General features: G+C 52.6%; 51 protein-coding genes. 9 read left to right on the forward strand and 42 right to left on the reverse strand.

The window, feature by feature from the left end; translation table 11 throughout:
- From ONB24_05020 to ONB24_05035, 4 genes are all read left to right on the forward strand, one after another.
- Positions 1-960: TolC family protein (locus tag ONB24_05020; protein MDZ7315467.1), on the forward strand; the 960-nt coding region annotated here is incomplete at its 5' end.
- Positions 961-969: 9 nt separating this feature from the next.
- A complete protein-coding gene (locus ONB24_05025; GenBank protein MDZ7315468.1) occupies positions 970-2,010 on the forward strand; it encodes a glycoside hydrolase in 1,041 nt (346 codons plus the stop codon).
- Between the two features lie 109 nt (positions 2,011-2,119).
- A complete protein-coding gene (locus tag ONB24_05030) occupies positions 2,120-3,373 on the forward strand; it encodes a tetratricopeptide repeat protein (protein MDZ7315469.1) in 1,254 nt (417 codons plus the stop codon).
- Positions 3,370-4,632 carry a M48 family metallopeptidase gene (locus ONB24_05035; protein ID MDZ7315470.1) on the forward strand — a complete coding sequence of 421 codons (1,263 nt, stop codon included), beginning with the start codon at positions 3,370-3,372 and terminating at the stop codon, positions 4,630-4,632. The genes ONB24_05030 and ONB24_05035 overlap by 4 nt, the downstream gene beginning before the upstream one ends.
- A gap of 54 nt (positions 4,633-4,686) precedes the next feature.
- On the opposite strand, the gene ONB24_05040 is transcribed toward ONB24_05035, so the two are convergent.
- The 12 genes from ONB24_05040 to ONB24_05095 form a co-directional block, all read right to left on the reverse strand.
- Entirely contained in the window at positions 4,687-5,574 is an 888-nt protein-coding gene (locus ONB24_05040) for a 4Fe-4S binding protein (protein ID MDZ7315471.1), read from the reverse strand.
- Positions 5,575-5,580: 6 nt separating this feature from the next.
- Positions 5,581-6,702, reverse strand: coding sequence for a cytochrome c family protein (locus tag ONB24_05045; GenBank protein MDZ7315472.1), 1,122 nt, complete (start codon positions 6,700-6,702; stop codon positions 5,581-5,583).
- A gap of 11 nt (positions 6,703-6,713) precedes the next feature.
- Entirely contained in the window at positions 6,714-6,917 is a 204-nt protein-coding gene (locus tag ONB24_05050; protein ID MDZ7315473.1) for a hypothetical protein, read from the reverse strand.
- Positions 6,918-7,024: 107 nt separating this feature from the next.
- Positions 7,025-7,237: a zinc ribbon domain-containing protein gene (locus ONB24_05055; GenBank protein MDZ7315474.1), complete on the reverse strand. Its 213-nt coding sequence runs from the start codon at positions 7,235-7,237 to the stop codon at positions 7,025-7,027.
- Between the two features lie 220 nt (positions 7,238-7,457).
- Positions 7,458-8,324, reverse strand: coding sequence for a DUF72 domain-containing protein (locus ONB24_05060; protein MDZ7315475.1), 867 nt, complete (start codon positions 8,322-8,324; stop codon positions 7,458-7,460).
- A gap of 45 nt (positions 8,325-8,369) precedes the next feature.
- Complete coding sequence (locus ONB24_05065) at positions 8,370-9,122, reverse strand: slipin family protein (protein MDZ7315476.1); 753 nt, start codon at positions 9,120-9,122, stop codon at positions 8,370-8,372.
- 25 nt (positions 9,123-9,147) lie between these two features.
- The gene (locus ONB24_05070) at positions 9,148-10,428 is read right to left on the reverse strand and encodes a nodulation protein NfeD (protein ID MDZ7315477.1); all 1,281 of its coding nucleotides are present in this window, start codon (positions 10,426-10,428) and stop codon (positions 9,148-9,150) included.
- A gap of 408 nt (positions 10,429-10,836) precedes the next feature.
- A complete protein-coding gene (locus ONB24_05075) occupies positions 10,837-12,369 on the reverse strand; it encodes a YifB family Mg chelatase-like AAA ATPase (protein MDZ7315478.1) in 1,533 nt (510 codons plus the stop codon).
- Between the two features lie 20 nt (positions 12,370-12,389).
- Positions 12,390-13,004: a CDP-alcohol phosphatidyltransferase family protein gene (locus tag ONB24_05080; GenBank protein MDZ7315479.1), complete on the reverse strand. Its 615-nt coding sequence runs from the start codon at positions 13,002-13,004 to the stop codon at positions 12,390-12,392.
- A gap of 213 nt (positions 13,005-13,217) precedes the next feature.
- A complete protein-coding gene (locus tag ONB24_05085) occupies positions 13,218-14,075 on the reverse strand; it encodes a metal ABC transporter permease (GenBank protein ID MDZ7315480.1) in 858 nt (285 codons plus the stop codon).
- Positions 14,068-14,868 carry a metal ABC transporter ATP-binding protein gene (locus tag ONB24_05090; GenBank protein MDZ7315481.1) on the reverse strand — a complete coding sequence of 267 codons (801 nt, stop codon included), beginning with the start codon at positions 14,866-14,868 and terminating at the stop codon, positions 14,068-14,070. Before ONB24_05090 ends, ONB24_05085 begins: the two co-directional genes overlap by 8 nt.
- Positions 14,865-15,770: a metal ABC transporter substrate-binding protein gene (locus ONB24_05095; protein MDZ7315482.1), complete on the reverse strand. Its 906-nt coding sequence runs from the start codon at positions 15,768-15,770 to the stop codon at positions 14,865-14,867. The genes ONB24_05090 and ONB24_05095 overlap by 4 nt, the downstream gene beginning before the upstream one ends.
- Positions 15,771-16,126: 356 nt before the next feature.
- Here ONB24_05095 and ONB24_05100 point away from each other — a divergent pair, with 356 nt between their 5' ends.
- A complete protein-coding gene (locus tag ONB24_05100; protein ID MDZ7315483.1) occupies positions 16,127-16,282 on the forward strand; it encodes a hypothetical protein in 156 nt (51 codons plus the stop codon).
- 186 nt (positions 16,283-16,468) lie between these two features.
- Here ONB24_05100 and ONB24_05105 read toward each other — a convergent pair whose 3' ends face one another.
- The 5 genes from ONB24_05105 to ONB24_05125 form a co-directional block, all read right to left on the reverse strand.
- On the reverse strand, positions 16,469-17,311 hold the full coding sequence (locus tag ONB24_05105) for a sugar phosphate isomerase/epimerase (GenBank protein MDZ7315484.1): 843 nt from the start codon (positions 17,309-17,311) through the stop codon (positions 16,469-16,471).
- 242 nt (positions 17,312-17,553) lie between these two features.
- Entirely contained in the window at positions 17,554-18,510 is a 957-nt protein-coding gene (locus ONB24_05110) for a DNA adenine methylase (protein ID MDZ7315485.1), read from the reverse strand.
- Positions 18,511-18,512: 2 nt separating this feature from the next.
- Positions 18,513-19,400, reverse strand: a complete 888-nt coding sequence (locus tag ONB24_05115; GenBank protein ID MDZ7315486.1) for a NotI family restriction endonuclease — start codon at positions 19,398-19,400, stop codon at positions 18,513-18,515.
- A 187-nt stretch (positions 19,401-19,587) separates the two neighbouring features.
- Complete coding sequence (locus tag ONB24_05120; GenBank protein MDZ7315487.1) at positions 19,588-21,483, reverse strand: ATP-dependent endonuclease; 1,896 nt, start codon at positions 21,481-21,483, stop codon at positions 19,588-19,590.
- A gap of 61 nt (positions 21,484-21,544) precedes the next feature.
- Entirely contained in the window at positions 21,545-21,808 is a 264-nt protein-coding gene (locus ONB24_05125; GenBank protein MDZ7315488.1) for a hypothetical protein, read from the reverse strand.
- A gap of 579 nt (positions 21,809-22,387) precedes the next feature.
- Here ONB24_05125 and ONB24_05130 point away from each other — a divergent pair.
- The 3 genes from ONB24_05130 to ONB24_05140 are packed head-to-tail and all read left to right on the forward strand — an operon-like array spanning position 22,388 to position 25,592.
- Positions 22,388-23,758, forward strand: a complete 1,371-nt coding sequence (locus tag ONB24_05130) for a hypothetical protein (protein ID MDZ7315489.1) — start codon at positions 22,388-22,390, stop codon at positions 23,756-23,758.
- A gap of 20 nt (positions 23,759-23,778) precedes the next feature.
- Positions 23,779-25,386 carry a sodium:solute symporter family protein gene (locus ONB24_05135; protein ID MDZ7315490.1) on the forward strand — a complete coding sequence of 536 codons (1,608 nt, stop codon included), beginning with the start codon at positions 23,779-23,781 and terminating at the stop codon, positions 25,384-25,386.
- Positions 25,387-25,397: 11 nt separating this feature from the next.
- On the forward strand, positions 25,398-25,592 hold the full coding sequence (locus ONB24_05140; GenBank protein ID MDZ7315491.1) for a hypothetical protein: 195 nt from the start codon (positions 25,398-25,400) through the stop codon (positions 25,590-25,592).
- 37 nt (positions 25,593-25,629) lie between these two features.
- Here the strand turns inward: ONB24_05140 and ONB24_05145 are convergent, their stop codons facing one another.
- Positions 25,630-25,953 carry a hypothetical protein gene (locus tag ONB24_05145; GenBank protein MDZ7315492.1) on the reverse strand — a complete coding sequence of 108 codons (324 nt, stop codon included), beginning with the start codon at positions 25,951-25,953 and terminating at the stop codon, positions 25,630-25,632.
- Between the two features lie 211 nt (positions 25,954-26,164).
- Between ONB24_05145 and ONB24_05150 the strand changes: the two genes are divergently transcribed.
- Positions 26,165-27,283 (forward strand): glycosyltransferase family 4 protein, encoded by a 1,119-nt coding sequence (locus ONB24_05150; GenBank protein MDZ7315493.1) that lies wholly within the window; start codon positions 26,165-26,167, stop codon positions 27,281-27,283.
- Here ONB24_05150 and ONB24_05155 read toward each other — a convergent pair.
- The 24 genes from ONB24_05155 to ONB24_05270 form a co-directional block, all read right to left on the reverse strand.
- A complete protein-coding gene (locus ONB24_05155) occupies positions 27,231-28,586 on the reverse strand; it encodes a Gfo/Idh/MocA family oxidoreductase (protein ID MDZ7315494.1) in 1,356 nt (451 codons plus the stop codon). The genes ONB24_05150 and ONB24_05155 overlap by 53 nt on opposite strands.
- 17 nt (positions 28,587-28,603) lie before the next feature.
- The gene (locus ONB24_05160; protein ID MDZ7315495.1) at positions 28,604-29,674 is read right to left on the reverse strand and encodes a GHMP kinase; all 1,071 of its coding nucleotides are present in this window, start codon (positions 29,672-29,674) and stop codon (positions 28,604-28,606) included.
- Positions 29,675-29,832: 158 nt separating this feature from the next.
- A complete protein-coding gene (locus tag ONB24_05165; protein ID MDZ7315496.1) occupies positions 29,833-31,623 on the reverse strand; it encodes a Na+:solute symporter in 1,791 nt (596 codons plus the stop codon).
- Positions 31,624-31,643: 20 nt separating this feature from the next.
- Positions 31,644-32,741 carry a DUF5009 domain-containing protein gene (locus tag ONB24_05170; protein ID MDZ7315497.1) on the reverse strand — a complete coding sequence of 366 codons (1,098 nt, stop codon included), beginning with the start codon at positions 32,739-32,741 and terminating at the stop codon, positions 31,644-31,646.
- A gap of 142 nt (positions 32,742-32,883) precedes the next feature.
- Positions 32,884-35,127, reverse strand: coding sequence for a CotH kinase family protein (locus ONB24_05175; GenBank protein MDZ7315498.1), 2,244 nt, complete (start codon positions 35,125-35,127; stop codon positions 32,884-32,886).
- Positions 35,128-35,783: 656 nt separating this feature from the next.
- Entirely contained in the window at positions 35,784-37,211 is a 1,428-nt protein-coding gene (locus ONB24_05180; protein ID MDZ7315499.1) for an arylsulfatase, read from the reverse strand.
- Between the two features lie 36 nt (positions 37,212-37,247).
- Complete coding sequence (locus ONB24_05185) at positions 37,248-38,228, reverse strand: GNAT family N-acetyltransferase (protein ID MDZ7315500.1); 981 nt, start codon at positions 38,226-38,228, stop codon at positions 37,248-37,250.
- A gap of 9 nt (positions 38,229-38,237) precedes the next feature.
- Complete coding sequence (gene argF, locus ONB24_05190) at positions 38,238-39,152, reverse strand: ornithine carbamoyltransferase (protein MDZ7315501.1); 915 nt, start codon at positions 39,150-39,152, stop codon at positions 38,238-38,240.
- A gap of 10 nt (positions 39,153-39,162) precedes the next feature.
- Positions 39,163-40,518, reverse strand: a complete 1,356-nt coding sequence (gene hslU, locus ONB24_05195; GenBank protein ID MDZ7315502.1) for an ATP-dependent protease ATPase subunit HslU — start codon at positions 40,516-40,518, stop codon at positions 39,163-39,165.
- A 39-nt stretch (positions 40,519-40,557) separates the two neighbouring features.
- Positions 40,558-41,100, reverse strand: a complete 543-nt coding sequence (gene hslV / locus ONB24_05200) for an ATP-dependent protease subunit HslV (GenBank protein ID MDZ7315503.1) — start codon at positions 41,098-41,100, stop codon at positions 40,558-40,560.
- A gap of 1 nt (position 41,101) precedes the next feature.
- Positions 41,102-42,550, reverse strand: coding sequence for an RNA polymerase factor sigma-54 (gene rpoN, locus ONB24_05205; GenBank protein ID MDZ7315504.1), 1,449 nt, complete (start codon positions 42,548-42,550; stop codon positions 41,102-41,104).
- Positions 42,551-42,605: 55 nt separating this feature from the next.
- On the reverse strand, positions 42,606-43,331 hold the full coding sequence (lptB, locus tag ONB24_05210) for an LPS export ABC transporter ATP-binding protein (protein MDZ7315505.1): 726 nt from the start codon (positions 43,329-43,331) through the stop codon (positions 42,606-42,608).
- Complete coding sequence (locus ONB24_05215) at positions 43,321-44,526, reverse strand: hypothetical protein (protein ID MDZ7315506.1); 1,206 nt, start codon at positions 44,524-44,526, stop codon at positions 43,321-43,323. The genes lptB and ONB24_05215 overlap by 11 nt, the downstream gene beginning before the upstream one ends.
- A complete protein-coding gene (gene lptC, locus ONB24_05220; protein ID MDZ7315507.1) occupies positions 44,523-45,137 on the reverse strand; it encodes an LPS export ABC transporter periplasmic protein LptC in 615 nt (204 codons plus the stop codon). Before lptC ends, ONB24_05215 begins: the two co-directional genes overlap by 4 nt.
- Complete coding sequence (locus tag ONB24_05225; GenBank protein ID MDZ7315508.1) at positions 45,134-46,153, reverse strand: KpsF/GutQ family sugar-phosphate isomerase; 1,020 nt, start codon at positions 46,151-46,153, stop codon at positions 45,134-45,136. The genes lptC and ONB24_05225 overlap by 4 nt, the downstream gene beginning before the upstream one ends.
- On the reverse strand, positions 46,150-46,992 hold the full coding sequence (gene kdsA, locus ONB24_05230) for a 3-deoxy-8-phosphooctulonate synthase (GenBank protein ID MDZ7315509.1): 843 nt from the start codon (positions 46,990-46,992) through the stop codon (positions 46,150-46,152). Before kdsA ends, ONB24_05225 begins: the two co-directional genes overlap by 4 nt.
- Positions 46,964-48,640: a CTP synthase gene (locus ONB24_05235; protein MDZ7315510.1), complete on the reverse strand. Its 1,677-nt coding sequence runs from the start codon at positions 48,638-48,640 to the stop codon at positions 46,964-46,966. The genes kdsA and ONB24_05235 overlap by 29 nt, the downstream gene beginning before the upstream one ends.
- Complete coding sequence (gene kdsB, locus ONB24_05240) at positions 48,637-49,401, reverse strand: 3-deoxy-manno-octulosonate cytidylyltransferase (protein MDZ7315511.1); 765 nt, start codon at positions 49,399-49,401, stop codon at positions 48,637-48,639. The genes ONB24_05235 and kdsB overlap by 4 nt, the downstream gene beginning before the upstream one ends.
- Positions 49,398-49,685, reverse strand: coding sequence for an Asp-tRNA(Asn)/Glu-tRNA(Gln) amidotransferase subunit GatC (gatC, locus tag ONB24_05245; GenBank protein ID MDZ7315512.1), 288 nt, complete (start codon positions 49,683-49,685; stop codon positions 49,398-49,400). The genes kdsB and gatC overlap by 4 nt, the downstream gene beginning before the upstream one ends.
- 160 nt (positions 49,686-49,845) lie before the next feature.
- On the reverse strand, positions 49,846-50,100 hold the full coding sequence (gene rpmA / locus ONB24_05250; protein MDZ7315513.1) for a 50S ribosomal protein L27: 255 nt from the start codon (positions 50,098-50,100) through the stop codon (positions 49,846-49,848).
- Positions 50,101-50,124: 24 nt separating this feature from the next.
- Positions 50,125-50,436, reverse strand: a complete 312-nt coding sequence (rplU, locus tag ONB24_05255; GenBank protein ID MDZ7315514.1) for a 50S ribosomal protein L21 — start codon at positions 50,434-50,436, stop codon at positions 50,125-50,127.
- A gap of 67 nt (positions 50,437-50,503) precedes the next feature.
- Entirely contained in the window at positions 50,504-52,024 is a 1,521-nt protein-coding gene (locus tag ONB24_05260) for an Rne/Rng family ribonuclease (protein ID MDZ7315515.1), read from the reverse strand.
- A gap of 19 nt (positions 52,025-52,043) precedes the next feature.
- Entirely contained in the window at positions 52,044-54,596 is a 2,553-nt protein-coding gene (locus tag ONB24_05265) for a TIGR03960 family B12-binding radical SAM protein (GenBank protein ID MDZ7315516.1), read from the reverse strand.
- Positions 54,597-54,743: 147 nt separating this feature from the next.
- Entirely contained in the window at positions 54,744-56,174 is a 1,431-nt protein-coding gene (locus tag ONB24_05270) for a 2-oxoacid:acceptor oxidoreductase family protein (protein MDZ7315517.1), read from the reverse strand.
- Positions 56,175-56,237: the final 63 nt, after the last annotated feature.

Below are 56,237 nucleotides of genomic sequence, written 5' to 3' on the forward strand. Positions count from 1 at the left end.
GAGCTCCGCTTTTTGGAAGACCAGGTCGACCTGATGCAGGACATAGCCGATGATTACTATGCCCTGTTCCGCTCGGCTTACGAAGAGCAGATCATCGACCGCTTTATCGTCAATTTGACCAAGCTTGATTCCCTGGCGCGGTGCAGCGACCAGGCAAACGGTGTAAAATCGATTGAATGCATCCAGATTCAGATCGAACTTGCCAATGCCCGTGAGAAAAAGGCGCAAATCCAGAGTCGTTACCGACAGCAGGCGACGCGCTTTAAGCAGCGGCTCCGTTTGGGCGTCGAGGATTCGCTCATTGTAAGGCCGGAGATCGTCATGAACGGCCCGATCTCGATTAATCTCGAGGAAGCGCTCAACTATGGATTTTCCCTGCAGCCGCGGCTGCGTCTTCTCGAAATTACGCAACGCCAGAACGAACTCGATTTAGAGAGCGTCAAGGCATGGAACGCTTTTCGCGTCAATGTCGAAATGACCTACGGCCTGGAAAAACAGAACGAGCGCTTCAACGAGCTGTGGAGCGCCTACGACAACAGTTATTCGGCGACCATCAATGCCTATGTGCCGCTGTGGGATTGGGGGCAACGGCAGGCGCGCATAGAAGCGCAAAAAATCACCATTCAAAAGACCGATCTATCGATCGAAGAGGCCAAGTCGCAAATCGAATCGGAAATCCGCACCGCCGTTCAGAATGTGCAGGAATATCAGCAGCGGGCCTCGAGCATGGCTGAGAATTTAACTATGGCCCAAGAAATGACCGAGTACAACCTCGCGCAATATGCAGAGGGCCGAATTTCGCTGCAGGATTTGCTTCAGGTGTTGAACCGCCAGAGAGAGACCGAGACCAATTATCTGGAAGCTGTTTTAGGCCTCAAAAAATCGCTCCTGACGCTGATGTTCAACACCTATTACGATTTCGAGCATCGTATTCGACTTTTGGACAAATATCGCTCATAGGGAATCGGTATGGCCGGGACCATTTTCTCCTTTTCCGGAGAGTATTTTAGCGGCCGAAAGATGCTGTTGTGGATGATGCTCTTTCTCGTCGGCGGCCTTTTAAGCGGCGATCTTGCCCGACAGATCGATCTGCAGGGGGAATGGCGATTCGAAATTGGCGATAATTTGGACTTTGCTCTCCCCTCCTTCAATGACGCCAAGTGGTCTCGCGTCCAGGTGCCGGACGCATGGGAAAATCAAGGCTTTCCGGGTTACGACGGTTACGGCTGGTACCGAATCTCCTTTGTCATGCCGGGTTACCTGCGCAATAAAATGCTCTTCTTCAAGCTCGGCCAGATCGACGATGTCGATCGGGTCTATTTTAACGGCCACCTGATCGGCGGTCGGGGCGACTTTCCGCCGCGTTACAGCACCGCCTTTAATGTCAACCGCGTTTATCAAATTCCCACCGCTCTGGTGCAGTTTGATCGTAAAAACACACTTGCCGTACGGGTCTTTGATCTGCACGGCAGCGGGGGTATCGTGCACGGCGAGGTGGGTATTTATACAAATGAGGAATTTCTGCCTCTGTTCATCGACCTAAGCGGTCCATGGCGATTCAAGGCGGGCGACGATACGCAATTTGCCCTGAAAGACTTTGACGATACGGTTTGGCGTACCATCATTGTCCCCTCTTTTTGGGATCAACAGGGGTTTTCCCAAGCCGGAGCCTATGCATGGTATCGCAAATCCTTCTATGTGGACAATTTCGGCAGTAACGACAAAATGATACTCGTCCTTGGCAAGATCAAAGAAATGGACCAGGTTTTTTTCAACGGGCGGCAGATCGGTGAAACCGGCATATTTCAAAGCGACTACAGCAACGGTTCGGTCAAATACCGGGATCAGGAACGCGCCTATTTTATTCCGCCGGATCTCATTCAGAAGCACAGCATGAACACCATTGCCGTCCGTGTTTACGATGCCGAAGGCTGCGGCGGAATTTACAGCGGCTTTGTCGGCCTTTGTACGCGCGAGGAATTTCTGCGCTACACAAAACGGAAAAAATAAGCCCGCACCTCGTCCGCGCATTCTTGTTCGGCTGCCCGCTTGGCGAATAAGAGGGCTGTAGCTTCTGTTAATATCTGCGGAAAAGGCCTCAAAAAAATGGGGAAGCACAATGGGTGAGCTGAACAAAAAACCTTACCTCGACGAGCTTCCTTCTCGCCGGCAAACTAAAATTTTGTACGATCGCTGCCGACCGCAGTACGAAGCGGCAGCCGCAAAAATCAGCCGCAAAATTCGCAGGCTGCTGCATCGCCGTCGGCTGAACGTCCTGATACGCCTGCGCGTGAAAACCTTCGACAGCTTTTTCGGCAAAATCATACGCCTTTATAATGAAGGGCGTCGTGAAGGCTTGGCCATCAGCGACCTCATCGGCATCCGCATCATCTGCCCCTTTCTCGGCGACATCGAAACCGTAAAGAATCTGCTGCAGCAGCACTTTATCGTTCTGGAGATAGAGCACAAAGGCGCCGCCCACTCGTTTCGAGAATTCGGCTATGAGTCACTCCATTTACTTCTCAAACTTCCAGACGGTTGGATTACCGAGTCGATCCCTTATGCTCAGGACACCTGCGAGGTTCAGATCCGCACCAAATTGCAGGACGCCTGGGCCGAAGTAGAGCACGAGCTGATTTACAAAGCTGATTATTCGTTGCTGAATGAGCCGATCAAACGCAAATTGGCCATGCTCAACGCCGGTCTGTCCCTGGCCGACACGATCTTTCAGGAGATTCGCGACTATCAACGCATACGACAGACGAAAGAGGAAAAACGTCGGGCCGCCATACTCTCGGCGATGGAGGCCATGCACAAGGCGAACCCGTTCCGCGAAGAGAACAACGCAAACGGCAACCCCGGCGCCACTGTTTTTCTGCCGGTCAATTCGCTCGATCGGCTTTTGTTTCAGGCACTCGACGCTCATGCACGGCAGGATTATCATCGCGCCTTCAGCCTCTATTCGCAGATCATCGAAAAATGTCAGGACCGAAAAATCTGCAGCGTGATCTATAACCATCGCGGCACCATTCATTTGGCGCAGCAACAGTACGGACAAGCGATCAACGATTTCACCCGCGCCATTCAATTCAACCCCCAAAATTTCCGCGCCTATAACAACCGCGGCCTCTGCTACCGCATGCTGAAAAAGTACGATCGCGCCCTTGAAGACTTTGAGTCATCTTTAGAGATTGAGGCGCTGCAGACCGATGCCTTTTTGGGGCGGTCGCAGGTCTTTTTTGATCTGGGCGATTTTTGCAAAGCGGCCGAGGAATGCCGTAAAGCCTTAAATATCGACCCTCAATTCGCGCCGGCGCAGCGTTTTCTGCAGATTATTCAGGCTAAAATGTTCGAAAAGCAGGAGGAAAAGTGAATCTCTACGGCTGGATCATCCTGGCGGCGCTGTTGATAGAGACCGCTGTCCAGGCCATCGCCAAACTCCTCAATCTGAAAAGCATGACCTCGCCGCCGCCGGAAGAACTGTCCGACGTTTACGACGGCGAAGCATATCGAAAATCGCAGGCATACGAACGAGCTTCCGCCCGTCTCGGATTGACGGCTGCAGCGACGGATCTGGTCATTTTACTCGCCTTTTGGTTTCTGCAGGGATTCGATCGGCTGCAGCAGTTGGTCGAGTCTTTCGGCTTGAGCGTGATCCCTTCCGGTCTCATTTATATCGGCATTTTGGCCGCTGCAAAATCTTTGCTCGATCTCCCATTCGACGCCTACGCAGTTTTTGCCATCGAAGAACGCTTCGGCTTTAACCGCATGACGGTGAAAACATTTTTATTGGATCGTCTGAAAGGGGCGTTCCTGGGGCTCATCATCGGCGCGCCTTTGCTGGCAGCCGTACTCTTTTTCTTTGACTCGTTAGGCGGCTCGGCCTGGCTCTATGCCTGGATGCTGGTAACGTTCGTTTCCATTCTTTTGACCTTTTTGGCTCCTTCGCTCATCCTGCCGCTGTTCAACAAGTTTACGCCGTTACCGTCCGGCGAACTCTATGATTCGATTTCGAGGTATGCGCAATCGGTCAACTATCCGCTGCAGGGGGTTTATGTTACGGACGGCTCCAGACGCTCCACCAAAGGCAATGCCTATTTTATCGGCTTCGGCAAAAAAAAGCGCATTGCCCTTTTCGATACGCTGATCGAAAAGCAGTCGCCCGACGAAATCACGGCAGTGTTAGCGCATGAGATCGGTCATTACAAGAAAAAGCACGTCTGGATCAATCTGCTGATCCATTTCGTTCACAGCGGGTTGCTCTTTTTTCTCTTGTCGCTCTTTTTGCGGCACAAACCGCTTTACGAAGCCTTTTTCATGCAGTCGACGCCGATCTATGCCGGGCTTGTCTTTTTTGGAATGCTCTATTCCCCCGTCGAATCCCTTCTCGGCATTTTCCTAAATGCCTTGTCGCGTCGGCAGGAATTGGCGGCCGACCGCTATGTTGCCCAGACATTGCCGCAGGGATCGCTTTTGCTGATTTCCTCACTCAAAAAATTGGCCGCCGACCATTTGGAAAACCTCACCCCCCACCCTTTTTACGTTTGGCTGAACTACTCCCATCCGCCGCTGCTGCAAAGAATTCAGGCGTTAAAGCAGGCTGCATTGACCGGCGAAAGTTCATCTCGTTGAAAAAAGACCGAGATCGGGATTAGGAATAAAGCGGATGCGGCAAGCCGGCAATTCTTAGATTTTGAACTTTAGCGCCTTTTCAGCGCAGGCATTAATGCAGTCTCCGCATGCATGACAATCGGGGCGAAGCTTTTTTTGCGCTAATATGGCGGGAACGGTCGGGCAAGGGCTTTTTTTAAGGCATTGGCCGCAGTCGGTACAAGCCTGCTTATCGAGCCGCACCCGAAAGAAGGAAAACTGTTCGAAAATCCAAGTCGCCAAACCCATAGGGCAGACCGCATAACAAAACGGCCGATAGAAAAACAAGCTGCTCAACACAAGCAGGAGAGGAACGAAGAGGACCCAGTTCCATTGCCAATGCAAAAGGTGGAAGGCATTGATATATTCGTAAAGAGAAAACCCCAACGTAAAAAGAAAAACGATAAACAAAACCAGCAGCGCAATTCTTATTGTCTGGGTGATTACAAAAGGCAGGGTTCTTTTTTGCTTTTTCACGATCGGCAGACGATAGAGCAGCTCCTGCAAAGCGCCCAAGGGACAAGCCCAGCTGCAAAAGCCCTTGTTGGTGATGACCGAAAGCAAAGCAATTAGAGTAAAGAGAGAAATAAAGATAAGAGGTACAGCAGCACTGCGCTTTAGAAACATAAACGGTTTTTCGATGATGCACATCGGGCTGGGGTGAAGGCCGAAACCGGCGGTCCATTCTCCTAAAGGCAGCACATACAGAACGCCCAACACAAAAAACGTCGCAATCTGTAAAAGGATTCTAGTCCGCCGGGACAGGCGAAAGGTCGAAATCAGAATCGTGCCCGCTAAAGCCGCTAAAAGAAAGAAAAAAACCTTTGGCGAATTCCAGAATGAAAAAAACTTGAATGCATCTGCTCCGGCAAAGAGTGGGGATGAAACAGCGAAAAAGCCGATCAGCAAACCTTTTCTTCTCATAGGGGTTTACCTTTTATCATTGAACGATTCCGAGACTGTGACAATCGTAATCGGGGTTGAATAGGGTTTTGGGGGCAATCCGAACCGCTCTGCTAAAAAAGGCGCCATAAGAAAATAGTCAAGAGCGGCCGTAATATGGTGAATGTTTTCTTTTGGCAAAGAATAGGTCAGCGTTCTGGACTCTTTCGGCTTTAATCGCTGATCCGCGCGCAAAGGAACGCCTTCCCAGGGCGCTGTAAGGGCATCGGCGTCGTCCGCCGCATACAGTCGCGCAAAGAGCGCCTTGGGATCTTCAAATGGGGAATTGTAATAGTTCTGCCATACTATTCCGCCGGCGTCATCAAAAGCCTGAAGACGTAATGCAATCAAGCGCAAAGGCGAGCCGCCGGGAAGAGCATGGCCGGCCGTGCGGTTGCTCACCCTGACCGTAACAACGAGCTCATCCGTTGAAGGAGCGAGCGTCATCTGCAGATCGGCGCAATTGCGCAGGATCTCGGCATTATAAGCGCCGTAGAACACATGCGTATGCACCTCACGGATCTTGCCCAATTCAGTCGTTTTGCCTTCCATGACCGGCATGTGGCAGTCCTGACAGGTGACCCCTTTCGCGGCGAATTCGCTTTTCCGATATTCCGTTTCGCTGCTGCAGACCGTATTTTTATTCTTTTCTTTTCCGCCGTGACAGCTCAAACAGGATTGGGAAGAGACAAGAAACTTGGAATAGACGGATTTGTGGCTGACGGGTACGGCATCTTTATGGGGCGAAAGCTTGACGTTGCCGGGAATGACCTCCCATCCGCCGCTTTTTACCGGCTTGGCGGCATGGCAGACATCGCAGTTGATGCCTTCGACCATCAGCTTTCGGGCGTCATAGTCATTCAACCCCATCTGCCCGATGGGCTGGTGACAGACGTCACAGGATTTGACCTCCCTACCCTTGACCCGCTCTCGGACCAGCCGATAAAGAGGGTTCTTTTCGATGCCGGATGATGCATGGCGCGAAACCTTCCATTCAGCCGCGGTTTGCGCATGGCAGTCCTGGCATGTTCGATAGGATTCGATCGTTTGGCCATAAAGTCCTTGAAAGCCGCCGATGCACAGCCATACCAAACATAACCGGAACTGCATGTAACCCTCATTCAATTAGGTTGTTTGGACTTTATTTTTTTATAAACATCCTCGGCTGCATCGGCCAGCAGAAATCCCAGCAAGCCTCCCCATAACGTGCTGAACAGCGGATTGCTCTGCAGCGGGCAGGCTCCTGTTCGGCAACCGATCAGGGCGTAATAGGCATAACCGCCGGCCGCGCCGATGAGAATGAAAAGCACCTTCCAATATTTCATAAGATCCTTTCCTGTTTTGGTGAAAAAACAGGAAAGGCAAGCATCAATACTTGCCTTTCCAAATTAACAATCCGTCGCTTGAAAATCAAGCGCAAAGCTGTGCGGAATCAATTGCCGCAGCAGCAGCCGCCCGCGCAGCTTCCGCCGGTCGGGACATCAAAAGATGCGGAGCCGATGGATGACGCACAGGCCGAAATCATCCGCTGCGGCTTTTCAGCGCCGCAGCGCGGGCAGGTGAGCTTGGAACCGTCGTCGCTCATTCGTTGCAGCACATCAAAACGATGGCCGCAGGAGACGCATCGATACTCATAAATGGGCATGATTACTCCTCACTTGATTGTTTATCCTGATTCGAATTCTTTTCTTTGGCATCTTCACCCGGAAGACCGCAGGCCGGAGACATTCAGGTCGGCACGCCCAGTTTAGGCAGCACAAAGCGGCTCAGCAAAAACCAGCCTGCAAAGATCAGCACAATTTCGATATATTCCATTACCGGCCTCTTTTTTACCTAAGGTTTGATGCTCTGGCATTTGGAAAGTTTCAGAATAGTTGCAGGCTATCGGGGCGGGCAAATGCCAGCTCTTTAGGAAAACTTGCTTTTAAAGTTGCCGGCACTATCGGCGGCATTTTGAAGAGGTCATGCATCAGTTGAAAAGCATTCAGCGTCGCCTGGCCGCGAAAGTGATTGTTAAAGATGACGATGGTCGGCGCCTTTTCGGCCATGTTCCTAATCCGCTCCTCCCACTCTTTCAACTCATCCTCAGAATAGAGATAATTATAGCGGTCGTCTCTGCCGGCGTCCTGTCGAAACCAGTTTGCGCGATTGCGTCCGTGCAGCCGCACGTAGGCAAAGGGCGCCGTAACCTCGTCGGAGGGCACAATGGACTCGCCGATGACCGGCTGATCGATATTGACAAAGGCAACTCTATTTTGCCGCAGCAGATCATACACCTGCGGCGTCTGCCAGCTGCCATGGCGGAATTCGACTGCGCAGGGGTAAGGCCGAAATATCGCAAGCAGCTGTTCCAACCGCGCCAATGATTCCGGCGAATATTTGAACGACCAGGGGAACTGCAAAAGCACCGCCGCCAATCGCTCTCGTTCGGCCATGGGTTCGAGGCAGCGCATAAACTGCACCGTCTCTGCCGAGGTTTCAGCCGACTGGTGAGTGAATCCCTGCCAAGCCTTGACGCAAAATTTAAAATCGCGGTGTTCGACGGTTTGCAGCCACTTTTGAACCATAGAAACAGGCGGAATACGATAAAATGTCATGTTGACTTCGACAACAGGGAAAAAGCGCGAAAGGTATTCGAGTTGAGAGAAATTTCGGGGAGGGTTGGGCGGATAAAAGACGCCTTTCCAATCCGCGTAACTCCAACCTGCAGGACCAATGAGCACGGGATGCATAGCAGTTCAAAGGGGCAAGCGAACCGGCTCGCTTGCCCCGAAAGGTTATTTTTTCTCAGGCGGTTGGAAGAAAGCCCTCAGCATTTCGATGGGCAGCGGGAAAATGATCGTCGAGTTATTTTCTGCGGCTATTTCATTCAAAGTCTGCAAATAGCGAAGCTGCAGCGCCTGGGGATGCGTGGCGATAATTTCGGCGGCGTTGGCCAGGGTCTGCGAGGCCTGGTATTCTCCCTCGGCATGGATGATCTTGGCGCGGCGCTCACGTTCGGCTTCGGCCTGGCGCGCCATCGCCCGCTGCATTTCGGCCGGCAGGTCGACGTGCTTGATCTCCACCATGCTCACTTTAATGCCCCACGGATCGGTTTGGGCATCGATGATCTTTTGCAGCTGGTGGTTGATCTTGTCACGTTCAGCCAACAGATCGTCCAGTTCGGCTTGGCCGAGAACGCTTCTCAGCGTCGTCTGCGCCAACTGCGAAGTGGCAAACAAGTATTCTTCAACCTGTACAATCGCCTTTTCCGGTTCGATGACGCGGAAATAGAGCACGGCATTAACTTTAACGGAAACGTTATCCTTGGTGATGATGTCCTGCGGCGGAACATCCATAACGATGGTGCGCAGGCTGACCTTGATCATTCGATCGACGAAAGGGATGATGAGAATGAGTCCGGGACCTTTTGCCCCTGCCAGTCGCCCCAATCGAAAGATGACGCCCCGCTCGTACTCCCGCAATACTTTTACGGAGCTCATCAGCAAGAGTATGGCTAAAAAGATAATGACGGTGACCGGTGAAATCATGTTATGCCTCCTGTTGTTCATTGGATTATGCTGCTTTTTCCACTTTCATCAGCAGCCCTTTAACGGCAAGCACGCGGATCGGCTCGCCCTTGAATATTTTTTCTCCGCTGTTTGCCTGCCAAATCTCTCCCCAAACCTGCACTTGACCGGTTTTACCCGGCTCAAGGTCCGAGAGCGCAACGCCGGTTGCACCCACCATGCCTTCCTTGACTGTGGTGGGCTGCGTTAATCGAGTTTTCAGAGCCATTCCCAAGGCAAAAATGAAAAATGCCGCGGTAAACAGAGCAAAGGTCAGAGCGATTCTCCAATCAACCCGCAGCGAAAAACCCGGCGTCTCCTCGATCAGCATAATGGAGCCGAGAAACATGGCGGTAATTCCTCCGATGGTCAAAATGCCGTAACTGGTCACTTTGCTTTCGAGAACGAAAAGAACCAATGCGAAAAGAATCAGCAAGATGCCGGCGGTGCTGACCGGCAGCGTCTGCAACGCCATAAACGCAAGGATGATCGATATGCCGCCGGCCACGCCGGGGATGATGGCGCCCGGATTGGACAATTCGAAAAAGAGACCGTAAATGCCGAGCATCAACAAAATGTAGGCAATGGTCGGATTAGATATCCGATAAAGCAGCCGATTCCGCCAATTCATGGAATGAAAAACGATCTCTGCATTTGCGGTCGAGAGCGTCTTTTTCCGGCCTTCCCGCAGTTCTACCTCGCGTCCGTCGATCATTTTTAAGAGACTGTCCTGAGTCGGCGCGATCAGATCGATGACGTTTTTCGCCAGCGCCTCTTTCTCGGTAATCGATACGCTCCTGCGCACGGCCTGTTCGGCCCAGTCGGCGTTTCTGCCACGCTTTTCGGCAATACCTCTGGCCCAGGCGGCCGTGTAATTTTCCACCTTCTCCTTCATGACCTTTGAGCTGTCCTCTTGCCCGCCGATGCCGACCGGGTGGGCCGCTCCGATGTTGGTCCCTTCGGCCATGGCGGCAATATGACAGGCCATGGTTACAAAGACTCCGGCCGAAACCGCCCCGGCGCCGCTGGGAGCAATGTACATAATTACCGGCACATCGGCGTCCATAATGGCTTTGACGATCGATTGCGTGGCCTGAAGCAGTCCGCCGGGGGTATCCATTTGGATGAGCAGCGCTTCGTAACCGCCCGCCTCTGCTTTCTTTAGATTGTCGATAAGATAATGCGCCGAGAGCGGGTTGATGTCGCCGTCTATCTCGATCTTTAGAATGCGCGGCTGTGCGACCAAGGAGACAGAAAGCATTAATATTAAAAGAATCAAGAACCGCATGACCATACCCTTGTCAATTTGTAAAAAAGTAGGAAAAGCAACGCTGAAAAGCAACGCATTTTAAACACATTCGACTTAACACGCAACGCACGGCTTATATTCTAGAAACTTTTACTTGACAATTAAGGGGAATTTTGTCAAATTGATCTTGCCTGTGAGCGACAACACGTAAAAGAACCAACACCTATAAATTGGGAACTCAGCTCTGGGTGTGTATTACAAGCCTCATAATCCCGCAAGGGATCTCGTGGAAGTAAAAAACATTCAGGCGGTGCCCACCGTGTCAGAAGGGTTCTTTTGAACCGTCTTCGCGCTCACAGGCTTTTTTATGGCCTGTCGTTCTTTCCGTCTTGAGTGAATCTCATTGTTTCTTTGATTCCCCCCAAAAAGGTTTTGCTTTTTCACCCGTCAATAAATACTCAGTCGATCCAAGCTTCGGTATTGTACCGCTTCGCTGACGTGATAAGGCAGAATGCGGTCCGAGCCGTCCAGGTCGGCGATAGTCCGTGCGACTTTGAGGATGCGGTCGTAGGCGCGTGCAGAAAGCCTCAACTTGGTGATGGCCGCCTTGAGCAGCTCCTGTCCTTGGTCGTCCAACTGACAATAGCGTCGAATCTCCTTGGAATCCATGCGGGCGTTGCAGTACAGATGAGGATGGTCGGCAAAACGCTTTTGCTGGATTTGTCGCGCTTTTTCCACGCGCGCACGAATGACCTCGGAGGACTCGCCTACCGCAGTGCTGCTCAACTCGCGGTAACGTACGGCAGGCACTTCGATGTGGATGTCGATGCGGTCGAGGAGCGGACCGGAGATACGCGACAGGTAGCGCTGAACTTGAGGCGGCGAGCAGGTGCATTCTTTGGTCGGATCGCTATAATAGCCGCAGGGACAGGGATTCATGGCTGCGGCCAGCATAAACTCGGCCGGATAGGTTAGCGACAGCATGGCGCGCGAGATGGTTACGACGCCATCTTCGAGGGGTTGGCGCAGGACCTCGAGCACGTTTTTTTTGAATTCGGGCAACTCGTCGAGAAACAGAACACCGTGATGAGCGAGGCTGACCTCTCCGGGACGCGGTACGGTGCCGCCGCCGATCAGACCGGCATCGCTGATGGTGTGATGGGGAGAGCGAAACGGCCGGGTGGCAATCAGCGCTTCCATCTCCGGCAGCAGCCCGGCCACGGAATGAATTTTAGTGGTTTCCAGCGCTTCGTTGAGCGTCATGTCCGGCAAAATCGTGGGCAGCCGCTTGGCGAGCATGGTTTTCCCCGAACCCGGCGGTCCGATCATGATAATGTTGTGGCCGCCGGCTGCAGCAACCTCCAACGCACGCTTGGCTTGTTCCTGCCCCTTGACATCCTGAAAATCCAAGTGATAAATCCGTTTGCGCGAAAACACGGCCTGCACGTCGACGGTAAAAGGCTCCCGTGGTTCACCGTTGAGAAAGGCAACGGCATCTAGCAATGAGCGTGCCGGAATGATTTCAACTTCACGCACCATTGCTCCTTCGGCGGCGTTTTCTTCCGGAACGACGATGCCTTTGATACTTTGGCGCGCCAGTTCTGCGGCAATGGGAAGAACACCTTTGACCGGACGAAGGAGGCCGTCAAGGCTCAGTTCGCCCACCAACACATAGTCGCCGAGTCGGCTTTTCTCGATTTGGCCGCTTGCTGCCAAAATGCCGACGGCGATCGGCAGATCGAAAGCGGCTCCTTCCTTGCGGATGTCGGCCGGCGCCAAGTTGATGGTGATCTTTTTGATCGGAAATCGAAAACCGGAATTCTTTACCGCCGCCTGCACGCGGTGATTCGATTCGCGGACCGCCCCCTCCGGTAGGCCGACGGTAAAAAATTTCGGCTGCTGACTTTCAAGGTGCGCTTCGACTTTGACGATATAGGCATCGATGCCGAGGACGGCGGCGCTGAGCACTTGAGCAAACATGTTCCCCCTCTTTTAAATCATTAAGGTTTTTGAGAATAATCCTTTGATTTGATAAAGACCAAAATGATCGATTGAATAACGGTAGCGGACATTAAGACAAGCGCAGCAAGCAGAAAATAAAAGCTGATTCGCGGCGACCAAAGATGAATGACCAGCGCAGCAGCCAAAAGGAGAATATATTCGGCGCGAAAGGCAAAGCGCCAAATAACATGTTCGGTAGGATCCGGCACTGCCCCGCGATGGTTAGCATAGGCAACGATAAAAGGCGGCATGAGCGTTGTAAACAAAAGCGCGAACAAGAGTCCGTGCAGCAGCTCGGGTCGCACCGAGTAAGGCAGGAAAAAAAAGCAGGAGATCATCAGGGCATCGACAAAGCGGTCGACGGTTCCATCCCAAAAGGCGCCGAGCGCTGTGCTTTGTCCGGTCACCCGCGCCACTTTGCCGTCGATAAAGTCGCAAAGCGTGCTGAGGACAAAAAGCACCAGGCCGAGCAAAATCCTTTGCCGATAGACCGCGCCGGCAGCGGCACCGGCGAGCAGGAGAGAGATGGTCGTCCACGTATTCGGAGAAAAGAATTTGAACGTGTTGCCGATCCCTTTTCGAAGCCATTCGGCGTCAAAGACATCTTTGATCATGGTCTTACCGTTCTATTTCCGTAACAATTGGTTTCATTAATCTTTAGCAACTCAATTATTCCTATCTGTAATCGAAAAATACCTAAAGAATCCGGCTCTGACGGTGCCGCATTCGTTCAAGGAATACCCTCTTTGCATGTGCCCGTGCAGGATAACAATGTTTCGCTTACATCCTCAACCTAATCATACTAAACGCCGCTATGATGGCAATTACTATTCTTCCTGCTTTTGGGCGTCGGCTTTTAGGCTCCGCAGACTTTTCCGCAAGCTTCGACGCCGCGGAGAGAAAATAGCAGAAATGAAAAAGATGATCGTTGCGGTCATGACAATAGTAGCCCCCGAAGCCGTATTGATCTGCGAAGAAATCAAAAGGCCGATCCAAGCCGAAGAGACTCCGAAAATGACTGCCAGGGTCATCATCCGTTTGAAATCGTCTACAAGCTGATGAGCCGCAGCCGCCGGCGCCACAAGAAGCGCGGAGACCAGGACAATGCCGGTCGCTTTGATCGACTGCACAATGGTGATGGCAATCAACGTCAGCATCAAGTAGTTGAGCGTGCGAACGGGCAGACCGGAGACTTGGGCCGCCTCCTGGTCGAAAGTGATAAAGAGAAATTCTTTGTAAAAATAAAGGATAAAGCCGATAACCAAAACCGCTGTGACAAGCGACGCCCAAAAATCAAAGTCGGTGATCGCCAAGATGTTGCCGAAAATATAACCAAACAGGTCTATCGTATAACTTTTGATCAAACCGACAAGTAAGACCCCAAAGGCCATGGTCGAGGCGAAAAAGATGCCCACCGCTGTGTCTTCTCTGATTTGCCCCTTTTCACTGACGTAGCCGATTCCTACAGCCACGGCGGTGCAGAAAATAAGCGCCGAGAGAAAAGGATCGACACCCAACAGCAGCCCCACGGCGACACCGCCAAAAGCGGCATGGGAAATGCCCGCGCCAATAAAGGCCATTCCGCGCAGCACCACGTAAACGCCGATCACCGCGCACAACGCGCCGGTTACTGCGCCGACGATCAAGGCCCGCTGCATGAACTCGTAATAGAGGAGATCAATCATGTCTGTGCCGTCCTTTCGGAACCCGTTCGACGACCATATGCGGGAGATTGCCGTGGCTAAAGAGCAGGACATCGCAGCCGTACATGCCGTCAAAGGTTTCCTGCGAAAGGACCTCCTCAGGGAGGCCGTGAGCCACCAGTCGACGGTTGAGGCAAGCCACGGCGGTTACGTGACGCGACACGACGCTGATGTCGTGAGAAACCAGCATGATGGTCAGGTTCATCTTTTGATGCGTGCTGTGCAGCCATTCGTAAAAGCTTTCCGCGGCATTAACGTCCAAAGCGGCCGTCGGTTCATCCATCAGAAGCAGCTCCGGTTCGACGGCCAAGGCGCGGGCAATCAGAACACGTTGTCGCTGCCCGCCCGAAAGTCGACCGATCTGCCGGTCGGCTAAATCAGCTATTTCGACCAACTCTAAAGCTTGGTCGACGGCTTTCCAGTCCTCGGGCTGTGGTCTTTTGCCCAAGCCCATCCTACGGCTGCGACCAAGCAGGACCGCTTCGCGGACGCGAATGGGAAAAGAAAAATCCAATTTTGCATGCTGCGGGACGTACCCGATACGATCGCGCAAATCATTCAATTCATCGGGCGGCTTGCCGAATACGCGTATTTCACCGGAAAACGGCGGAACGAGTCCTAAAATAGCCCGTAAAAGCGTCGTCTTGCCGGAGCCGTTGGGGCCGAAAATTCCCCAAAATTCGCCGCGATGCAGAGAAAAAGTGATGTCTTCGAGGACAATTTTGTCTTCGTAAGCCACATATAAGTTTCGAGTCTCAACGATGACCTCGTTCATCGACCGGACCCCATGGCTGCTTCCATTTGCGAGACATTAAAGCGAATGAGCAAAGGATAAGAATTGATCTGCGGAAAAGATCCCAAAGGATCGAGCGTGATCACGCGGGCGCCCGTTTCGTCGGCAATTACTTTAGCGACGGCAGAAGGAAACTGCGCCTCGGCAAACACGGCCTTGGCGCGAATTTCGCCGATGATGCGGATCAACTCGGCAATTTCTTGGGGACTCTGCTCTTGTCCCGGACGCTTTTCGATAACCGCAGCCTGCTCCAGGCCGTAACGCGCAGCAAAATAGACCCATGAAGGATGAAAGCAGACGAATCGACGCTGCGGCCATTTTTCGATTCGACTGCGGATTTCATCATCCAGCGCCTTTAGTTCCTGCTGAAAAGAAGCCAGGTTAGCTTCGTAATGAGCTCGATTGCGGCCGTCGAGACGAATCAGCGCCTCGGCGATGCGCTGCGCCTGCCGGCCGGCATAAACCGGATCAAGCCACACGTGCGGATTCCCTTCGGCATGGACGTGGGCATGTCCTGCTTCCTCCTCGTCTCTGCGGATTTCCAATCCTTCACTCGTTACAACAATCGGCTTGTCATTCAAAACGCCGCGGACATTCTCGAGCCAATACTCCAAGCCGATGCCGTTGACTACCAGCAGATCGGCACGACTCAGCTTTTGCATCAATGTCGGGTTCAATTCAAAGGTGTGCGGATTGGCACCGGGCGGAACGACGGTAAAAACCTCGACGTGATCGCCGCCGATCGCCTGCGTTATAAAAGCGAGAGGTTGGATGCTCACCCCAACCATCATTTTTCCGCTGGTTTGCGGACGCCCGCACAAGAACATAAACGGCAAGGCGGTTGCAGAGACCAAAATGATTGTCAGCTTCGAAATGACCCTCATATTCATATCCACTTTCTTTTGGAAGCTTTCATTTGATGTAAAGAATAAGCATAGAGCTCCACTTTTTCAACATTTGGGCTAATCCCTACAGGTAAAACAATCGGCTTATAAACGATTTTACTCAAGTGAAGATATTAATCGTCCCTTGAATTCTTTTATTCGGTTTTCGAGAGCCGGTCCGACGATTTTTACCCGTCTTTCCTCTGTTACAGAGATGCCGACGGCAAACCTTCGGCTGCGGCAACAAGGTACCGCTTGACGGTTCATGACAGAGCCGTTTTTATCCTCAAAAATTTCGTCTTTGACATTCTGCTTCCGCATCAGGCTGTACTGTCCCGATCCATTTGAGGATAAAGATGAAGGCGGTTTTCCCACAAAAACCGCTTTCCAGTACTTATTGCCCTGCTGTTATTTCAAACAAAACCAATCGATTCCACATCGAAACGAAGGGCGTCAGCCTGCGCCTCAGCTGCGGCTTCGAGCTTTTTCGACAAATATTTGAAAAAGCCTGACAAAAGCTCACTTTTTTAGTACCGCCTCGGTTTCCATTCGGCTTCAAATGAGCAGGTATTTCATTTTTTAGATGCAAATTTTTGCTTTTCGCAGGATTTCGTTTTAAAAATTTTAGGAATATGGATAACAAACCTTTCGCCGTTGACGCCAAGATTATCTCCCCCGAATCGGCTCTCCGTAGCGGCTCAACAGGCAGAATAATAAGCGTCTATAATCTTTTTTAAGAATTCATCCATATCGGTTTGCCACCAGCGGTTGGACAGGATTTCTATTTCATGATAGCCTGAAAATCCTGCTTGTTCCATCCAGTTGCGAATCGTGCGGAGCGGAATGCAGCCTTCACCGGGAAGCCCCCGATCGTAATGCAGGTCCGAGGTCGGCGTCTTCCAGTCGCTTATGTGAAAAGCCGCCAGCGCCTCGAGCTCTGCCGCACGATGGATTTGTTCCTCCAATTCCGGATCCCACCACAGATGGTAAGCATCGACGACGACGCCCAGATTCGAAGAGCCGATTATCTCCACCATATCGTTCGCCTGTTTGAGCGTGTTGACGGCTGACTGCGTATCGGCGTACATGGGATGAAGAGGCTCTATAGCCAGCTTTATATTTTTTACTTCAGCATGTTCCAAGACCGTTTCAATTCCGGTTTTAAATTGCAGGCGCGATTTGTCCAAGCTTTGCCGCGGATCGGCGCCGCAAACCAAGACCAGCAGTGAGGCGCCGAGAGCCGCCGCCTGATCCACGGCATTCAGCGTATCACGAATGGCCCGCTGCCGTTCCTCGGCCGAAGCAGAGGCAAAGAAACCACCGTAGCATAGCGACACTACGGATATTCCGTAAGCTCGAAGCATTTCGGCCACTTGCAGCACGTTGCGATCCGCAAGCGCTTCCCGCCAGACGGTCATCGCTCGAATTCCGGCGGCCGCATACTTTTGCACAGCGACTTCAATCGGCCAGGGCTTGGTCGTAATCGTGTGCGGGCACAAGCGGGATAAATCTTTTATGGGTGCGGCAGGTTTTGCGCTCACTCAAAAACTCCAATCTTTTATAATATCCCTTTCTTCCGCAATCAATAAGTAGGCCTCGCCGGCGTAATTGATCACGATGGGAAAGAGCGAACTTGCATGCTGCGATGAAAATTGCTGCTGCTGAGAAATTTTTTCCCATAAACTATTTAGTTTAGGATCCGATTGTTGAACGGCATCGAGCTCAGCCGCTGCGACCGAGGCGAACGAAGCGAGCCGAGGTAGCAGTCGACTGCAGCGAGTGGTTAAGACGTTTCTTTCTTGGATTTCTTGACACTATACTCGGCCCTTGATTCATGGATAACGGGTAACTCATACAACCATGATAAATCTCTTCCGATGACCAATTCTCTCATTGTAGCATGGTGAGTATTTTTCATCGGAATAAAACGCATCTGGAACCTATGCCTTCGAGCCATTTCCTTAACTTCTTCTGCCTCATCGTATGTCATCAGAAAATCGCCCACTAGTGACTCGCAAATTGTAAATAGATGTTCGTGATCGATCTGATGATGTCTATAAAGCCGCTTGCCTGCCTTCTTGCCACCGACAGTATAGGGAGGATCAATAAAATAGATGGCATCCTCGCGGTGGGCAAACTCCATCATCACTTTCAAGCCATCATCGCACCGGAAATCAATCCGATGCACAACATTATTCAGGCTGATGAGTCTCCGAGCAAGCGTCTTCGGATACCATCGAGAACCGATTCCTTTTCCGTTTTCTCCGTACCTTATGAAACGAGAGCCTTCAGCGAGTATTCCCCCATGGAGCGTTCGGTTTTTTAGGATTGTCTGAAACGCTTTCTCCCGCGTGGTCGTTGGAGTTTTCTGAAGCTCCTCTTCGACGGCTTCTCTCGTCATCGTGAAGGTCAAGATTCGATTGGCAAGCCACACCGCATCACCGCTTACGATGGTTTCCCACACGGCTGCCACTTCATCATCCAATTCGACCATGACCGCCTTTTCGACCAAGTTTTCAAAGAGGGCGGTAAGGCTGATGATCCCTCCGCCGGCGAACGGTTCAATGAGAACTAGCGGCTTGCTCTTCAGACTAGCTACCCAACGTCGGAATGTCGGTACAAACCATGTCTTTCCACCAGGGTAGCGGAAAGGACTTCTCTGCGGAACTGACGCGACATTCACCGGACGTGGCAAAGCCATTTCCTCAGAAAATAACGAGAGCTGTCCCTGTATCGCCATAGTCAAAACGGCCTCTCGATGGTTTGGTTCGTCGGAGGAGTTTCCAGTTGCTCGTCGAGCTTTTCCTGAAGCAGTTTGATGAAATCCTCCATTCTTCCAGGCAATGGTGTCGTAATAGAAAGCAGGGCGGGTTCAAATTCAGTAAAAACTTCATCCACCTTCGTCAGATAGTATCGCCCGGATCCATGACCCTCTTCCACATGTAGTTTCAGATCATAGATGAGCCAGGCAATATCCGCCTCATCCTTTGAGACTTGTTTGAGAGTGGGTAGAGTAGCAAAGAAGCTCTTATTCAGTGCCACAGCGATTTTCTTTTTCCAGCTATGCAAGATTCCGCCCTTATAAACGAGTTGTGGAACGAGCCTTTTTCGAGAAGATGAGAGATAATCAGGACGAGGGTAGTTCGGCTCGCCGGACCAATCCATGGAAGCCCTGTTTTGTGGATCGCCCATGTAATACTCAAATGGTTCACGAACATTACCAGAGATATAAACAGCCTGAATCTCAAGAGCACCGAAATCAATAACCCTCCCCATATCGTCATAGGCGACGAGAACCACATCGATGTTTCCAGCAGACTTGCCATGAGCATCATTTAAACGCACTTCAGTTAGAGAAGTCCACCGTGTTCCCTCGCCAAAAAAGAAAGCCGCAGCATGGTCAGCAATAATCCAGTCCTGGCGAAATCGGATGGGGCAAGTGATAACAGGCGCGTTCTCATGATAGATGCTGCACACGCCAAGGGGATTCTTTGCCTTGTCCTTTGTGCAATTCGGCACCTTGTTGTTGAAGGGACAGAGACGAAGAGAACGATACCGTTTCGCCGTATCGGTTTGATCGGTGACCAAGTGACCGAAGACCTCTGCCAATGGCTGTCCGCTATGACTCATGTCAATCCTTTCTCATCTGACGTCCTAACGGCTCGCGCATAAGCCGCCCGCGAAGCGGGTCGGCTTGATGCGCTGGTTGGGCGGCGCTTCCCAAAGATAATTGCCTTCACACCCTACCCTCTTTTCATGGTAAGAATCTTGTTTACTATGTTCTCGAGCGTGACACTTCTACGACCATGTTGCTGGGCTATTCGGATAACCTCAGTAACAACAACGGGATTCTTGATGGCATGTTTTTTTCAAGAATACAGAAGCTCTCTTGACATTCTTGAAGCCATTGCTCAAATTCAGCATTTCCGATTTCATTCTGCAGAGTACGTTCCAAATCGCACTCAAAACAGGCGAATTGCTCACTAACTTGGCAGGGCCAATCTTCCACAGGTTGCCCCATAAGCCTGAGTAAGCGATGATTGTCCTCTGGTTTGGATTCCTTCTTGCCTTTGTCACTGTCCCATATCACATAGACAGGGATACCCAAGTGGCGAAATAACGTCGCGGGGCGGTCCAAGCTACTCTTGCCGAGGCAAGGAATCACCGAGATGCCGTTATTCTCCAAATCATATCCCATAGCAGCGGCAACTCCAAGAATGGCTGCTCGATCATCTTCACCTTCCACAAGTACAACGACTTCAGCAAAAAAGCCCTCATTCATCCAGGGTGTCATAATGGTTTGAAGGCGAGGCAACAAGGTCTCACCTGTATATCGTTGAGAGGGTTTACCATCTGCTTCCCATATGGTTTCTGCCACTTTGTCCAGATTTGTGCTGATGACCCTTGTGACTTTGGGCTTATCTGGCACATGAGAGGTCTTACGAAGTAACCGTATTTGATCAATACGATCAATGCCTACGAATAGAGGGGAATGCGTGGAGTAGACAACTTGGGTTCTCTCTGCAACACCGGGTATTTTGCCCGAAGCAAGCTGAGACAAGATCTTTGCAAGGTGTCGCTGGCGGTTGGGGTGCTGATACAGCTCTGGTTCCTCAATCGCAAGCACAAGATTAGGTAAGCTTCCTTCCTGTTTGGTTTGATTCTGCCCCTCTGAAGTTGTCTCAACAGTCAATCTACTCTGGGCTAGAGCAAGGTGTTGCAGTATGGTCAGGATAAACGCTCTTTGCAAGCCATGTCCCGTTCGAGAAACAGCGGAAGAATAACCATCTTCAATGATTTTCACGTCTGCCTGTGGTAAAGGAATGTTGATTTGAGGCGATGGAAGCCACTGCAAATCTACTCTGACATCAGAATCTGGTACGAACGTCTTCAGAGTTCTTGTCATTCTGTCTGCCAGAGTGATTAACTCGGTTCGGCTTGCTGGGTCTATGATCTCGCTGTAGCGTTCTTGAATCTCCTTCTTGAAATTCTCTAAATCGGTATTAGCAGACAAAGCATTGCGAACAACTAAATCCATTAGCTCTGTGAGAACAGAACCTCGCCCCTCGGCACTATCATCGGACGCATCACGAACTGCTGGTATGAATAGGAAGCGAGTAAACCTACCCAGATATCCCTGAGCAACCTCTTTGAAACCAAAGAACTGGCCGTCATCTCTTTGCCTTGTACAGTAGTCAGGATGTTCTGCTTCCCATTGCTTTAGACTGTCTGACACTGCTCCAAGGGTTGACCACTGCGGAAGAGAACTAAAATCTTTCTGTGCTCGAACCCTCTCATAAGCCTTCTTAGCAGTCTTACCTCTGTCCTTAATAGCCAGTGCGTCACGAATTTCTTGAAATGCTGGATTTTGCAATGTGGATCCATGGTACTTCCAGGTGACCTTCCCATCATCCCAGACAAACACTCGCTCAACTGTCAGTTTGTCGCCTTGCATATAACTTGAGAATTGCGCTTTGGCTTCCGGGGACAAATCTCTGAATGTGATGGTTATTATGATTTCTGTTGTCGTGTCTCTATTGTAGAAATCCTCTATCTCGATTCTTGGAGATGGCTCATAAAAAAGGTGTAGCCCTCTGAGAAATGAGGATTTCCCAGAGCCATTAGAGCCAACAAGTGCAGTAAGACTCTCGAAGTCCAACGTTTCATCGAGTATGGAGCGAAAGTTTCTTATGCGGATAGATTCAAGGATCACTCGCTTGCCTCCCTAAACAAATCACGACAAATGGCAGCCAGACCATTTGTATATATCTATGTCAAGCAGGGTGGTCAATTAGCCTTTCCACTCCTACATAACGCTCCTTACGTGCATATGCTTTACGAACGTGTCTGTTTATGAAAGCGTTTAAGCCTTGACCATTTCGCGCAAGTTTTTTCATCTGCTCTATATTGTTTGCGCCAGCACTTGCATAGGTGTAAAGGTAAACAGAACCGTCGGAGAATTGGACTCTGATGAAGTCATTACCGATCTCGTACCCGACAACGCCAGAGTCACCACCAAGGTTTGCGTATCTTTCCATGTCGATTTCTTCTCTTGAGTTGTGTGTCCAATTGCGCCGCCCAACAATGTTTTGAAATGCAGCAGAATACTTTATGGAAAGCATTGTAGTCCCTCGAATCGTGAAAAGTTTAATGAAAATATTTCAGGAATACAATACGAAACTTTGGCAGCGTTTTGAATCCTTTTGTTGAACAACGAAATCCGAAAAGCGCGTTTGAAAGGAGCAAAGGAATTTTTGCACCTTTTAGTTTTATGAATCTTGTCGCAAGAAAGCGATTATTTGTCATTTTATGTAAATTCAAGTGACATTTTTCTTGCTTTTTTGAATGAAAATCAGTATTGTTGATTGTCATTCATCAAGTATTGAGAGCCTTTCGTGTTACAAAGCGCTTACATAAAAGCGGTGGATCATTCTGTTTTTCTTGCTTTATTTTTATCGTCCGCTAACGCCCTATCTGCGGACTATTCCTTCATTCTTTTTCCCAAGCCGATCATTTATTCTTTTTGAGCTTTAACTCCAAGGGTTTTAAGAGGAAAGCTCTTAGCCTTCGGGGAAATAGTACTATTTTTACAACAATTCTAAATTGAGGAGGAGTGTATGAAGCCGTTGTTGCCCCGCTTTTTGGCAGTGGCCATTCTTTTGGCCACATTGTCGCAACTTTCAGCCGCCCCATCATTTAAATGGGGTTTTCAGGAAAGGCTGCGTCACGAGTATATGAACAACAATCTGGATTTCAATGCCGACAAGGACGATGAGCAGGGCTATTTCAGAATTCGAACTTCCGCCTGGGCGCAGGTGGAATTCAGCAAAAACCTGCTTATCCGTACTCAGTTGAACAACGAGTTTCGTTATTATACGATCGTTCGTCAGTCGGACAAGGATGCCGGCAAGAAAAATACGCTTGATGAGGTCATCTTTGAACATTTGTATTTGAGATATGCGACAGGCGGACCAAATCCTTTTACCTTAATCCTGGGGCGCCAAAACTTGATGTACGGGGAAGGCTTTATTCTCATGGACGGCGCCCCTTGGGACGGATCGCGCACCATCTATCACGATGCCGTCAAAGCCTCTTATCAACAAGGGGATATGACGATCGACTTTTTGGCCATCAGCAACCCGCGCTTAGACAAAAGGCTGCCCAAGTACAAATTTACCAAAGAAGGCGGCAAATACCTCGGCCTGCCGAAAAGTTATTCCGGCGACCAGTTTCTCAACGACGGCCTGGAGGAGGCATTGGGCCTCTATTTTACGAAAAAGCTGAATGCCGCATCACAAATGGAAGCCTACTATTTTTACAAAACTGAAGAACCGAACTATGTTCTGCCTCCCTTTCCCAAAATGACCGAGACGCAAAAAAGCAAACTCTATCTGAATACGGTCGGCTTTCGGCTGGTGCAGCCGTTGAGCAATTCGTTCAAGCTGACGACAGAGTGGGCCGTACAGCAGGGCAAGCAGGAGAAAGCCGACGTTTCTGCGTACGGCGGCTATGCCAATCTCTCCTACACCGTGCTGCCTCAGAAAAAAGGGGTGGTCACGGGCGGCCTTTATCTATTGTCGGGCGACGACCCCAAGACCGACAATGTCGAAGGTTGGAATCCGCTTTTCAGCCGCTGGCCGAAATGGAGTGAGCTGTATATTTACTCGCACACCATCGAAAACATTGGGGGCGGGCGCAAGGTGGGTTACTGGACCAACACACTGGCTCCAAATGTGCGCTTCGATATGGTTATCAATCCCAAAATTGACATAACGTTCTGGCTGCATCATCTGAACGCTTTTTATGCAACTTCGAGCGGTACGGGCAAAACCCGCGGCGACGAGATACAATTATGGATCCGTTTCAAGCTGTCGAAACAGCTTACGGGGCATGTGTTGTTCGACTATTTCATTGCAGGCGACTTTTATGCGCCGCCGCAATCCGGCGCTTCCTTTATCCGCGGCGAGCTGATGTACACTCTGCAATAGCATCGGCAAGGAGGGTTATCATGAACTTGATTCTCTTATCGACCATCGTCATCATCTATCTTTTCATCGTTGGTTATCTGGCTTATATTGGTTATCGCCGGACGCAAAACGCGGCGGATTACATGGTTGCCGGCCGCTCGATTCACCCTTATGTGATGGCGCTGTCGTACGGCGCAACCTTTATCAGCACATCGGCCATCGTCGGATTCGGCGGCGCGGCAGCCGTTTACGGCATGGGATTGCTCTACTTGACCTTTCTTAATATTTTTATGGGAATTTTCGTCGCGTTTGTCTTTTTCGGCAAACGGACGCGCATCATGGGTCTCAATCTTAACGCCCATACATTTCCAGAATTCCTTGGCCTGCGCTTCCAATCCAAATCCCTGCAGGGTATGGCCGGGCTGCTCATTTTTATCGGCATGCCTCTCTATGCGGCGGTCGTATTGATGGGCGGCGCACAGTTCATTGCCCAAGTCCTGCAGGTCGACTATAATATCGCGCTCTTTTTCTTCACGGTCATCATCGCCGTTTATGTGGTGATGGGAGGATTAAAAGGCGTCATGTATACTGATGCTTTTCAAGGAACCCTGATGTTTCTCGGCATGTTTTTCCTTTTGGTCTTGACCTACAGCAAGCTCGGCGGCCTGGTGACGGCAAATCAGAAACTGACGGCGCTGGCTCCGGAGGCAATCAAGCTTTTCGGCGCCAAAGGGCATACCGGCTGGACCTCCTTTCCGACTTTCGGATCGGAATATTGGTGGACGCTCGTTTCTTCGCTGATCATGGGGGTCGGCATCGGCGTCCTGGCTCAGCCGCAGCTGGTCGTACGTTTCATGACCGTCAAATCCAATCGTGAGCTTAATCGTGCCGTGCTGGTCGGCGGTGTCTTTATTTTGATGATGACCGGCGTCGCTTTTGTCGTCGGCGCATTGACCAACGTCTATTTCTACGAGCATCCCGCTTTCGGCAAAGTTTCTTTTCTTGCAGCCGAAAAGGCGGTGGACAATATCATCCCTTTGTACATTAGTCACGCAATGCCGCAATGGTTTACGGCTCTATTCATGGTGACGCTGCTCTCTGCCGCCATGTCCACACTAAGCTCGCAGTTTCATGTCATGGGCACCGCCATCGGTCGCGACGTTTACGAAAAATGGGCCAACGGCAAGGGCAACACGCTTATCATCAACAAAACCGGAATTTTAATTTGTATCCTGCTCAGTCTGTTTTTGGCCTGGGGACTGCCTCTCTTTTTTGAAGGCGGCACAGCCATTATTGCCCGCGGCACCACTATTTTCTTCGGCTTGTGCGCCGCTGCATTTCTCCCGATGTTTGTCGGTGCTCTTTACAGCCGCAAAATCAAGCGGGCTGCCGCATTGGCATGTTTCTGGGTAGGTTTCTTGAGCAGCTTTTTTTGGCTGTTCTTTGTTCATACCAAAGTTTCACAACCGCTGCTTTTGTGCAAGGCGCTGTTCGGCGTCGATTCGCTGGCCATGGGCAGCAAATGGGCGGTCGTCGATCCGCTGTTCATCTCTCTGCCGCTTTCTACCCTGGCAACATTCATAGGACAGCTTTTCGGCAAGCCGATGCCGGAAGCGCATGTGCGCACCTGCTTTGATCAAATCAAATAATCCATCGAGTTATGAAAGGGATCATTATGTTGGGATTAGGAGATTTTTGGATTTCGCTGGTTTGGGTTCTGGTGATTCTCAGTACGCTTTTATGCGTTGTTTACGGGGCTCTCAATTGGAACAAAGAGAGCGAGGAAGACGCCAAAATTCTTGAAGAAGAAAAACGGTGGGAACGGGAAGAGAAACGCATTGAAGAGACGCTCTGATGCAAAAGGGCAACCGATTCAGGTTGCCCCTTTGGCTTTATCGGATGGCCCGGCGCAACTTGCCTTTCAACTCGTGAATTTTTTTTCTGGCCTTGGCCAACTTTTCCTTGTCCTTCTCGCGCAGCGCTTCATCGCGCATCTGCTTTGCCAAGCGAATTTCACGCTTGATGGCTGTTTTATCCAACCCGACCGCAACGTGATGCGCGTGCGCTTCGATACCCAAAACATGACACAATTTCGGCAACAAATGCTCTTTGTTCAACTGGGTATATCCCTGCAGCTCCGGATGGTCAAGCTTGGCAGCGATCTCGCGCAGTTCCGTTACCTTCATCTTGTGAAGCTGCTCATAGGTGTACTCCATAGAACCTCCTCTTCACTGGTTGAGGCTAAAAACATGGGCGGCGGCAAATCCTGTCACGCCGTTTCTTCTCAACTTTGCAGTAATTTAAAGACTTGACGGCTAAAATCAACGTTTTTCTTGCAGATTTTCCTTGTTGCAATTGGCCGCAGCTATACCTATAATGGCCTGAAAGGAAACGTTCAATCGATTTTTACTAAAAGGCTGTAAACTCGTGCGTATTCTTCTCCTCGTCAAGCGCTTTGATTTCGGCGGCGCGGAAAATCATGTCTGCGATCTGGCCAACGGTTTGGCGCAGGCGGGACACCACGTTTGGGTTGCCGGTCAACGCGGCAGGCAAGTATCGCATCTGAATTCAGTCGTTCAGTTTGTGGACCTGCCTCTATCCGACTGGACGCTGCTTTGGCGACTCTTCTTCTTCTGCCGATTCCTTCGTACCCAAAAGATAGATTTGATTCATGCGCATCAACGGCTGGCGATTCGGTTGGCAGGATTGGCCGGTATGCTGACGCATATTCCTGTAGTCGCAACCGTACACGGCCGCACGCGCCACGACTTGGGAAATTGGTTTTTCCGGCGGCTGCCGCAGCGGGTTATTTTTGTCAGCAAACAGGTGCTGAAGCGGGCGACCCGCTTTTCCTGTCTTGCCGAAAAGTCGGTCTATATTCCCAATGGGCTAAACAGCAACCGGCAGGGCACCTTTTGCAAAGATCGAATTCTGTACATCAGCCGCATCGACCGCAGGCACGGCAAGCTGTTGGCAATCATCATTCGCGACGTCATGCCCGCATTGCTCGTCGATCATCCGCAGCTTACGTTCGAAATTTTCGGCGACGGCAAAGGGTTATCGCTTCTCAAAAAGACAGCCGAAGAGTTGAACCGCCGCCTCGGCCGCCTTTTCGTCAGGCTTCACGGCTTTCAGCCGGAGCCGCAGATGATCCTGGAGGGCTCTTTGGTCATGGGGGTCGGCCGAGCGGCAATGAAGGGCTTGGCTTCCGGCCTGCCGGTGCTGTCGATCAATCGGAAACACCTTGGGCCTTTGATTACTTGTGCAAATTATCCCATATTGAAAGACAGCAATTTCGTCGACGTATCCGGCACCAAACCGACGCCGCGCACGCTCCTGCTGCGCCTGCGCGAAGCGTTATCCAAACTCGACAAGCTCGCCGAAGAGAGGATCCTGCTGCAGCAAAGCGTTCTGCAGGATTTCGATCCGGCGGCCGTCATCCGACGCACAGAACAGCTGTATCAGGAGGTCCTGGTGACAGCCTGCAGCGCCGTCACCCTTGGACGATGCCGAGCGGCGGACGTTCCTTCCATGCGCCGCGCGTAAAGTCGGGAAATTCAACCGGCCGGCTGCCGTTTGCCACCGAAAGCTCGGAAAGCGGAGCAACGGCGCTCCATGCTGCCGCGTCGTACACATCCATATCCGGCGGCTCGCCTTTCAGCAGACACTGAATCAAACGGTAATCCTCGATGTAATCCATGCCGCCGTGACCGGCGCCCCGCGCCTCTTCCGCTTTTGCGCTCCAAAGCGGGTGCTCGTATTGAGGATAATATTTTTCCAGATCTTCACATTCATCGAGCGGGATGATGTCTTCGATATAGATGCGGTTCGGCCACTTTTGCACGATGCCCCTTGTCCCCTGCACCATATTGATGCGGCTGTAAGGCCGCGGCGTCGAGGTATCATGAATGACGATGATGGTGCGGCCCAACTTGGTTTTTATGATCGAAGTATTGACATCGCCGAGGGCGTAGCTTTTCTTAGCCCACTCTGAATCCGGTCCGAATTTCTTGGCCGCGTACAAATTCAGGCCGCGCGACAGGCAGCTGACCGAAACCAAATAATCGAATTGGTCCCCGCGGTTGATGTTCATGCATTGCGCAACCGGCCCCAGGCCGTGCGTCGGGTACAAGTTGCCGTTGCGTTTGATGGAGTGAGCCGTCCGCCATAAAGCTTCGCCCTTGCTTTCGAAATCGAATTTAAGAGCGCGGAGATCGTGCAGATAACCGCATTCCGCATGCAGCAGCTCGCCGAGTACACCTTGGCGCACCATGTTAAGAATCATCATTTCTTCGCGATCGTAGCAGCAGTTTTCCATCATGATGCAGTAGCGTTGATTTTTTTCCGAAGCCTCGACTAATTGCCGGCACTCCTTCAGGGTGACGGCAGCCGGCACTTCAGTAGCAGCATGCTTGCCGTTTTTCATGGCTTCGAGACAGACGGGGACATGCCACTCCCAAGGAGTGGCGGTATAGACCAAATCGATGTCGTCCCGAGCGCAAAGGTTCTTGAAATCCCACTCTCCGTCGCTGTAGCCGTCCGGTTTGGGAAAGCCTGCGCTTTCCACAATCCGCTGTGCTCTTTCGACGCGTTCAGGAAAAAGATCGCAGACGGCGCGAATTTCCGCCCCGCGAATGCGCACCAGGTTGAGTACATGCGCCGTGCCCATGCCGCCCACACCGACAAAGCCGATGCGCACCTTGGGCAGCGGCGGCGCAGTAAAAAACTTGGGTTTTCCGGCCAAGGCGATGCCGGAAGGTATGAGTGAGGCAGCCGCCGCTACTCCCAAACCGGCGGCGCCGAAGCGCAGAAAATTGCGACGATCGAGCAATTCGTATCGATGCTCCATGACTCTTCTCCTCGTCTTTACTCTACCATTTCTTCGATTCGAACACCTTCGGCAATGCGGACAATGTACGCCCGTCCACCCTGTTCGGCCACTGCTTCGGCGACTTTTGGCGTATTTTCCGGCGCATAAGCGAACATGCAGCCGCCTCCGCCCGAGCCGTTGATTTTGCCGCCGTAAGCGCCCGCCTTTCGTGCAGCGTCAAGCATGCGATCGATTTTCGGCGTCGAAATGCGCAGACCATCGCGCAGCTGCTCATGATGCGCCGTCAGCATTTCTCCAAAGCGGCGATGATCGACTTCCGGCGTCGAAAGAAGACGATAGGCCTCCAGAGTCAACTCGCGATCGACGATCTGAGCCCGCAAAAGCTGCTGCTGTTCCGTTGAAAGCCGTGCCGCGTTGCGCTCAACATCCTCCAGAGTCACTTGGCCGGCGCTTTTTCCCAAAATACGCAGCGCATCCATTACCCCGCCTTTGACGCGAGCTAAAATGCCTTTGGTGTCCTTGGGCTCACGGGAGTCGCCGAGCACAAACGCTCCCAGTTTTGCAGGCAGCCGCTGCGGTGGAGTTTCGCTGCCGAAATCGATGAACAGTAGACCGCCGAATGCAGAGGCAAAGTGATCCATCTGACCGCCGGGCTCGCGAAATTCGACCACTTCGGCACGATGAGCAAGTCGGGCTATGGTCAACGGATCGCCCGCGCGGGGATCGCGCATCATCGCCAAAAGAAAAGCAGTCCATGCAACGACCAGCGCCGAAGAACTGGAGGTGCCCGAGTTGATCGGAATTCTGCCCCGTACCAGCGCCTCGACGCCGAAAGGCAACTCGGCACCCTCACGCTGGAGAATGTTCAGGGTGCTTTTAAAATAATCCCGCTCTTCAGTATAATGAAAGGGATAGATGAGATCAAAACATGCGTATTCGTTCAGGTCGGGAAGATGCAGGCGGATTTTCCTATCCGACGTCGATCGGCCGCGGATGCGGATGCGCAGATCGATCGCTGCGGTGATCACCGCGAGTCCCAAATAGTCCTGATGTTCGCCGAACAGACAAATGCGCCCCGGCGCCGAGACGGTTACCGTCTTTGCCATTTCTTTATCCTTAAAATCAAAACATGTCGCGAGGCAAACATTTTTGCCATTGCAACCATTTTTCCGCCTGCATTCTGGTCATTCAAGCCGCAGCCGATATGCCGATTTCACGCCTTTTTCAAGTCGGGTGATCCGTTAATTCATCCTGCACAATGCCTTTATTTCATCTCCAGTTTTCCCCAGGTACGAACGAGAAAGACGGCGGCGACCAACGAGACAGCCAGGGAAAGGAGCGCAGCAGCGAATTTTCCATAGAGCAAGTAGCCCGTACCGAATACGGCGCCGTAAACGGCGAAACACCCGGCAATCATGCAGAGCAGACCGAGCGGCAGATCGCCCGGTGTGGCTTTCTGCGGCACCGGATTGCCCTCCTTCTCCAGCTTCCGCAAAAAGGCATCCCACCCGATGCCGCCGGGACGCACCAGCGTGTAAAAGCTGCGCAGTTTGTCCTGCGCCGCGGGCGGGGTGAGCAGCGTCACCAGGAGCCAGGCGGCTGTGGTAATCCCTACGCCGATGATCAGGTTGATGTGCGAAGGCAGCGGCGCAAAACCGAGCCGGACGTGAATGATTTCCAGGTAAAGAGCCACTAAAAAGGAGACGATCATGCCGGTAATTTCGGTAAAGGCATTTATTCGCCACCAGAACCACCGCAGGATGTAAATGAGTCCGGTTCCGGCTCCGATCTGCAGCAAAATATGAAACGCCTGCAGAGCATTCGACAACAGCAGCGCGACGGCGCCGGCGAGCAGCATCAGCAAAAGGGTAGCGATTCGACCGACAGTCACCAGTTCCTTCTCTGATGCTGCCGGTTTGACAAAACGCTTATAGAAATCGTTGACGATGTAGGATGATCCCCAATTGAGATGCGAGGCCATGGTGGACATGTAGGCGGCAAGCAAAGAAGCGACGACAATACCGAGCAGTCCGCGCGGCAGGAAGGTCAGCATGGCCGGATAAGCCAGATCGTTCTTGATGATCGCCGCATTGATATGCGGAAAGCGCTGCGCCAATGCCATCAAGTCCGGGAAAACAATTAGAGAAGCCAAGGCAACGATAATCCAGGGCCAAGGCCGCAAAGCGTAATGGGCAATATTGAAAAGAAGCGTGGCGCCCATGGCATTTTTTTCATCCTTGGCGGAGAGCATGCGCTGCACCAAATAGCCGCCGCCGCCCGGTTCGGCGCCGGGATACCAAACGCTCCACCACTGCACCGCGAGCGGGATGATCAGCACGGAAAGCAATTGCGTCGAATCGTTAAAATCAGGCAGCAAATGCATATTGGCGACCACGCGGGGATGAGAAAAAAGATTGGCCAGGCCGTTTACCTCCGGCAAGCCGACGGCTACGACGGCCGCCATGATCGCGCCGAACATGGCAAAACTGAAAAGAAAAAAATCCGTCATCAGCACCGAGCGCAGACCGCCGAGTATGGTGTAGACGCCGGTAATCAGCAGGGCGACTGCTATCGTCTGAAAAGGTGTAAGATTCAGCAGCGCGCCGCCGATTTTGATTGCCGCCAGGGAGACCGTAGCCATGATCATGACGTTGAAAAACACGCCGAGATAGAGCGAGCGAAAGCCGCGCAGGAAAGCCGCCGACTTGCCGCTGTAACGGATTTCATAGAACTCGATGTCGGTCATGACTTTCGAGCGCCGCCAAAGCTTGGCGTAGACGAAAACGGTCAGCATGCCGGTCAATAGAAAAGCCCACCACAGCCAATTGCCGCAGACGCCATGGGTTCGCACCAGATCGGTCACCAGGTTGGGCGTGTCGGTGGAGAATGTTGTGGCAACCATGGACACGCCGAGCAACCACCACGGCATGTTGCGTCCCGATAAAAAGAATTCGGTGGAGCTGCTGCCGGCTTTTCGTGAAGCCAGCAGTCCAATGACCAAAATTGCGGCAAAGAAAAGCGCGACAATAGCCCAATCCAATGTCCCGAGCAGCATGTATCAGTCCCTCATCAAGATCAGATTTTGAAAAAGATCTGCCGTTTATACAGCCACCAGCACAAATACCACTCCACCGCCAACGCCGCCAGAGCATTGAAGACGGCTATCGTCGGTTCTGATAATCCGATAAAGCCGAAAAGGCCGCCGCTAAAAATGGCGACAAAACCGTTAAACCACTGGCTGCCGACGGTTTGCGAAAAGAGATAGATGAAAATAGAGTTCATGCCGACCACGGCAAAAAACAGCACGCCGCGCTTGAACCCCCGCACGTCAACGAGCCAATAAAAGAGCGCGAGCGTAAGGAGACACCATCCGCCGGAAGCAAAAACGAACGAAGTAGTTGCGGTGCGCTTGATGATCGGCGTAATTCCGGCAACGTCAAGACCATACCCGACCAAGAGGCTGACGACTCCAAAGACGATCAGCGGCTGCAGTTTTTTTCTTGCTGATCTGTTGCTGCGCAACAGCTTCCCTGCCAGAACACCCCAAATCGTGTGCGCTGCCGTCGGCAGAGCGTTAATCGCAATCCAATGATCATGGTTCAACTTGCCCATCAGCACCAGGTCCATATAGGAGCCGAAATTGTGATCCGGCGTAAATGGCTGATCGAATCCGGGTACCCAAAAGATTCGGTAGAGAAATTCGGAAAGACCGAGCATGCCCAAGGAAATGATAAGCTGCGTGCGCGCCGGCAAATGATAGATTAGGTAGGCAACGAGAATCGTAAAAGAAAGCTGCGTCAGCACGTTCCACAGCTCCCAAACGAGTCGGCGATTATAGCCGCAATGAAGCATCACGCCGAGGAAAAAAAGGGTAATGCATCGGGTAATAATGTGTCGAGTCGTTTCAGCACGACTTTGTCCTTGAGCCCATCGTCGTTCTAAAGAAAAGACCATAGCCACACCGACGATGAACATGAAAAACGGCTGGATGAGATCCCAAAACCGCAGACCGTTCCAGGGGTGATGAAAGAATTGCTGCACAATCCCGGCGGCAAACGCGCCTTTCGGAACGGCCTCGTGCAGCGCCTCGTACAGCCCCGTCCCTTCGGCAACAAGCAAAAACATAGTGAGACCGCGGAACAGATCCAAGGAAAGCAACCGCTGAGATTTCATACCTCTTCCCTTTCGCAATAAAATTGAGAGGCGGCAAAGCAAACCAGTTTGTCAAAGATAGAAAGATTTTACCGAGAAACAACAAATTGTTGCCGCAAAGTAAAAGGCGGCCGATTACAACTTTCGACCGCCCGAGGATTGCTTAACGTAGGAGAAGGAGCTTTACGGATTGTGAAAATTCTCGGCTTTGGCCTACAAACATGCGGGCATAATAAACGCCGCTTGCAGCCGGAGATCCTACTTCGGTAAGGCCGTCCCATTGCACTTGATGTCGACCGCCCGATTGTTCACCCTGCCGCAGCACGCGGATGCACTCTCCGCGGGTGTTGTAAATGCCGAGAAACACGTTTGCCGTCCGCTTCAGCTCGTAAACTATATTGACAGAGGGATTGAATGGATTGGGAAAAGCGGGTAACAGCGTAAAATCCTGCGGCAACACCAAGTCGCTTCTTCCGAGAGTCTCGGAAAGCTTGAGCACATTTTCATCCATCCAGCGAATGCGCCGCTCGATCCAGTACTTGAGATAATTCGTCTCATCCCGATAGGTGCGAAATGTATAAAAGATGTTCGGCATCGGCCAAAAGCCTTCTCCCGGCTTTCCCGGACCGGGCCAGACGGCAAAGTTTCGCGCCTGCGCCTCGTTCAGCGTGTCGGCGACGGCATCGATATAAGCATGAATCCGCGCCACGTCATAAACGCTCGAACGCAGTTCGTACCAACGCTGCTTGATGCGGTGATTGAACTTGGGGTCCTGAAACAGCTTTTGCCACCAAAAAGGTACCGGAAAGTCTTCTCCGGTATTCCGCAGCAGCTCTTCGAGCATCCAGCCGTCCGTGTCTTCGCCGTCATAGTAATTGGCCAGGCCGAAAGCAAGATTGTAATCCCAAATCGGCCCCATATACAAGCGCGGATCTTTGCTGTCGCGATCTTTGTACATAAAAGTAGACAAGCGATAGCAGTCGACGTTTTTGCTGACTTCGGAGATAATAAAAAAGTCGACGAACGAATCGACATTGATCCATTTCGGATAGCCTGTTTGCGGATCATTATATTTGCTGCCGTACATCATGTCTTCGAAAGTATTGACGTAGCTGCGCAGATAGGCCTTTTGAGCTGTCGTGATTTTCTCAGAGGAAGGGTAGTGGTATTGATAATAAACGCGTCGGTTGGCGCCGTTTACCGGTCGGTACTTGGAGAAAAAACCGTCGCGCTGCGCGCCGTCCTCTTTATCGATTTTAAAGATGTAGCCGCCGGTTAGGGCATCGCCCGAAACAGCTGTGGAATCTGCCTTTGAGATGTTGACTCGCCATTTGTCGCGCTTGATCTTTTCCATTAGAATGTAGACGCCTTTGTATTCTCCATTGAGAAACAGCTCGCAAAATCGCGTGCGACTGGCATACCATCCCATGCGCCGATAAAAGTCATAAGCCAGAACATTGCGCATAAATGAACGATCAATAAAGGGAGCATTGAGAATCCAATCGGTCTCTTTGGGCAGCCCCATCAAAGAGACGGCCGTGTCGACGTTTACAGCGCTCCAGGTTTCGACGGCATACTGTTTTTTCGACCATGACTGAGAGCTCGAGCCGCGCGTTTCGATGCCGATGAGGCCGTTATAGTCGTTAAAAGGCTCATCCAGTTTGTGCAGACTGCCGACGCCGTGATAGATGATTCCCATGCGTGCCGGTATTTTCGGCTCATCCGGAATCCATCTGCCGCCGGTATCGATATACACCAACGGCAAAATAGAAACGGTAAAATCAGTAAAGGGATTCTCCGTGGAAACTAATTCCACATTGAAAATAAAATCCGAACTGGAAATACTGTTGTTCAAAGCATGTATGGCCAGCAGATTTTCCCCTGCCCGCAAGGAATTCTTAAAACTTGAAATGTTAAACGTCTCGGGACCTGTAGCTTCGTGATCTCCGGATGCCGCCGCATTCCATGTCAATGATGCAGGTGCATTTGCTTCCGCCGCCTTTTCACCGTTTAAAAAAACGACAAAGCCGTCGTCGTACCAGACGTTCAGATTGATGGTTCCGAGCCTGGTCAGTTTTTCTTCAGTCAAAGTGAATTTAAGACGAATATAACAACTGGTATTGGGCGAAGTGCCGCTCTGATGCATGTCCTGACGCGTGTCCAAGCTGATCCACTGCTCGTAACCGCTGCCGGTCTCATACCCGACGCCGCCCGGACTGCCGCTGCAGCGCCGCCATCCCGTCTGGTCATAGCTCAGCTTGCTGCGCCACGTCAATCCTATATCGCTTTTGGGAACCGAAACCCACTTTTCCGCGCTTGCCGGAACCAAAACCTGAATCGTTTGCGCATGGAGCGAACTCCAACACAAAACAAACAAGCCCTGCACAAAGCGACGAAAATTTTTCATCTCATTCTCCGATTTATGAATTTCCATTAAATTATTGTTCGGAATCGGATAAAAGTTCCGCCTTAATCAATCTCTTGTTGAATGAGCTTGACTCTAAAAGATGCCTTCAGAAAAAAAACGGTCGAAATCAGCTATGCTTTTGAAAAAATTCGATTCCAATTGAACGATGCAGCAAACATCCGCCGCCGTGATTTAACTGCTTTTCGGCGACTTTTTTATTGTCGACTTTTCGATAGAGGTTTTTGCGGTTGAAAAATATTGGATTGGTGCGCGCTTGTGCAGGCAAGTCAATCATAATTTTACTAGGCCGAATCGGAAAGTCTAATCGTCGGAGCTTTTTATGTCAAGACCGCGGCCGATGCTTGAACAATCCTTCTGTTAACAAACACAGTGCTGATTCAGGTCAACCGTTAAATGCCGATCTTTTCATAATCCTTTTCACCAGTCAATCTCCAAACCGCACTGTTTAAAAGGATAAGGCTCAATCCCCCCGATCAAAAGTCAACACCGATTTTGATTCTTGAAGAAAAAGTGCCCAGCCTCCTGCAATCCAATTATAAAAGAGAGAGGCTTGATAGATAAATGAATTCATTCAAATGTATTTCTGCTTATTGGCTCTTTTTTTCGGCCTTCGACCTTTGACTTTCGACCCATTTTTAACCTTGCTTTATCGCGGTCCGCAACGGCCACTCCTTGCTTTCCGTACGTGCCCGCTGCATCATATCGACGATAGCCTGAACCACATCGGGATGTTCTGCGGCAACGTTGCGGGATTCTCCTGAATCGATGGACAAGTCGTATAATTCCACAGCACCGTTCGGATCATGACGAATGCCCTTCCACTTTCCCCATCGAACGGCCTGTTGCGATGCGAGGCCTTCATGAAATTCCCAATAGAGAAAATCATGATGCCGTTGCGCTTTTTCATTTCCCAAAAGAGCGGTCGCAAACGAAATACCGTCAATCCCCGATGGCGCCGCAATTCCGGCCAGATCGGTTAAGGTCGGCAGAATGTCCCATAAAGCAAACGGGGTTTCGATTGTTCTACCGCCTGCGATGCGCCTCGGTGCGTAAGCGATCATCGGCACGCGGATGCCGCCTTCATACAAGTCGCGTTTGATGCCGCGCAGACCGCCGCTGCTGCGACTGAATTCAGGTGAAAACCCTCCCTCGCGATGCGGGCCGTTGTCGCTGCTGAAAAAGATGAAGGTATCCTGCTCGATGCCCAGCTGCCTAACCTTTTCCACAATACGGCCGACATGCTGATCCAGCAGTGAAATCATCGCCGCATGCGCTTTTTGTGCCTCCGGCCAATCATAGTCGGCATAAATACCATAATCTGGGATTTCCATGCCGTGCTCGGCGCCGCTGAGATAATATTCATTGTTGGCATGCGGAATGGTGGTGGAGAAGAAAAGAAAGAACGGCTCTTCGGCGTGGTCCGCAATGAATTTTTCCGCTTCCTCGATCATCAGATCGGGAACGTAATCGAGCCGCTCGACTGCCGCAGAGCCTACGCCTTTGGCATACCCCTCCTGTTCGAACACCACTTTGTTGCGCAGGGGTATCTTTTCTTCATTTCGCCAAATATAATGCGGAAAATAGTTATGAGCGTGTACTTGGTTGAGGTAGCCGAAAAAGTAATCAAAGCCTTTTTTGCGCGGCTCACCGGTAGAGCCCTCTTCGCCCAGTCCCCATTTGCCGATCAGCGCCGTTGTATAGCCGGCTTGATGCAGAATTTCAGCGATAGTCATATCCTGCGGCTCCAAGGGTACCAGAGCATTGCCGCGCACTCGAGTATGCCCCGTATGCTGACCGGTCATCAACGCGCTGCGCGAAGGAGCACAGACCGTGCTGCCGGCATAGAACTGCGTAAAACGGACGCCTTGAGAAGCCATTCGATCGAGGACCGGCGTCTTGATTTTTTCCTGACCATAGGTTCCGAGATCGCCGTATCCCAAATCATCCGCCAAAATCAAGATAAAATTCGGCTTCCGACTCTCCCTTCCGCATTGCAGAAAAGAAAAAGCCGCACCCGCCGATGCGGCTCGTTTGATAAACTCACGTCGGTTTAGCTCTGCCATAACTGCATCTCCTTTCGGTTTTGGGAACCAAACCGGTCAAAGAATCAGCCGCAGACTGTCGCGGAAAACGCCCTGAGCGCCAAAACTTTCTTTAAAGCGCGCCAGTCCCCAATTGGGATCCTCGTTGACCGTAAAAATGCCGAAATCCAAAAAGCCGTAGCCGCTGCGGATGCCCCAATCTACAATATCGTGAAACAGACAATTCACGCCGCGGTACTGCTGATAGTCATCGTCATGAGAGATGTAAAAGGCGAGAACCACGCGCGGATTGCACACAAACATGACGACGCCGGCGACCATTGTTCCATCGGGCAGAAAAGCTGCAAACAGTTTGATCCGTTCCGGATAAAGCTCCTTGAGGCGCATCAATTCCGGCAAAGTGTGTGTGGGATTGACGCCGTGGCGAAGGCGCAGATTCTTTTTGAGAATATCGTAAAAGCGGGTATAATCGTCGGGCGCCTCGGTCTCGCGCACCGTTACGCCCAGCTTTTTGCCGCGCCGCACGGCGCGCCGCGACATCTCGCTGAACGTCGACAGAATCTCGTCGGTCGAAAAATCGAGCGGAATGACGCTCGAGATCTCCCGCTTGCGGTAGATAAAGCCGTTCTTGATCAATGCAAAATCGATATAGTTGCTGGGACGTCGGAGATAGATTTGCGGCGGAGGGGTCACATCGAGCGCCGCGTAACCCTGACGACGTCCGTAATCGACGAACGCATGAACCAGCGCAAACGCCTCTTCGATCGACAGCGTATCGCGAACGACAAAACCGCCGTACGAGGCGCCGCGGTGGGAAATGAGTACGCGTCCTCCCTGTTCGGGCCAGGCGACGGCAGGCATGACAGCCAACAGGCGGCCTTTTTTGTAAAACAACAACGAAGCGTCGACAAAACGATCGGCAGGGTGATAAGAAAGAAAACGCCGCGTATGGAACAGGGTACCGTTATTGGCCGACCAGACAAACTCTTCCCACTGCGGCGTCAAATGCTCTGCAAAAGGAACGACTTCGATCGACACGGATGCCTCTCAATTTGCCATCAAATGTACCAGAATCGCCTTTTGGATATGCAGCCGGTTCTCCGCTTCGTCAAAGACGATGGAGTGAGGTCCGTCGATGACCTCATCGGTAACCTCCTCGCCGCGGTGAGCGGGCAGACAATGCATGAACAGGCAGTCGTCCGCCGCATGCACCAGCAATTCGGCATTGACTTGATACGGGCGAAAGATGCGTCGGCGCTGCTCGGCTTCTTCTTCCTGTCCCATGCTCGCCCAAACATCCGTATAGACCACATCGGCATCCTTTACCGCTTCAATCGGGTCGTGCAGCACGCGGATGGAGCTGAGACCGGCATCCTGCGCCCGACGCAGAATGTCGCCGTTCGGTTCATAACCTTCCGGACAACCGATGCGCAGATCGAGCTGCAGCCGCGCCGCCAGATTGATCCACGAGTTGGCCACGTTGTTGCCGTCGCCGATGAACGCCACCTTTAGATTTTCATAGCGTCCTTTGTGTTCCGCCGCTGTAAAAATATCGCCCATTACTTGACAAGGGTGCGTCAGATCGCTCAGCCCGTTGATCACCGGTACCGATGCATGGCGCGCCAGCCCTTCCACAATGTCGTGGCCAAAAACGCGCGCCATGATGCCGTCGACATAACGCGACAATACCCTCGCCACGTCGGCCACCGACTCGCGCTGACCCAACCCGACTTCCTGAGGGCTTAGGTAAAGGGCATGGCCGCCGAGCTGAACCATGCCGACTTCGAAAGAGACTCTGGTTCTGGTCGACGGCTTTTGAAACAGCATTGCAAGCGTCTTGCCTTTCAGCAGATGGTGCTCCTGTCTTGCTTTGGTCTTGGCTTTGAGATCGGCGCACAGCTTAAAGAGGGTAAAAATTTCTTCACGTGAAAAATCGACAATCTGCAGAAAATCTCTCTTCACGGCTCCTCCGCTACAGAATGTATTGACTCAAATCTTCGTCTTCGATGATCCCCTGGAGCTTTTCGCGTACGACCTTTTCGGTGATCTTGATCGTCTTGAGCTCTTCGCACGGCAGACGATAGAGATAGTCCTCGAGCAGCAGGCTCATCACCGTGTGAAGGCGTCGTGCGCCGATGTTTTCGGTCTGCATGTTGACCTCATAGGCGATACGGGCGATTTCGCGCACCGCTCCTTTGGTAAAGGTGATCTTGGCTCCTTCAGTCTCGATGAGCGCCGAGTACTGTTTGATCAACGCGTTCTCCGGTTCGGTCAAGATGCGCTCGAAATCTTCCGCCGTCAGGCTCTTGAGTTCGACACGGATGGGAAAACGACCCTGCAGCTCGGGAATCAGATCAGAGGGTTTGGCGATGTGAAAGGCACCCGAGGCAATGAACAAAATATGGTCGGTACGCACCATGCCGTATTTGGTGACCACGTTGGTTCCTTCGATGACCGGCAGGAGGTCGCGCTGCACGCCCTCGCGGGATACGTCGGGTCCGCTGCCGCCGCCGTCCCCGACAATCTTGTCGATTTCGTCGAGAAATACGATGCCGGTTTCTTCGACGCGGCGGATGGCCTCGCTGACCACCTCATCCATGTCGATGAGCTTTTGCGTTTCCTCTTGTTGCAGAACGTTCAGCGCCTCGGCAATGGTCATGCGGCGTCGCTTTTTGCGCGGCGGCCCGATCGGTCCGAAAATATCCTGAAAATTCACCCCCATTTCCTCGACGCCGATCGGCGAAATCACCTGCATGACCGGCGAAACCTCGACCGAAACCTCCAGCTCGATCATGCGGTTGTCCAACTTGCCCTCTTCCAGCTGCCGGCGAATTTTCTCGCGATTGCGTCGCCGCTTTTCCTCCCACTCGGCTTGGCGCCGACGTTCCTCTTCGTTCATCGCCCGACGGTGCCGCCGTTTCGGCAGCAGAATGTCCAACAACTGCTCTTTGGCCAGCTCGCGCGCCTTGTCCTTCACCGCCTCGATATATTCCGATCGCACCATGTTCACTGACTGATCGACCAGATCGCGGATGATCGACTCGACGTCGCGACCGACATAGCCGACTTCGGTAAACTTGCTCGCCTCTACTTTGATAAAAGGCGAGCGGTCGAGTTTGGCCAAACGTCGCGCGATTTCGGTTTTACCGACTCCCGTCGGCCCGATGAGAATGATGTTGTTGGGCATTATTTCTTCGCGCAACTCGGACGGCACCTGCTGTCGCCGCCAACGGTTGCGCAGGGCTATGGCAACCGATTTCTTGGCCGCATCCTGCCCGATAATGTATTTATCCAATTCCCTGACAATATCCTCGGGAACCATGCTCATGCCTATTCCTTTTCGTCGTAGAGAAGAGCCGAGGGATTCCTAGAGTTCTTCGATAATGATTTGATCGTTGGTAAAAATGCACATCTGCGCCGTCAGCAGCATCGCTTCGCGGGCAATGCCCACGGCGTCGAGCTGCGAGTGCTTCATCAAGGCGCGGGCAGCTATCAGGGCAAAGTCGCCGCCTGAGCCGATGGCGACCAAATCGTCATCCGGCTCGATCACATCGCCGGTTCCGGAGATGAGAAAAATGTTCTTTTCGTTCAGCACCGCCAACTGAGCTTCCAAACGACGCAGATAGCGGTCGGTGCGCCAGTCCTTGGCCAACTCGACCGCAGCTCGGCTCAGATTGCCGTTGAATTGATCAAGCTTTTCCTCAAATCTTTCGAAAAGCGTAAAGGCGTCGGCGGCTGCGCCGGCAAATCCGGCCAAGACCTTGCCGTTGTATAGCTTGCGCACCTTGCGCGCGTGGGCTTTCAGAATAGTGTCGCCGTAGGTCACCTGACCGTCGCCTGCAATCACGGCTTTGCCTTTGTGACGCAGGGCAAGAACGGTCGTGGCGTGGATAATTCTGCCGCCGGTCATGTCAAATCCTCCGTCTGAGGCGCGCAACCGGAATATTCATCTGCTCCCGATACTTGGCGATGGTCCGCCGCGCCACGTTATAACCTTTCTGCTTCAGAATCTGGGAGATTTTGAGATCGTTGTACGGCTTTTGCGGCGGCTCATTTTCCACGATCTCTTTGATGAGATTCTTGATGATCTTGTTGGAAACATCTTCGCCGTCTTCCGTAGTGTATTTTTCACTGAAAAAGTGCTTGAGCTCAAAGATGCCGTACTCGGTCTGCACATATTTGCCGTTTGTGACGCGGCTGATGGTGGAAATATCCATGCCGATGTCGTCGGCAATGTCCTTGAGGATCATCGGCTTAAGGTGCTCCGGACCTTTTTCGAAAAAATCCCTTTGTCGGTTGACGATCGCCTCCATGGTTCGGAGAATGGTCGCCCGGCGCTGATGAATCGAATTGATGAGCCACCGCGCCGACTCGAGCCGCTGACGTATAAAGTCGCGCGCCTCTTTGCTGGTGTGTTTTCGGTCGAGCAGCATCTTTTTATATTCGTTGTTGATGCGCAGCGGCGGTATGTTGAAATCCTGCATGATGATCTTGAACTCGTCGCCCTCGCGCCGCACTTCCAAGTCCGGTACGATGTAATCGTTCGTGTTGGTCGCATAGCCTTCACCCGGTTTGGGATTCAGTTTGGTGACGGCTTCATAAATTTCCTTGACCTCTTCGATGTCGATTTCCAGATTTTTGGCCAGTTTTTCGAAGCGCTTGTTCTTAAAATCATCGAAATAGTCGCGGATCATGCGGACGGCAAGCTCGTTGCGCGGCTTTTGCTGATGCAGCTGAATCAGCAGGCATTCCTGCAGGTTGCGCGCGGCAATGCCGGGCGGATCGAATTCCTGAATCACGCTGAGCACATGTTCCACCAGGTCGACGTCCTCTTCCAAATTCTCGGCGATCGTCTCCACATCCATGGTAAGATACCCGGAGCTGTCCAAATTCCAAATGATATACTCGCCGATAAGCTGTTCGTGCGGATTCAGCTCGGAGACGTGCAGCTGCGTGAGCAGATGATCGGTCAGGCTCTCCTGGTAAACAGGAACATTGGCATTCTCTTCCTCCTCACCCTTTTCACGCGGCAAATGCACTTCGTAATCCGAATCGTCGTGCAGAATGGTCTCCCAATCGATCTCTTCCTTTTCTTTTTCGAGCTCGATTTCACCAATTTCCTGCTCGTCGAGCGCTTCCTCATCCTTTTCATCTTCGAGTTTGAGCTCGATTTCCGGTTCCTGCTCCATCTCCAAATCCATCTCCTGTTCCTGGTCAATTTCCAGGAGAGGATTCATTTCCAGCTCCATCTGGATACGCTGCTCGAGACTCATGATCGGCAGCTGCAGAAGCGACGACAACAAGACCTGTTGCGGCGATTGCCGCAGTTCCATCCGAAGTTGTTGTCCCAATCTTACCATGATCGTTGCTCCCGAACCGCACTATTTTTCATGACGCTCCCTTTTGCTGCTGTTCCTAACGATCCAAGCGAAAACTTTCTCCCAAGTACAATCTTCGCGCTTCCGGGTCGTGCGCGAGATCGTACGCCCGTCCCTCTTTAAGCACAGTCCCCTCGTAAAGCAGGTACGCACGATCGGTTATGGACAAGGTTTCGTGCACATTATGATCCGTAATCAACACGCCGATGCCGCGTTCCCGCAGCCCGGCAACGATCCGTTGAATATCCTCCACGGCGATCGGATCAACGCCTGCAAACGGCTCATCCAAAAGGATGAATTTGGGATCCGTCGCCAGAGCTCGGCAAATTTCCAGGCGTCGCCGCTCACCGCCGGAAAGCGTTATTGCCTTGTTTTTTGCCAGCCGCGTGATGCCGAGGTCATCCATCAAGGCGTAGGCCTTTTCCCGCTGTTGTCGGCGCGTCAACGGCAACGTTTCCAAAATCGCCAGCAGGTTCTCTTCAACGGTCAAAAAGCGAAAGACCGACGCTTCCTGTGCCAAATAGGCAAGGCCTTTGCGTGCGCGTTTGTACATCGGAAGACGCGTTATATCCTCATCGCCGAAAAAAATGCGGCCGCTCTCGGGGCGAATCATACCCACGATCATATAAAACGTCGTGGTTTTGCCTGCTCCGTTTGGGCCCAACAAGCCCACCGTTTCGCCCTGCCGGATCTGCACGCTGACGTTGTTGACCACGCGGCGCTTGCCGTAAACCTTGACCAACCCTTCGCTTCTAAGAACCAGATCCTTCATCCGATATAACGGCTTCCTTTTTGCGTTTATTCTCTGCAGCCTCCATTCCCAACCTGCTAATCAGCGCCTGCAGCTCTATTTCCGGCTTGGCCAGGATTTTCGGCGGAGAAAATTCTCCTTTCGAGGCGGCAGGCGAACTTGCGACGCGCACCCTGTCGATTTTACGATCCTTGAAGGCAATGAACAGCGTGTCGCCCAATACTTTGTTCAAGCCTTTTTCGACGCCGTCTTCAATGACATGATAATAGCTGGTGGCGCGGCCGGTGATCCGCACCGAATCGATCTGCTCATCGGAAAGATGCACCATCATCTGTTCGCCGCTGAGCAGGTCAAAAGGCGTGCGCACTGGAACCAGAGAATCGACCGGCGCCGCAGCTAAGGCGTTACCGACGATCTCGATGGCGGTCACCTGGGCGTCACGCAGATGGAGCGTCACAGCCGAGCCGGTGAGGCGCTGCCGATCCTGCTTGACGCGCGGCAAATGCGCGAGCCTGACGGCATTCTCCTTACGCAGATAAATTAGCGTATCACAGCGGGCTTCCAGGTCTCCCCGCAGTACAAGTACGCTGTCCGACACGACGATCCGATCTCCGTCTTCAAACATCTCAAAGAACACGCCGCGGATGATCAGCTCGCCGCCGTCGGTGCTGTCGACTCGCGTCATCTGCGGTTTGCCGATGACCCTGGCGTAACCGCTGCGACGATCGTACTCGATGCGCGTTCCGACGATCGTGGTCCGCTCCTTTTCATTCGAAAGAACTGCGGCACCCTCTGCGGATGCCTTTTCCGTCAAATCATCGTAGCAGATACGCAGCGCACGCAAACGGTGGGAAGCGTCGCTCAGCTCCGCGTTGCCTTCGATGCACGTGACGCGCGTCGCTTCCTCATAGGTCACCTGATCTCCGGACAACGTTCGACTGGAATCGACGAACCGCACGCTGCCGGTAAGCACCGTTCGGCCTTCGGACAGATACTGCACGGCCTCATCGCAGGTCAGTATTGCGGAATCCTGGCGAAATTTTACGTTACCCTTCAGGCGGCGAATCTCGCGATCGCCCAACCGTTGACCTTCCAAAACATCCGCATGCTCGAGGATCAGCTTGGACGCTTTTTTTCTCTGATCGGCCGCACTGACGACAACGGCAAAAACGATAAGCGGCAATAGGGTGTAAATTCGCCCCTTCATTCCCGCTTTTCCACAGCTGCCGAGTCGGGAGCAACCAAGGTCGAATCCTTGCGGGAAGGTTTTTTCGATTTGAACTGCAGGTCCGCTCCCTTGTGAATTATGCCCTCGAACGGCTTTTGTATATGCCAGTCGTTCATCTGCGTATCGGATTCAAAACCAACGCCGCGCAGCGTATCGCCCTTGTCAGTGGTCACCATCACCGTCACATTCGAGTAGATGCGGTTCCTCTCTTTGTTGAAAAAAAGCTCATCCGTGTAGAGAGTGAAACCGCTGTCCGACTTGACGACCACATTGCCGATCGCTTTGACGTTGGTTGTATTGTCGTCCAGCTCACCACCGTCCGCAGTCAAAACCGAGGCATGCTTTCCATCCTGATCGTAAAAATCGATATGCACGCCCTGATCAAAGATGAGCAGCGAGCGATTGGCGTAGCGCCGCATGTGACCGGCGCGGATGACCGCCTGCAGATTGCCGCGGTCGGTCGCCGTGACGGAGAAATTCCAAATCTCCTGATCGGGTTGATCGCCCTGCACCACTACGTCCGGCTCGATGTCGTGCGAACTGCAGGCCAACCAAAGCAGCGCTGCCAACGCCGCCCATTTGCGCTTCATTTAAACGCCCCCATGCCGGCTTCCAGCAAATCGTGCAGATGCACCATGCCTACCGGTCGATTTTCATCATCCACGATGATCAGCTGAAGGATATTGTGCTGCTCCATAATCTGAAACGCCGACAGCGCCGTTGATCCGCACCGCGCAGTTTTCGGATTGGGGTTCATCACCTCCAAAGCCTTCATGGAAGTCAAATCGCAGGGTTTCTGCAGCAAACGCCGCAAATCCCCGTCGGTAATGATGCCCGCCAGTTTGCCGTTTTCATCGACCACGCAGGTACCGCCGAACCGCTTGCGCGTGATTTCGGAAATGACTTCCGTCATACGGGCATCCTTGGAAACCACCGGCAGGTAGCTGCCGGTGAACATGATATCGTCGATTTTCTGCAGCCGACGTCCCAAAGAGCCGGCCGGATGCAGAAAGGCAAAGTCCTCCGAATCGAAATCGCGTTGCTCCAGCAAAGCCACCGCCAGGGCGTCGCCCATGGCCAGCATGGCAGTCGTGCTGGCAGTCGGCGCCAGGTCGTTCGGGCACGCCTCGCCGGCCACGCCGACGTCGATGACAATGTCGCTGCGAGTGGCCAATGAGGAGCGAAGATTTCCCGTCAAGGTAATGATCGGTACGCCGATGCGCTTGAGAATGGGAATCAATGCGCTGATCTCGTCGGTGTTGCCGCTTTTGGACAGACAAATGACAACGTCATCCGGCGTAACCATGCCGACGTCGCCGTGAACCGCATCGGCGGGGTGAAGAAAGAACGCCGGGGTGCCGGTGCTGCTGAATGTGGCGGCGATCTTTTTGCCGATGAGCCCCGACTTGCCGATGCCGGTTACAATCACCCGACCCTTGCAGTTAAGAATGGTTCGCACGGCGCGTTCGAAACTTTCATCGATGCGGGGAATCAGGGCGGCCACAGCCTCGCTTTCGATGCGTAGGACGCGTCGTGCGCATTCGATGATTACATTCTTATTTTGAAGCGGCGGAAACGGCCCGCTGATCGGTTTCTGCATGCTCATAGCGGCGCTTCGACCTCGAGCGTTTTTCTCAATTCATCGATTCGTTTGATCTGAATAAGCAGCTTTTCCAGCTTTTGCAGCGGCCACATGCTGGCGGCGTCGCAGAGGGCCTCCGAGCAGTTGGGATGCGTTTCGATAAAGACCGCTTCGCATCCGGCGGCAACGGCGGCGCGCGTCAAGGCCGGAACGAATTCCGGGTTTCCGCCGCGTGGATCGCTCGACGAGATGCCGTAAACTCGGATGGCATGCGTCGGATCGATGACCACCGGATAACCCAGCCCCCGCATGATCGGCAGCGAGCGAAAATCGACCACCAGATTATGGTAACCGAAAAAAGTGCCGCGCTCGGTGAGCAGAATCCGTTCGTTCCCTTCATGCTCGATCTTTTGAATGACGTTCTTCATGTCATGCGGGTCAAGAAACTGCCCTTTTTTAACATTGATGACTCGGCCGGTGCGGGCCGCCGCGACGGTTAAACTGGTCTGCATGGAAAGATACGCCGGTATCTGCAGCACATCCAGCACCTCGGCCGCCGCCTTGGCCTGATGCTCGTTGTGAATGTCGGACAGCACCGGAATGCCGAGCTCCTGCTTGGCTTTTTGCAGAATGCGCAGACCCTCTTCTAATCCGGGTCCCTGATAGCTGGTCGAAGAAGAGCGATTGTCTTTGAGAAAGGAGGATTTCAAAATATAGGGAATGCCGTATCGCTCGGCAAGCTTTTTGACCGCTTCGGCAGTCCGCAAAACCAGCTCTTCCGACTCTATGACGCAGGGACCGGCGATCAGTGTAATGGGCTGACCGGGACCAATCTTAATATCTCCCACTTGAACCGTCTTCATCATGGTTCTCCAATCCGTTCAATTCGATCCGTTTATTTTGATAGGCAATAGCCGCCGTCACAAAATCACGAAAGAGAGGATGCGTATCCAACACCCGCGATTTCAATTCGGGATGGAACTGCACGCCAACGAACCAGGGATGATTCGGCAGTTCGATGACCTCGACCAGATTATTGTCGGGATTGATGCCGGCGATCAGCATTCCATGGCGTTTGAACAGCTCGACGTATTGATTATTGACTTCGTAGCGATGGCGATGGCGTTCGCTGATCAACGTTTTGCCGTAGGCTTTATAAGCGCGGCTTTCGCGCACCAGCCTGCATTTGTATGCGCCAAGCCGCATGGTTCCGCCCAGTTCCGTGACGTCGATCTGCGTCTCCATCAAATCGATCACCGGATGCGGTGTATTCTTGTTGAATTCGGTGCTGTTGGCGCCGGCAAGGCCGCAGACGTTCCTGGCAAAATCGATCACGGCACATTGCAGGCCCAAACAGATGCCGAAAAAGGGCAGGTTGTTTTCGCGCGCATAGCCGACTGCCGCAATCTTGCCCTCGCTGCCGCGCTCGCCGAAACCGCCAGGCACCAACAGGCCGGCGACGTCGTCCAAGTACTCGGCCGCATTCTCCCGCGTCAAAACCTCGGAATCGAGCCATTTAAGCTCGACTTTGGCGTCATTATCGACGCCGGCATGCACAAAGGCTTCGATGATCGACTTGTAGCTGTCGCGCAGCTCCGTATATTTTCCGCAGATACCGATGCGGACAAAATGGGAAGGATTTTGCACCTTGCGGACAAAGGTCTTCCAACCCGTTAAATCGGCTTCGCGTTTGGGCAGACCCAAGCGGGCCGCCACTTTGTCGCCCACCCCGAACTTTTCGAAGGAAAGAGGAATCTCATAAATCGTATCCGCATCGCGCGCCTCGATCACCATTTCGGGCGAAACGGAGCAGAAAAGGGCAATCTTGTCGCGATCCGAGTTTTCCAGGGGACGATCGGTACGGCAAAGCAGCATGTCCGGCTGCAGACCGATTTCGCGCAGCTTCATGACCGAGTGCTGCGTCGGCTTGGTCTTCATTTCGCCCGAGTTGGCCAGGTAAGGAACGAGCGTCAGGTGTATGATCATGACGTTCTCTCGCCCCTGTTCGAGAATGAATTGGCGGATGGCTTCTAAAAACGGCAGCCCCTCGATATCGCCGACCGTGCCGCCGACCTCGACAAAGACAACGTCGTATTTGCCGCTCTGCCCCACCTTGAGCACGCGCCGCTTGATTTCGTCGGTAATATGCGGAATCACCTGCACCGTTTTGCCGAGAAAATCGCCGCGCCGCTCGCGCTTGATCACGGTTTCGTAAACCTGGCCGGCGGTCGTGTTGTTGTCGCGCGTCATGTCGGTGTGGATAAAGCGCTCATAGTGGCCGAGGTCCAAATCGGTCTCCACCCCGTCGTCGGTGACATACACTTCGCCGTGCTGATAGGGACTCATGGTTCCCGGATCGACGTTGAGATAGGGATCGAGCTTCATGATCGTCACGTCGAAACCGCGCGCCTTAAGCAGCCGCCCGATCGATGCCGCCGCAATGCCTTTTCCCAGCGACGAAACCACGCCGCCCGTTACGAAAATATATTTGGCTTTCTTTGTGCCGGTCATAATGAACGCTCTCGTATCATTTTCTCTACTTCAACCGCATCTTGAGGGGTATCCACACCCCAGGTGGCAAAGTCGCAGATCCCCACTTTAATGGTCATGCCGTTTTCCAAAGCGCGCAGCTGCTCGAGCCGCTCCGCTTCCTCGAGACTCGAGGGCGGCAGGGTCGTCAACTTGAAAAGCGCTTCGCGTCGATACCCGTAAATGCCGATGTGTTCAAGATAGGGAAAGCGTTCCAACCGCCGTGAAGCGTCCTTTTCATCCCGCAGATAAGGGATCACGGCGCGGCTGAAATACAATGCATGGCCGAAACGGTCCAAAACCACGCGCACTTTATTGGGATTTTCCAAATCTTCAGCGCTTTTAACTCGTCTGGCCAGCGTGGCAAGATCGGCCGTTTCATCTTCAAGCAGCAGGGTCGCCGTCAGCTCTACTGCGCGCGGATCAATCAAAGGCTCGTCTCCCTGGACGTTGATGAAAATATCGGCATGCAATTGCCGCGCGACAAAAGCGGTGCGGTCCGTACCGGAAGGCAGGTCAGAGGGAGTCAGGACGGCGCGCCCGCCGAAAGCCGCTACGGCTCCCGCAATGCGCTCGTCGTCCGTCGCCACCAGCACCTCATCGATGTCCCGCGCCTGCGATACCCGCTCATACACCCGCTGAATCATCGGCTTGCCGGCAATGTTTGCCAGCGGCTTGCCCGGAAAGCGCGTGGACGCCCATCGTGCCGGAATTATGACAACTATACGCTTGTCTGCTTTCAACCAATCACCTTGGGTACGCTGAAAAACCCGTGATGTGCGCGCGGCGCGTTAGCCAGCGTTTCCTCCTGAGTCAGCCACGGCTTCACTTGATCGTCGCGCAGTACGTTTACCTGCTCCAACACGTGAAAAGTGGGCTCTACTTGCGATGTATCCAATTCATTCAGCTTTTCCACATAAGAGAGGATCTGATTAAATTGATCCACAAACACCCGCTTTTCTTCTTCACTAAAGGACAACTTGGCCAGTAAGGCAATTTTTTCTACTTGCTCGATCGTAACCGACATAGACAGATCCTTTTGCATGCAAAGTCCAATGAATATAAAAGAACAGCCGCTCAGAGTCAAGCTAAAAGTGGCCTGCCGGCATAATATTTGTTTAGATGTGGTTGAACAAAAGAGAGGGCATAAAAAAAGCGCCGTCGATTTGGCGGCGCTTTTTAGATTCTTAAGCGGGAATTATGGTGACAAACTTTTTATCTTTTCCGCTCGAATAGTATTTGACCGTGCCGTTGACAAGGGCAAACAGCGTGTCGTCTTTGCCGATCCCGACATTGGGCCCGGGATGAATGCGCGTTCCGCGCTGCCGTACGAGAATGCTTCCCGCCGTCACGACTTGGCCGCCGAAACGCTTGACGCCCAACCGCTTGGCATTGCTGTCGCGACCGTTCCGGCTGCTTCCTACACCTTTTTTATGCGCCATGCTTGGTTCTCCCGAATGGAATGATTAAGCCGTGATTTCCTTGATCTGCAGCGCCGTCAACAGTTGACGGTGACCTTTCAATACTTTGTAACGTTTGCGACGCTTCTTCTTGAACACAAGAACCTTGTCCCCACGGGTCTGCTCAAGGATCGCCGCAGTCACTTTGGCGCCGTCTACATAAGGCGCACCCACCTTGATCCCCTGCTCATCGGAAACCAGCAGCACCTTATCGATCGAAATTTCATCGCCCTGCTCTCCAGGCAGGCGATTCGCCAGCACGACATCGTCCTTCTTGACTTTGAACTGCTGTCCCGCTATTTCCACTACCGCGTACATCGGCGTCCATCTCCCTAATTATCGTCATTTTAAAAGCTTATTAAAATACTAAAATAGGCAAAAAAAGTCAAGACATATATTTATCAGTAAGGTCTTCCTCACCGTGCTTGTCCAAAAAACGAAATTCATCCAGGCTGATGTTTTCATCAGCAATGACCTTGAAACGCATCCAATAATGCCAGCTCATGCGGCGGATAAAACTGCGCACTCCGCTGGTCAGGAACTTGGCCAGCTCCGGATGAACAACCAACTGGACGCTTCTCTCTCCGCCTTCGCTGCGGTACCGTTTGATCCAGCGCTCGATCTTGTGCGCAATCGTCGTTTTAGAGATGACGCGGCCGGTACCCATGCAGGCGGGACACGGTTCAGAGATCGAGTACAGGAGCGCCGGACGTACCCGCTCCCGCGTCATCTCCACGATACCAAACTCGGAAATCGGAGCAACATTGGTCTGCGCGCGATCTTTGGCCAGCTCCTTTTTAAATTCTTCAAGAAGCTTTTGTTTGTTTTTGGGATCCACCATGTCGATGAAATCGATGATGATGATGCCCCCGATGTCGCGCAGCCGCAGCTGACGGGCGATCTCACGCGCCGCCTCGAGGTTGATTCTCAAGCTGTTGGCATCGTGATTTGCCCGGCCGGCAAATCTGCCGCTGTTGACGTCGATCGCAGTCAAGGCTTCCGTATGATCGAAAAAGAGATAGCCGCCGCTCTTGAGCCAGACTTTGCGGGAAATGCTGCGGTTGATCTGTTCCTCGATATCATACTCGTCGAACAGAGGAGTCTTTTTGTCATACAGCTTGACGCGATCGACCAGCTGAGGTGAAACATCCTTGAGGTAGCGGACGATCTCCTTGTACATCTTTTTATCGTCGACGATCAGCTGCTCGATATCGTTGCTAAAGAGATCGCGGATGACGCTCGAAAGCACACCGACATCCTTGTAGACCAATGCCGGCGGTTCGACGGAGCGCATCTTTTTCACCAGCTGGTCCCATTTTTTCATGAGGCTTTCCAGATCGGCCTTGAGCGCTGCCTCGTCCTTTCCCTCGGCGACGGTACGAATGACCAGTCCGAAATTTTCCGGTCGGATTTCGCGACCGATCTTTTTCAAGCGAAAACGCTCTTTGCGGTTTTGAATTTTTTTCGAAACGCCGACGATGTTGTCGTTGGGGACCAGAACAAGATAGCGGCCCGCCAAAGAAATGGCAGTGGTCACGCGGGCGCCTTTTTCAGAAATCGGTTCCTTGGTCACCTGAACGAGGATGTTGTCGCCGCGCTTAATCGGCAGGCCGTCCCGTTTCTGATCGAGCTTGGGAAACTGTTGATCCTTTTTGGCGTGGGGATCGAACCCGATCAAGTGATCGTCAATGTCGGAAAAATGCAAAAAGGCATCCTGCTTGTGCCCGATGTCGATAAAGGCAGCCTGAAGTCCTTTTAAAACTTTTGCTACTTTGCCGTAATAAATGTCCCCCACCATGCGTTCCCGTTCAGGAAGCTCATAATAGAGCTCCACCAACTGTTTGTTCTCCAAAATAGCGATTCTCGTCTCACCCAAGGAGACGTTGATTGCAATGATTTTGCTCATAGTTCCTCTACACTTTTTGTTACTGCGTCAAATCCATCGGATCGATTCGTCGGTCGCCGTTCTGTACCCATAAAGCGCGCCGATGGATGGAAGCAGATGCCGCCGGTTCTTCGGCGTGGGGGAAAACAAGGGCCAAGATTTCATCGATGCGGATGCTTTTGCCTTCAACAAAGGCCGTCGTCAGGGCGAAACCGCTGTCGTTCAGCTCATATGCGAGCAAAAACGGCCGAATGTCGACGACCTGGAAGCCTGTCTCTTTTTTTCGTTCCACGCGCAGCTCGGAACAACTGAACAATTGACCGAGCCGTTCAACGGCGGGTTCACACTCTTTTCCGTTTGTTAGAAAAAAATCATAGACAGCTCGATTGATCACCGCTGCCGGCGCCGGGGGCCGATGATCCAAAATCCGCTGCTGCAGAAGCCTCATCCCATGCGGCAGAAAAGGCGACAAGGCTTCAATAAAATTCGTCTCTTTACTTCCCGCAAAGGCGATATCCAGATATTCCGCCTCGCTGGTCAAGCCGGTCGGCAACGGCGGCCCGTAGGCCAATTTGGGATGCGGATTGAATCCTTGCGTAAAGACGACCGGCAGCTTGGAGCGGCGCAAAGCCATCTCGATCAGCCGCATCATGTCGAGATGCGACAGCCATCGCAGCTCCTCGCCGCGGCTGTAACGCAGGCGCGCATAGAGCACTCTTTCGTCGCTCGACCGTTCGATCATTGCAGGCGGCTCCCAGATCGGCGCCTCGTCGTTTTGCTGCGGCTTTGGGCTGGAATCCGCGAACAATTCGCGACACACTTTTTGTCCCATGAGGCCGCAGGCGTGGCATTCGCTGAGTCGGCAATCAGGCAGCTGTTCTTCGCCCAGAGCGCGGCGATATTCATCGCGCAGAAACTTTTTGGTCACACCCTTGTCAATGTGATCCCAAGGAAGGGGATCATCAAAAGATCGTTCCGCCAGATAGTCTGCAAATTCAAGGCCGTTTTCCTGCATCGCCGTTTCGTAACGCGAAAAATCGAACAGCTCCGTCCAGCCGTCCAGTTTTGCGCCCAGCTCCCAAACTCGCCGGACGACCTTGGCCAATCGACGGTCGCCGCGGGCAAGCAGTCCCTCGGCATAGGCGGTCTCCGGGTCGCGTCTGCTCACTTTGACGTTTCGCCAACGCATTCTTTCCAATAAATAGTCCAGCTTGCGTTGACTTTGCTCTCGGGTGTCCTGAGCCGCCCATTGAAACGGAGTATGCGGTTTGGGAATAAAAGGCGACAGCGAAACGTGAATGCGCCCCCCTTTTTTCGCCGCAATGCGTCGGACCTGGTCGACCAGATCGATCAGGCCTTCCAAATCCGCATCGTTCTCCGTCGGATGACCGATCATGAAGTAGAGTTTGACCGTCTCCCACCCTTCACGAAAAGCCAGCTCCACCGCCCGCAGAAGCTCTCCCTCGCTGGTGGCCTTGTTGATGACGTTGCGCAGCCGCTGCGATCCGGCTTCCGGCGCCAAGGTCAAACCGGATTTACGCACGCCGCGTGCATACCGCGCCACCAACGGTGTAAAGCTTTCCGGCTTGAGCGAGGGAAAAGAAATGTTGATGTTCCTGCTGCTGAATTCGGCTGCAAGCAGGTACATCAATTTCGGCAGCTGCGTATAGTCCGAGGTCGAAAGCGACAGCAGCGACACCTCCTGGTGCCCCGTCGCCTCGATGTTGCGTCGCGCCTGCTCCAGGAGATCCTCCGGCGAGCGCTCCCGCACCGGGCGATAGATGATTCCGGCATTGCAAAAGCGGCAGCCGCGTGAACAACCGCGGGCGATCTCCAAAGACACCCGATCATGGGCCGTCGGAATCAACGGGACGAGCGGCTTGTCGGGGTAATATTCCGGCTTTAGCTCCTCGACGATCTGGGCGCGGATGCGCCGCGGCACGCCCTCCCGTACCGGTTCAAGGGCGCGAAATTTTCCCGTCTCGTCGTACGCTTCGCGATAGAATTGCGGAACATAAACCCCCGGCATTTTGGCCAATTCGAACAGCAGATCTGCACGGGAGACCTTGCTTCTTTTCGCCTCGCGGACCATTTCGGCGATCTTTGGTGCAATTTCTTCCCCGTCGCCGATCACCACCGCATCCAAAAACTCGGCAATCGGTTCGGGATTAAAGGCCGACGGTCCGCCGGCAAAAATCAAGGGGAATCCCTCTCTTTCCCGTGCCGATAGCGGAACCCCGCCCAAATCTAAAAGATTGAGTATGGTTGGAAAGTGCAGTTCATACTGCAGCGTAAAGCCGACGATATCGAACTGATTGAGCGGTGTTCGCGTCTCCAGGCTGAACAAAGGGATCTTTAGCTCGCGCATCTTTTGCTCCATATCGATCCATGGAGCAAAGACCCGCTCTGCGTAAACGCCCTTAATGCGGTTAAGCAGATGATAGAGAACGGCAAATCCCAAATAGGACATGCCGATCTCGTAAACATCCGGAAAAACAAGAGCAATACGCAGGTCGACGTCAGCAGGAGATTTGCGGACAATATTGAATTCGTTGCCGATATATCGTCCCGGCTTGGCAACGAAGGGCAACAAACGGTTCAGATCGGTTTCGCGAACAGTTTGGATGGCGACAACTCTCTCAATTTATTCATCCATTAACTGTTCTAATATACAAAGATTTATCCTAAAATCTGAGCACTTTTTGTCGCCCGCCCTTGAAGCCGTCCTATAATCGCTTCGTCATGCCGCCAGACCGGCATTCCTGACGAATTCCATCCCCTTTTCGACAGCGGTCCGATTGAGAGGCAACAAATTCTTACGCTTGATGATGAACGGCAGTGCTTCCATCGCGCATTCCGCCGGTAGGATGCCGCTCAAAGCAATGTAAGCGCCCAAGATGATCATGTTGGCGACGCGCGTATTGCCGAGTTCGTCCGCCATCTGGGTCGCCGGTATGGCCAAGCTTTTGACGTCGTTCCGCATCGGTTGCCGATGAATCAGCGAAGAATCGTAAATAATCCAACCTCCGGGCACGACGATCGGCTCGAATTTATCTAGGGAGGGCAGATTCATGGCGATCAACACCGTCGGTTTGGAGACCAACGGCGAACCGACGCGATGCGTCGAAAGAGTGACATGGCAATTGGCGGTGCCGCCCCTCATTTCCGGGCCGTAGGATGGCAGCCAGGAAACATGATAGCCGTTGATCATGCCGGCCTGAGCCAAGCCGATCCCCAGAACGAGAATGCCCTGCCCGCCAAAACCGGCAATCACCAGCCGCTCGTTTCTTTCCTTAGTGGCGGAGATTTCCGTTTGGACGGACGTTTCCTTTGGAAGCTCTAATTTTTCGGCAATGCCGTCCACAGAGAAAGAGCGTCGCTCGGCAGGCCGCGGCGCGATGCGATCCGAGATGTCCTTATAGACCCCGAGCGGAAACACTTTGAACATCTCTTCTTCGATCCAATGCTTGGCTTCGACCGGTGTCATCTTCCAGCCGGAGGGGCAGGCGGACAAGACCTCGACCAAAGAAAAGCCTTTGTTGTCGATCTGATTGCGCAGCGCCTTGCGTACGGCGGCGCGCGTTTTCATAATGTGCGCCGCATCGGTAATAGCCGTTCGTTCGACATACACGGGCGCTTCGAGAACGGAGATGAGCTCCGAAACGCGCAAAGGGAACCCTTCATTTTCGGCGTGCCGGCCGAACGGCGTCGTGGTCGTTTTTTGTCCCATGAGCGTGGTGGGCGCCATTTGGCCGCCGGTCATGCCGTATATGGCGTTGTTGACGAAAAAGACCGTAATCGCTTCGCCGCGGTTGGCCGCCTGGAGAATGTTGTTGGCGCCGATCGCCGCCAAGTCGCCGTCTCCCTGATAGCTGATCACGATGCTGTGCGGATGCACTCGTTTGATCCCCGTCGCCACTGCCGGCGCTCTGCCGTGCGCGCATTGTATGTTGCCGACGCGAAAATAGTAGTAGGCAAAAACGCTGCATCCGACCGGACTAATCAGAATTGTGCGCTCGCGAATCTTAAAGTCGTCCAAGGCCTCGGCAATGAGCTTGTGAAGGACGCCATGGCCGCAGCCGGGACAATAATGCGTTACATCCTTGAGCCCCGATTTACGCTCATAAATCGAATAAAAGCTGTTCGGTTTTAAAAAGGCGTTCGCTGCCATAGGTTATGCCTTTATCAGTTGCGTGACTTGTTCGATGATCTCTTCCGTTGTAGGCACGACGCC

It is taken from the genome of candidate division KSB1 bacterium, from assembly GCA_034505495.1.
Lineage (GTDB): Bacteria > Zhuqueibacterota > Zhuqueibacteria > Residuimicrobiales > Krinioviventaceae > Fontimicrobium_A.

Bases quoted from the DNA above. Each gene is read 5' to 3' on its own strand.
- ONB24_05175 (MDZ7315498.1), bottom strand. From the start codon at position 35,127: ATGAAAAATTTTCGTCGCTTTGTGCAGGGCTTGTTTGTTTTGTGTTGG.
- ONB24_05050 (MDZ7315473.1), bottom strand. From the start codon at position 6,917: ATGAAATATTGGAAGGTGCTTTTCATTCTCATCGGCGCGGCCGGCGGT.
- ONB24_05030 (MDZ7315469.1), top strand. From the start codon at position 2,120: ATGGGTGAGCTGAACAAAAAACCTTACCTCGACGAGCTTCCTTCTCGC.
- ONB24_05065 (MDZ7315476.1), bottom strand. From the start codon at position 9,122: ATGATTTCACCGGTCACCGTCATTATCTTTTTAGCCATACTCTTGCTG.
- ONB24_05235 (MDZ7315510.1), bottom strand. From the start codon at position 48,640: ATGACCGGCACAAAGAAAGCCAAATATATTTTCGTAACGGGCGGCGTG.
- gatC (MDZ7315512.1), bottom strand. From the start codon at position 49,685: ATGTCGGTTACGATCGAGCAAGTAGAAAAAATTGCCTTACTGGCCAAG.
- ONB24_05095 (MDZ7315482.1), bottom strand. From the start codon at position 15,770: ATGAGGGTCATTTCGAAGCTGACAATCATTTTGGTCTCTGCAACCGCC.
- ONB24_05180 (MDZ7315499.1), bottom strand. From the start codon at position 37,211: ATGGCAGAGCTAAACCGACGTGAGTTTATCAAACGAGCCGCATCGGCG.
- ONB24_05140 (MDZ7315491.1), top strand. From the start codon at position 25,398: ATGAAAGGGATCATTATGTTGGGATTAGGAGATTTTTGGATTTCGCTG.
- ONB24_05045 (MDZ7315472.1), bottom strand. From the start codon at position 6,702: ATGCAGTTCCGGTTATGTTTGGTATGGCTGTGCATCGGCGGCTTTCAA.
- hslV (MDZ7315503.1), bottom strand. From the start codon at position 41,100: ATGACCGGCGGCAGAATTATCCACGCCACGACCGTTCTTGCCCTGCGT.
- ONB24_05155 (MDZ7315494.1), bottom strand. From the start codon at position 28,586: ATGGAGCATCGATACGAATTGCTCGATCGTCGCAATTTTCTGCGCTTC.
- ONB24_05165 (MDZ7315496.1), bottom strand. From the start codon at position 31,623: ATGCTGCTCGGGACATTGGATTGGGCTATTGTCGCGCTTTTCTTTGCC.
- ONB24_05115 (MDZ7315486.1), bottom strand. From the start codon at position 19,400: ATGAGTCATAGCGGACAGCCATTGGCAGAGGTCTTCGGTCACTTGGTC.
- lptC (MDZ7315507.1), bottom strand. From the start codon at position 45,137: ATGAAGCGCAAATGGGCGGCGTTGGCAGCGCTGCTTTGGTTGGCCTGC.
- ONB24_05145 (MDZ7315492.1), bottom strand. From the start codon at position 25,953: ATGGAGTACACCTATGAGCAGCTTCACAAGATGAAGGTAACGGAACTG.
- rpmA (MDZ7315513.1), bottom strand. From the start codon at position 50,100: ATGGCGCATAAAAAAGGTGTAGGAAGCAGCCGGAACGGTCGCGACAGC.
- ONB24_05130 (MDZ7315489.1), top strand. From the start codon at position 22,388: ATGAAGCCGTTGTTGCCCCGCTTTTTGGCAGTGGCCATTCTTTTGGCC.
- ONB24_05125 (MDZ7315488.1), bottom strand. From the start codon at position 21,808: ATGGAAAGATACGCAAACCTTGGTGGTGACTCTGGCGTTGTCGGGTAC.
- ONB24_05085 (MDZ7315480.1), bottom strand. From the start codon at position 14,075: ATGATTGATCTCCTCTATTACGAGTTCATGCAGCGGGCCTTGATCGTC.
- ONB24_05160 (MDZ7315495.1), bottom strand. From the start codon at position 29,674: ATGGCAAAGACGGTAACCGTCTCGGCGCCGGGGCGCATTTGTCTGTTC.
- ONB24_05260 (MDZ7315515.1), bottom strand. From the start codon at position 52,024: ATGAGCAAAATCATTGCAATCAACGTCTCCTTGGGTGAGACGAGAATC.
- hslU (MDZ7315502.1), bottom strand. From the start codon at position 40,518: ATGAGCATGGTTCCCGAGGATATTGTCAGGGAATTGGATAAATACATT.
- ONB24_05110 (MDZ7315485.1), bottom strand. From the start codon at position 18,510: ATGGCGATACAGGGACAGCTCTCGTTATTTTCTGAGGAAATGGCTTTG.
- ONB24_05060 (MDZ7315475.1), bottom strand. From the start codon at position 8,324: ATGCATCCCGTGCTCATTGGTCCTGCAGGTTGGAGTTACGCGGATTGG.
- ONB24_05090 (MDZ7315481.1), bottom strand. From the start codon at position 14,868: ATGAACGAGGTCATCGTTGAGACTCGAAACTTATATGTGGCTTACGAA.
- ONB24_05025 (MDZ7315468.1), top strand. From the start codon at position 970: ATGGCCGGGACCATTTTCTCCTTTTCCGGAGAGTATTTTAGCGGCCGA.
- ONB24_05070 (MDZ7315477.1), bottom strand. From the start codon at position 10,428: ATGCGGTTCTTGATTCTTTTAATATTAATGCTTTCTGTCTCCTTGGTC.
- ONB24_05135 (MDZ7315490.1), top strand. From the start codon at position 23,779: ATGAACTTGATTCTCTTATCGACCATCGTCATCATCTATCTTTTCATC.
- ONB24_05040 (MDZ7315471.1), bottom strand. From the start codon at position 5,574: ATGAGAAGAAAAGGTTTGCTGATCGGCTTTTTCGCTGTTTCATCCCCA.
- ONB24_05080 (MDZ7315479.1), bottom strand. From the start codon at position 13,004: ATGATCAAAGATGTCTTTGACGCCGAATGGCTTCGAAAAGGGATCGGC.
- ONB24_05170 (MDZ7315497.1), bottom strand. From the start codon at position 32,741: ATGAAATCTCAGCGGTTGCTTTCCTTGGATCTGTTCCGCGGTCTCACT.
- rpoN (MDZ7315504.1), bottom strand. From the start codon at position 42,550: ATGGTAAGATTGGGACAACAACTTCGGATGGAACTGCGGCAATCGCCG.
- ONB24_05270 (MDZ7315517.1), bottom strand. From the start codon at position 56,174: ATGGCAGCGAACGCCTTTTTAAAACCGAACAGCTTTTATTCGATTTAT.
- ONB24_05100 (MDZ7315483.1), top strand. From the start codon at position 16,127: ATGAAGGCGGTTTTCCCACAAAAACCGCTTTCCAGTACTTATTGCCCT.
- ONB24_05225 (MDZ7315508.1), bottom strand. From the start codon at position 46,153: ATGAGCATGCAGAAACCGATCAGCGGGCCGTTTCCGCCGCTTCAAAAT.
- ONB24_05055 (MDZ7315474.1), bottom strand. From the start codon at position 7,237: ATGCCCATTTATGAGTATCGATGCGTCTCCTGCGGCCATCGTTTTGAT.
- kdsA (MDZ7315509.1), bottom strand. From the start codon at position 46,992: ATGAAGACGGTTCAAGTGGGAGATATTAAGATTGGTCCCGGTCAGCCC.
- rplU (MDZ7315514.1), bottom strand. From the start codon at position 50,436: ATGTACGCGGTAGTGGAAATAGCGGGACAGCAGTTCAAAGTCAAGAAG.
- ONB24_05215 (MDZ7315506.1), bottom strand. From the start codon at position 44,526: ATGAAGGGGCGAATTTACACCCTATTGCCGCTTATCGTTTTTGCCGTT.
- ONB24_05075 (MDZ7315478.1), bottom strand. From the start codon at position 12,369: ATGTTTGCTCAAGTGCTCAGCGCCGCCGTCCTCGGCATCGATGCCTAT.